A 57365-nucleotide genomic window follows, 5' to 3' on the forward strand; every position below is an offset into this window, starting at 1 on the left:
CTTTGAAAATCACTTCAAAAACCCCTCCATCTCACAAACTTCACATTGTTTCATATTAGCAGTAGAGATAGGAAGTTCGCAAGTCATCTTTTTTAGCTCGACTGCTTTATCATACCATAACGATGCCATTTCTGTTACCTTTAGAAAGTGAGAACGAAATCAAGAAAGAAGGTAATCGTATGGCTTTTGACGGATTGATGACGACACGCGTCGTCAAAGAACTCCAACCGCTCGTCGGAGGACGGATCAATAAGGTATACCAACCATATACATTGGATTTAGTATTCCAGGTCCGGGCCGAGCGAAAAAACGTATTGTTGCTCGCCTCTGCGAATGCCATGTATGCACGGATGCACATTACGTCGGAAGCGGTCAGCAACCCGAGTGAACCCCCACTCTTCTGTATGATGCTTCGCAAGCATGTCGAAGGCGGATTCATCGAATCGATCGAACAACTCGAACGCGACCGGATCATTGTCTTACGTGTCCGTTCCCGCAACGAACTTGGCGATGAGGAAGCGAAAAAAATCTATGTCGAGTTGATGGGACGACACTCGAACATCATTTTGACCGATGGACAAGATAAGATCCTCGATGCGATCAAACACTTACCACTCAGTCAAAATACATTCCGGACGATCATGCCAGGGATGACCTATCAACTTCCACCAGCACAGGATAAAGTGGATCCACTCACAGGAGATATCGAAAAGGCACTCCACCGAATCGACTGGAACGCTGGGAAACTGGATCGCCAGTTACTTGGTCTCTTCAGTGGTCTGTCTCCACAAATTGCTAAGGAAGTCGTCACGCGGGCAGGTCTTGCGAACCGGACGAATCTTGCTACCGCTTTCCAGGACGTCTTAAAAGAACTAAACGGTCCTTATGTATTGCAACGGATGGAAGGCGGCAAGGAACGCTTTGCACCGGTCCGCTTAACGGAAGGTTCAATCATTGACGAAAAGACGTTCGCGACGAGTGGTCAAGTCCTCGACGCATTCTTCCATCAAAAAGCAAACCGCGATCGTGTCAAACAACAAGCGGCCGATCTCGAACGGTTCATCAAGAGTGAGTACGATAAGAATATCTTAAAGCGCTCAAAACTCGAAAAAGATTTAGAAGCGACGTTACGAATGGATGAATGGAAGCATAAAGGAGAACTGCTGACGACTTATCTCTATCAGCTCGAACGCGGGATGAAGGAAGCAACCGTCGTCGATTACTATGATCCAGACGGTGCTGAAATCACGATCTCGCTTGATCCCCGCTTCTCGCCAAACGAGAACGCACAGCGTTATTACAAACGGTATAACAAATTAAAAACCGCCAAAGTCGAAGTCGCGCGCCAGCTTGAGAAGAACCAAGCCGAGATTGCGTACTTCGAAGGTTTGCTTGCCCAACTCGATGTCGCATCCCCGGAAGATATCCGGGAAATGCGCGAGGAACTCGTCGAAGAAGGTTATCTGCGCGAACGACAAAAGAAGAAAAAGAAACCACAACTCCCACAACTCGAAGAATATCGTTCTTCGACCGGCCTTCCATTCTTCGTCGGAAAGAACAATAAACAAAATGATTACGCGACGTTCAAGTTTGGACGTCGGTCCGATACGTGGTTACACACGAAGGATATCCCAGGATCGCACGTCATCATTCAAAGTGATGCACCGGATGAGACAACGTTAAAAGAAGCAGCGATTGTTGCCGCCTACTACTCGAAAGCACGTGAATCGAGCCAAGTCCCAGTCGATTTTACGGAGTTACGATATGTCAAAAAACCGAGTGGTGCAAAACCCGGCTTCGTCATCTATACGGATCAAACGACACTTTACGTCACACCTGATCCAGATGTCGTCCAATCCTTACGTCAATGACGCTACACAAAAAAGCGCTGTTTTTCCTAAATATCACTTAGGAGAGACAGCGCTTTTTCATCTTCACTTCATTTTTTCTAACTGTTCCCGGTAATCGAGCAAATGCCCATGGATGATATCCTTCGCCTCGCTTAATTCTTGATCGAATGAGAACATCGCTTGTTTTCGTTCGTGGGAGAAGATGACATCGTAATGATGGCTGAGTAAGAAATCAATTTCCTGGCCGAGCGTCTTTTCCTGTTCTTCTGTCATCGGGATATCCCGATGACTGGCAATGCTTTCAAGCAAGACGAGCAACTTGTCTTCAAGATCGACAAGCTCCTTCAGTCGGATGAACGCTTCACTTTGACCGCTTGCCATCAATGGATATTTTTGATCTTCTTGAAGCATCAACATCATTTCTTCATGTTTGAGAATTTGTTTCCGAACGGCAAGCAGCCTCGTATCATCTTGCACGAGACTCCGCCAATCTTCCATCAACTGTTGCGTCGTTTTTTTGACAAGCAAGAGTAAACGATCCTCATAATGTGGCGGGAAGACGATGTAATTGATGAGGACAGCAGATAACACACCGACGACAGTCAACAACGAACGTGATAATGCATAGTGGACGTAGTCGGCGGTCGGACTCTCGAACATCAACACGATGGCAAAGGCCGCGAACGTCGACATATCCGTTCTTCCAATCATCGAATTAAGGACGAGCGAGACAATTACGGCGAGTCCAATCGTCAGCGGATTCGCCCCAAGTGTCGCAACAATCGCAAGACCACACATTAATCCAAGTACTGTTCCGAAAATCCGGTTGAAGACGATTTTAAACGACCGATGAATCGTCGGTTGCATGGCAACAATTGCTGCGACAGCCCCCATTCCCGAATAAATATCGAACACATACCAGGAGATACTAAGCGCAAGAGCTACCGCGATACCGGTCTTGACCGTTCGTAGTCCAATCCGAAACTTTAATTTCACTCGAGCGTCACCTGCCCGACTTCACTATTGACTGTCACTTCCGGTTTTTCTTGTTTCGACAGTTCATAAATTGTCTCATCCTTATTCTTTTGTTTCGTATATCGGTCAGAGGCTTTAATATCGCCTCCTGTGTCAATCGTAATCGTACCGGCTGATTTATTTGGTTTTAGCTTCGTCGCGCCGTCAATCGTTGTGACGTCGAGACTCAACTTCGCCACATATTCCGCAAGAGAAACACTTTCACCTGTCACTTGCGCATGGACGGCATCCATCTCTTTGATGGAAATCGCACGTGTTGCATTCAGTGTAATCTCATCACCTTTTACTTTATCGAGACTCATCGCTTCTCCGTCCATCTCGATCGTTTTTGCGTAGATGCCCATTCCTTTAAGTGTTCCAGCATCGACATCGACACGGTTCATATAACTCGGTAGTCCCACTTGAATCGTATAGTCTGCTGTTTTTTCGCTCGGACGATTGCCGAGTCGAGACAGCCAACCATCTCGTCCTGTCACCGTTACCGTATTCGTCGATGTACTGATTTTCAGTCGTTTTCCACTCGATGCACTATCGACGAGTTTGATTTGGACGTTTCCGTCTGTGCTTCGAACGAATTGTACCGTTGCGTGCGGTGCCTCGATAGCGAGAGACTTATAGCGATTCGTCGTCTTGAATGTTTCGCCGCGCGATAACAATTCCGTTGAGACGAGCAATGTAATCGAATAGATGACGACAAGTCCGAGAACGACACCACCGTATAAATAAAGCGGTCGCTTCACTGGTCCTTTTTCTCCAATGCGGTTCAACCGTGCATCCATCTTTTGTTTTTGTTTATTTTTTAAGCGTGTGAACGACGATTGTTTTCGTTTCCGCACACTCCTACTGTTATGCTCTTCCATGTCAGTCCCTCCATCTCATGTCTACCATTATTCCGAATATCTGAATCGGCTGTCAACAGCCCCTTCTTATCATAGAAGAAGTTCACCGTTTCGCCATCGGGCGGAAGAAGGAAGCATAATCGGATGAACTACAGATATTCCAGAAGAATAATCGACAAAAAGGAGAGGAACCTTGACGTTTCCTCTCCTTTGCTTAAGAACGGATTATAATTCGAGTGACTCGCCGATCGCGAGTAAATGACCAGTTTGACCTTGCGCTTCAATTTGTTCACAGAATGCGTTCGCATCTTGTTTGATTAAATCAAATGTATCGTAGTGGATCGGTACGACTGCTTTCGCTTGCAACATATCTGCAGCGATCAACGCATCATCCGGACCCATCGTGAAGTTATCACCGATCGGTAAGAAGGCTAAATCGATTTCGTGATGGGCGCCATAAAGGGCTAAATCCCCGAACAGTGCCGTATCGCCTGCGTGATAGATTTCTTTGCCTTCGATTGTCAGCAAGAATCCAGCCGGCATCCCCATATACGTAATGGTTTGTTTCTCTTCATCGATGATGCTTGATGAATGGAATGCCTGTGTCATCTTTACTTTACCAAACGAGAATTCAAACTGTCCGCCAAGGTTCATCGGGTGGACATTCAATCCTTTGAAGCTTAAATACGTTGCCAACTCATGCGTAGCGATGATCGTCGCCCCCGTTGCTTTCGCGATTCGCTCTGCATCAAGCATATGATCGGCATGCGCATGCGTCAAAAGAATGAAGTCCGCCTTGACGTCATCGGGATTCGTCGTCGCTTTATCGTTACCACTAAAGAAGGGATCGATGACGAGATGGTGACCATTCGTTTCAATCGTTACTGTTGACTGTCCATGATAAGTTAGCTTCATCTAGTTCACTGCCTCTCGATTAGGATTCGGATAATTGATTCCCTTCCCCCCATGCACATAAACCTTTCATGACCGGTTGTAGTGTAAATGACGCCTCTGTCAATTTGTATTCGACGTGCAGAACGGCTTCATCATACTCAATCTGCTCAATTATTTTGAGTCGTTCAAGTTCCTACAACTGATCAGTCGAGACTTTCCGAGAAATCCCGGGAATGGCACGTTGTAACTTAAAAATATTTCGTATCTTTCTCTAACGTGCAATATAATTGTGAACGCCATTTTCCGCCGATGATGGCGAGCTCCCGATTGACCGGAAATTGTTCAGTCGACATGTTGTTCTCTCCCCCAAAGTCGTTACTTCAAAGTGCGTACTATGAAATGGAGTGTATCGCAGGTTAAAGTATGCTTAAATCATTTTGCAAAAAGAGTGTTAGACATGACGTATCCATATAATTTTTCGCACATCGGTCTTTCCGTGCCGAATCTCGACGAAGCTGTTCGTTTTTATCAAGAGATGAAGGACTGGTATATTATCATGGAACCATTTGATGTCCTCGAAGATGATTCTACCATCGGTGTCATGTACACAGACGTCTTTGGTACATGATGGGACAAGTTCCGGATCGCCCACATGGCGTCAGATGATCGCATCGACATCGAGTTGTTTGAATTCCCGAACAATGAACAATCCGAGAGTAATTGCGAATTCCTGAAACAGGTATCTTGCATTATAAGGTTCAAGGCCCAGATGTCGAAGGGTTCGTCGAAAAAATCGTCCTCACGGCGGTAAACAACGGATGTCGATCTGCGAATACTATCCAGGAGACAAACCTTACCGGATAGTCTACTGTGAGGATCCATTTGGTAATCTCGTCGAAATTTACTCTCACTCATATTAACTCACGTATTCGAAAGGAGCTTATTAAACATGAAAGCATGGTTAAACCACTCAGGTACAGCCATTGATCAATGGACATTCGAAGAGGTCAAGACACCGACGCCAGGAGAAGGACAAGCCTTGATTCGCGTCAAGACGGTCGCACTGAATCCCGTCGACTATAAGGCAACCAAAAATCCAGCTTGGACGTTCCCGCATATTCCGGGCGTTGACCTAGCGGGTGTCGTCGAACAAATCGGACCCGGCGCAGAAGTGAAAATCGGCGATCGTGTAGCGATTCATACGAACCTGCAACGCGATGGTGCTTTTGCTGAATACGTACTTGTTGATACACGTGCTCTTGCCCCGATTCCAGAAGACGTCTCATTCGCTGAAGCCGCTGCGATTCTTTGCGCAGGCATGACAGCTTATGAAGCGATCGTCCAAAAGATGAATACGACAGGTAAAGAGACGATTCTCATCCATGCTGGTGCAGGTGGTGTGGGTGGCATCGGCATTCAACTCGCAAAACGCCTGGGTCTTAAGGTCGCGACGACTGCTTCGACGGAAAACCATGAGTGGGTCAAGCGACTCGGTGCCGATCTTGCCATCGACTACAAAAAAGAAAATGTAACCGAGGTCATTCGCGATTGGACGAATGATCGCGGCGCTGACTTGATTTTCAATACGGTCGGTCGAAATGAAGCAACAGCAGATCTCGGACGTCTTGCCTTCTCGGGTCAACTCGCCTTCATCGCCGGCGGTCCTGATCAATCGGTCGTCAAGCCGTTCACGCTCTCCCCTTCGATCCATGAAGTAGCACTTGCGGCTGCTTATGCAAGCGAAGATGACCGCGCGATCCGAAACCTTGGTCATATGGCAAGTGAATTATTACAACTGGTCGCAACGAAAGAACTCGATCCACTCGTCACAGAGGAGATTCCAGCAGCGGACATCGTCAAAGGATTACAACGTCTATCTGAACGTCACGTCCGTGGTAAAATCATCGCTAAATTTAACTAATACTTGCCGCGGCACAAAACAGCCGACTGTCCTTAGATAATAGGACGGTCGGCTGCTGTCGTACTCTATTTTTTAATTCCTGAACGTTGACTGAAAAAGCATCAGCCATGTTCACCGGTAGCGTTCTTGTTTTTTGATATGTAAGGATCGTCCGACTAACTCGAAACCGACATGCTGATAGATTTTATTCGCTGTCTGGTTCGACCAATCGGTATAGAGCGTCACGACCAGATAAGACTGTAGGAGGTGTTCAGATAGTTTTGCGACAAGATAAGAAGCATATCCATTCCCACGTAGTTTTTTCGGCGTATAGACGTAAGAAATCGTAATCCCAGTTTGCGTGGGACGTGTCGCTGCCGCCATCGCGACGAGCGTATTTCCGCTAAACAATCCGAACAAGCTTCCTTGCTGAATGTGTCGCGTCATTGACTGATGGAGTTGCGTAAGCTGTCGATCAGATGGACGCGTTTCGACCTCATATAAAAATCCGGACGCAAATTCTAAGGCTTGTTGTCCTTCATCGTTCGAAACCGGTCGGAAGACGACGTTCTCCGGAACATGTGGCATCTCGACCTTCGTCAATGCATACATCCCTTGTTCCATATGTACCTCATACATGGAATGTGGGAGTAAAAGCGGCGCTAAGATGGCCTGTTCTCCGACGAATCCTGGACTATCCAGAATTCGCGCAAGCTTTCGAATCCCTTCTTGCGAGAACATATCCCCTGCGACGATGACTTGCTCCGGTATCGTTTGCAATATGACGAGACGATGATCGCCTTCTTGTGCCGTTGCCATCAAGAGCGGTTCATCCCCACGTTCTAATATACCTAGAATCAACTGATGCGTATCTGGACGTTCAAGCAGAAACGGGAGGACGACCATTTTGAATTGTTCATAATCACGATAATGCGTCACCATAGTCGACGACCTCCTTTATTTCTATAGTGTACCAAATCATGCACTAGAAATCGTAGGTCGTCCGACGGAATCTATCTGTTTTTACACGTTTGCGGTAAAACGTTCGCTCCAAGCAACTGGGTCCTTCGACCAATCTGCCAATTGTTCCTGTTCTTCTACCGTGATATCCCCTTGTTGTTGTGCCGTTTCGAGTAACGCTTCGAACGTCAGTAATGCATCCGCGTCAATCTTCGCGTCTCGGAGATTGTTCTTCAAGCGTTCCATCCCGTAAGAGAAAATCGCTTGAATCCGAATGACGTTCGCTCCCTTTGCTTGGAGTGCTTCCGCTGCCTCGATCGCAGACATCCCCGTTGATAATAAGTCTTCGATGACGACGACGCGTTGGCCTGGTTGAATAACACCTTCGATTTGATTACCTTTCCCATGTTTCTTGCTGCCACTACGCACGTAGACCATCGGTAACCCTAATCGTTCCGCGACGAATGCCGCGTGAGGAATACCTGCTGTCGCTGTCCCGGCAACGACTTCGATTCCTAAATCCTTCACTTTCTCAGCGAGGGCATCGGCAATCAAAGAGCGGACTTTTGGGTACGAAAGTGTCAACCGATTATCGCAATAGATCGGAGAACGGAGCCCACTTGCCCACGTATACGGATCGTTTGGAGATAACGTGACGGCTTTGATACGGAGTAATGCATTTGCAATTGGATTTACCATGATAATTGCCCCTTCCATTCTTCGAGTAACGCCTGATAGACCTGTTCTGGTTGTTTGGCACGTGTAATCGGGCGACCAATTACTAAATCCGTCGCTCCATTTCGACGCGCATCAAGAACGGTCGCGACTCGCTTTTGATCATCTGCTTCATTACTAGAAGGACGAATACCTGGTGTGACAAAACGGAAGCCCGTTCGGCAAACTTCGATTAGTTCAGGAAGATCGAGCGCCGAACAGACGATACCATCTAGTCCGGCTGCTTCTGCCAGTTGCGCATACTCACGAACGACTGCTGGCATCGCTCCTTCAACCTTTAAGTCGCGTAACATCGCTTCATCCGTCGATGTCAACTGCGTCACGCCGATTAGTTGTGTCTTAGCATTCGTTTCACGAAGTCCTTCTCGCGCCGCGATCATCATCTCTTTCCCACCGGCAACATGGACGTTCGTCAATTCAACACCTAATTGCCCGATGATGCGCATCGTCCGGCGCGCCGTCTCTGGAATGTCATGGACTTTGACATCGAGGAATACAGCGTGCCCACGCTCGACGAGTTTTTGGACGAACGATCCCCCTGCAGCATAAAATAATTCCATCCCAACTTTTACGGCTGGTCGTGTCTCTTCGAACTGTTCGAGGAACGAAAACGCTTCTGCTTCGGTCGGAAAATCAAGCGCGATGTAAAGTTGATTCATATGCTTTCCCCCTGATGTCTAAAATATGGTCGATGCTGAGTTCATCCATGCGATCCGGTAACTGCTGGATTAATTCTTGACAGATGTATGGATTGACGAAGTTTGCGGTACCGACGGCAACAGCGGAAGCCCCAGCGTATATCATTTCTAAGACGTCATCGACTTCCATCACGCCACCCATCCCGATAATAGGAATCGAGACAGCTTGTGCGACATCATGAATCATCCGAATCGCGACTGGCTTGATGGATGGACCGGATAATCCACCAATCCGGTTGGCAAGGATTGGCTGTCCCGTTCGGACATCGATTCGCATCCCAACGAGTGTGTTGATCATCGTCAGCCCGTCTGCACCTGCTGCTTCGACGGCACGTGCCATCTCGACGATTGAAGTGACATTCGGTGAAAGCTTAACGTAAACCGGTTTGGTCGAGACCTGTTTGACTCGACGCGTTAATTCAGCGGCAAGCAACGGATCCGTTCCGAACTGGATTCCACCTGATTTGACGTTCGGACAGGAGATATTTAATTCCAATGCATGAATTCCAGGGTGACGGCTCATTTTTTCTGCGACAAGCTCATACTCTTCTGGTGTCGATCCGGCGACATTCGCAATGATTGCTGTATCAAACGTCTCAAGGAACGGTAGTTTTTTCGTTAAGATACCATCGACACCCGGATTTTGGAGACCGATTGCATTCAACATCCCCATTCCACTCTCCGCGACACGCGGCGTCGGATTTCCGTAACGTTCTTCGCCCGTCGCTGCTTTGATCATGATTGCCCCAAGCTCTGATAGATCATATAACTTCGCGTATTCCTCACCGAATCCAAAACATCCAGATGCCGGCATGATCGGGTTTTTCAAGGAAAGTCCTGGCAACTCGACACGTAATCGTTCCATCATAATACGACCTCCTCTGCCCGAAAGACTGGACCATCGGAACAAGTCTTGACGTACCCGCCTGTTGGTGTTTTACAGACACAGGCAAAACAAGCACCGATGCCGCACCCCATTCGATTTTCGATGGAGAGATACTTATGCTCAATCGGTTGTTGCTGGAGTGACCGCAACATCGGCTCTGGTCCGCAAGCGAGTAACACATCATAGCTTTCCGGATGTAAGGCAACCGTAACGAACCCTTTCATTCCATGCGTTCCATCAACCGTCGAGACCGTCGTCTTACCAAGTGCTTGGAATTCCGCTTCGTAAAAGACACTCGTTGCCGTATCAAATCCTAGAATCGCTTCACACGTCACACCACGCGCGACAAGTTGGCGCATCGTCTCATACAGCGGCGGTACCCCAATCCCTCCACCAACGAGAACGACCCGTTGATCTCGGTTGATGGCGTCGATCGGAAAACCGTTTCCGAGTGGTCCGAGGGCATCGATTTTGTCGTCGGGACGCAAGGAAGCTAGTTCTGCTGTCCCTTGTCCGATTTCTTTAAAGAGAAACGTAATCAGATCACGATCGACCCGAGCAATCGAGATCGGTCGGCGTAAGAGTGGACCGACGCGTAGATGCATGAATCGCCCCGGCGCAATGTCCTGCGGTTGCTCGAGGCGACAGACGAGTTCTGTCGCGCCTTGAGCTACCGTTCGTCGAGAGACGACCGTCAAGAGTTGCTTCATTGGATCACCACTTTCTTTTCGTGTGTGAAGGCTTGAATCGCACTCGCTTCGAACGAGCGACTCTCGATGACGCGTAGAATCGCTTCCGCCGTATCGAGTGATGTTAGACAAACGACTTGATTCTCCGCTGCTGCCCGGCGAATGATGAAGCCGTCTTTCGTGACTTGTGAGTCGCGACTCATCGTATTGATGACATACTCGATCTCCCCTTTTTCAATCACGTCGAGCATCGATTCGGAAGACGAGTCGATTTTACCGACCGTCTGAACCGGTAACCCTTGCTCCGTCAAGTACGCTGCCGTTCCTTCCGTCGCAAGCAACGTGAATCCAAGTGAGGCAAAGCGTCGTGCGAGATCCGTCATTTCTGCTTTGTCCGGGTCTGCGACCGTCAAGAGAACACGACCGTGTTCTGGAATCGCCATCCCTGAAGCAAGCAATCCTTTGTAGAGTGCTTTTTCAAGTGTTCGGTCTGTTCCGATGACTTCTCCGGTCGATTTCATTTCCGGTCCGAGCGTCGGGTCGACTTCTTTAAGCTTCGCAAACGAGAAGACCGGTACTTTGACCGAGACGAGCGATTCTTCCGGTAGGACACCACTTGTTAACCCGTAAGAAGCGAGCGTTTCACCGAGAATGATGTCCGTCGCGAGCCGCGCGACCGGAAGTCCCGTCACTTTCGAGATGAATGGCACCGTCCGGCTGGCACGCGGATTGACTTCAAGAACATAGAGTGCGCCGTCCGCATAGACGAACTGGATGTTGAGCAATCCTTTGATGCCGAATGCTTTGGCGATTCGTGTCGTGTAGTCGACGATCCGGTCCTTGATGTCTTGGGAGACACGTTGTGGCGGATAGACTCCAATCGAGTCACCCGAGTGAACACCGGCACGTTCGATATGCTCCATGATGCCTGGAATGACGACATCTGTTCCATCACAGATCGCGTCGACTTCAAGTTCGATTCCTGTCAGGTAACGGTCGACGAGGACCGGTCGTTCCGGTGAGGCGATGACCGCGTGTTTCATGTAATGTTCCAGTTCTTCTTGTGCATAGACGATTTCCATTGCCCGACCGCCGAGGACATACGATGGACGAACGAGGACCGGGTAACCGAGTGACGCTGCTGCCGTGACCGCTTCTTCGACCGTGACGGCCGTTTTACCTGGTGGCTGTGGAATGTCGAGCGCCGTCAACGCTGCTTCGAACTGTTTTCGGTCCTCTGCCCGGTCTAAATCCTCAAGCGATGTCCCGAGGATTTTTACACCTTCTGCTGCTAATGACTCAGCTAAGTTGATTGCTGTCTGTCCACCGAACTGGACGATGACACCGAGCGGACGTTCATTTCGGATGACTTCGAGGACATCCTCCGTCGTTAATGGTTCAAAGTAGAGTCGATCGGAAATCGAGAAGTCGGTCGACACGGTTTCCGGATTGTTGTTGACGATAATTGCTTCATAGCCAGCTTGACGAATCGCTTGAATCGAATGGACTGTCGCATAGTCGAACTCGACTCCTTGACCAATCCGGATCGGACCCGATCCTAAGACGAGGATCGAAGAACGATTCGTCGCGATTGCCTCATTTTCGCGTTCGTATGTTCCATAGTAGTACGGTGTATCAGAAGCGAACTCTGCCGCACACGTATCGACCATTTTATACACTGGATGAATCGCTTGCGCTTCACGCATCCGGCGAATCTCTGTTTCCGTTTGTCCTGTGATCCGGGCGAGCATTGGGTCACTGAATCCATACCGCTTCACATGAAGTAGCAGTTCAGGTGTCAAACCGGTAGCGACCGATTGCTCAAGTTGCCAAATGTGCTGTAGCTTTTCGAGGAATAAGCGATCAATTGCCGTCCAAGCATGAATCTGTTCGACGCTATAGCCGCGGACAAAACCAGCGTATAAGGCGAAAAGTCGATCATCTGTCGCCTGGCGAATCGCTTGTTGCAAAGCATCATCTGCCATTTCGATGAAGCGTGGCATGTACAAATCCGCTGTACCGATTTCAAGCGAACGAACGGCTTTCAGTAATGCCTCTTCCATCGTCCGCCCCATTGCCATAACCTCACCGGTCGCCTTCATCTGTGTCCCGAGCGTCCGATCTGCCGTTTCGAATTTATCGAACGGCCAGCGCGGAATTTTGGCGACAACATAATCGAGTGCCGGTTCGAACGAAGCAAAGCTCGTCTCGGTGATCGGGTTCTTTAATTCAGATAAGGCATACCCGACGGCAATCTTTGCAGCAAGTTTTGCGATCGGATAACCGGTCGCTTTTGAAGCAAGTGCGGACGAGCGGGAAACACGTGGATTGACTTCGATGACATAGTAGTCAAAGCTCGTCGGATCCAGCGCGAACTGGATGTTACATCCACCTTCGATACCGAGTGCGCGAATGATATCGAGCGAGACGTTACGTAGCAGTTGATAATCGCGATCCGATAACGTTTGCGTCGGAGCAAAGACGATCGAGTCTCCGGTATGAACACCGACCGGATCGAAGTTTTCCATCGCACAGACGATGATGGCTTGGTTCGTTGCATCACGCATGACTTCAAATTCGACCTCTTTCATCCCAGCAATTGATTTTTCAAGGAGTACTTGTGTTGCCGGACTTGCCTTGAGTCCCCCTTCGACGATTCGCGTGAACTCTTCCGGTGTATGGGCGATTCCACCACCCGTTCCTCCGAGTGTATATGCTGGACGGATGATGATTGGTAGACCAATCTGTTGTCGGAATTGTTGTGCTTCTTCGAGCGAATGCACGATTTCACTATCCGGTACGCCATGTCCGCGTCTAAACATCAGTTGACGGAACAAATCACGATCTTCTGCCTCTTCGATTGCTGATAATTTCGTTCCGAGCAACTCGACATTGTATTCAGCTAGGACACCAAGACGATCTAGTTCAACAGCCAAGTTCAGACCCGTCTGACCGCCAAGTGTCGCAAGTAAGGCGTCTGGTCGTTCCTTCCGGATGATCCGCGAAACGAACTCTGCTTGAAGAGGCTCGATGTAGACACGATCAGCAACTGTTGGATCTGTCATGATTGTCGCTGGATTCGAGTTGACGAGGATGACTTCATATCCTTCTTCCTTTAAGGCTTGACACGCTTGTGTTCCTGCGTAGTCGAATTCAGCGGCTTGTCCGATTACGATTGGACCGGACCCGATAACGAGAATCTTCTGGATATCTTGACGTTTAGGCATGAGAGACCTCCTGTTGTTTCGTGATTTCTTCTAAAAACTGTTGGAATAGACCGTTCGCATCCATTGGACCGGGTGATGCTTCCGGATGATACTGGACGGAGAAGACAGATGCTGACGTATGACGGATGCCTTCGACCGTTCCATCGTTGATTGCGAGATGCGTTACTTCAAGCACTGTATGTTGCAATGATTGTTCATCGACGGCATATCCATGGTTTTGCGACGTGATGTCGACGCGACCTGTCCGGATATCTTGGACGGGATGATTCGCACCCCGGTGACCGAATGGCAGTTTGAACGTATCCGCGCCATGTGCTAGTGCAATCAACTGGTGCCCAAGACAAATTCCGAAGATGACGACTTTCCCTGTCAATTCTTGAATCAGCGGAATTGCTGTCGGGACATCCTTTGGGTTCCCTGGTCCGTTCGACAGCATCACACCGTCTGGACGATAGCGTAAGACTTCCGTTGCGCTCACGTCGTATGGTACGACGACAACTTCACAGCCGCGTTTGACAAGTTCGCGGACGATTCCGAGCTTCGCTCCGAAGTCGACGAGAACGATTCGTGGTCCAGCTCCTGGGATGATATACGCCCGTTCCGTTGAAGCACGTTTGACTTGATCCGTCTCGATTGGTGCATCTTGCAGGTGGCTTAATTCCTCTTCTAGGTCGAACTCTCCATCAACGAGTCGGCCGCGCATGACGCCTTTCGAGCGGATATGTCGTGTTAACTGTCGCGTATCGATTCCACTTAATCCTGGAATATCAAGATCTCGAAGAGCTGCATCGAGCGACATCTCACTGCGGAAGTTCGACGGTGTTTGGCAATGTTCGCGGACAATCAATGCTTTAGCGAGTGGACGCGTCGTTTCATAGTCTTCTCGATTGACTCCGTAATTGCCGATCAACGGATTCGTCAGCACGATCATCTGATCACAGTAAGATGGATCCGATAGCATCTCTTGATAACCAGTCATTCCGGTTTGGAAGACGACCTCTCCTGTTGTTGTCGTGTCCGATCCAAACGCCGTTCCTTCAAACGTCATACCATCCTCTAACACCAGTGTCCGTTTACGCATGTGCTATGTCCTCCTTGAATACGATTTCTCCCTTGACGAGCGTCATGACCGGGAATCCTTTTAACCGTTCTCCTGCGAACGGTGTGTTCTTACCTTTTGAACGGAACCGTTCCGGTGAAACCGTCCGCTCCGTCTCTAGATCAAGCAGGACTAAGTCTGCTTCCGCCCCCACTTCGAGTTTGCCGTAAGGTAGTTCAAAAATCGCTGCTGCCTTGTCCGTCAAATTCCGAATCAGTGTCTCAAGTGTCATCTTGCCTTCAGCGACAAGCTTCGTATAGAGGAGCGGGAATGCTGTCTCGAATCCTGTGATGCCAAACGGGGCGCGTTCGATACCGAGTGCCTTCTCTTCTGCTGCATGAGGAGCGTGATCCGTTGCGATGCAATCAATCGTTCCGTCTGCTAATCCTTCGAGCAATGCTTGGCGATCTGCCTCACTCCGCAGTGGTGGATTCATTTTAAAGTTCGGATCCTGATTCGATATGTCTTCATCGATCAATACAAGATGGTGCGGTGTGACTTCTGCTGTCACTCGGATCCCTGCTCGTTTGGCGTCACGAATGACGCGAACGGATTCTTTCGTCGAGACATGACAGACGTGATAATGACAGCCGGTTTCTTCTGCAATCAGGACATCACGTGCGATGTGGATACTCTCAGCAAGCGATGGAATACCTTGCAACCCTTCCCGTCGACTGTAGTTTCCTTCGTGCACACATCCTGCTTTTAACGAATCATCTTCGCAGTGGGCAACAATCGTCTTCCCGAGCCGTGCTGCTTGTTGCATTGCCGTTCGCATGACGGCTGCCGTCTGGACCCCGACACCATCATCCGTGAATGCCACGGCATCCGTTAATTGATCGAACGCGACGAGTTCTTGTCCGAGTTGATTTTTTGAAATCGCCGCGTAAGGCAAAACCCGGACAGATGCCGTCTCTTCAATCTTTTGGAACAATGCATCAAGTGTTTGACGATCGTCCGGTACGGGACGCGTATTCGGCATCGGACAAATCGTCGTAAATCCACCAGCTGCCGCAGCTGCCGTACCTGTCGCAATTGTCTCCTTATGTTCGCCGCCCGGTTCCCGCAGGTGGACATGGATGTCGACGAATCCTGGTGCAACGAATAATCCGGAAGCATCAATGACCGTTTCCCCAACTTGCGGTATTGCTGCTAAGTCCGTGATTTTTCCAGCTTCGATTCGAATATCCCCTGTTCGAACTTGTCCAGCCTCGTACCATCTCGCATTTTCAATTCGTGTTGTCATTTGCATCGTCTCCTTTGATTGTTTTCATCGAAAAGCACCATTCCAGAATCGCCATTCGCGCAAAGACACCATTTTTCATCTGTTCAAAAATCCGCGATTGCGGGTGTTCGACGAGTTCGTCGGCAATCTCGACTCCGCGATTGACCGGTGCCGGATGTAGGACGATCGCTGAAGGTTTCAGTCGATTCATCCGCTCATGCGTCAATCCATGTGTGACGTGATAGACATCTGGATCAAACCGTGTCGTTCCGTCATGCCGTTCGTGCTGGACTCGAAGCAACATCAAGATGTCACACTGTTCAACTGCTTCGTCCATTGAAAGATACGGTATTCCCATCGCTTCGTCATACCATTCGCGTGGTCCTGATCCATAGACGATGGCGCCAAGTCGTTTTAAGATATCGGCATTCGATCGAGCGACACGACTATGTTGTAAATCCCCACAGATGACGACTACTTTTCCTACAATCGTTCCAAACGTCTCGACCATCGTCATCAAATCAAGCAAGGACTGCGATGGATGCTGTCCGCTCCCGTCTCCTGCATTGATGATCGGAATATCGAGTGTCTGCATCAATTCTTCATAATAACCGGTGTCACCGTGACGAATGACCAATCCATCGGCGCCAATCGCTTCGAGTGTTTTGCACGTATCGTGTAACGTCTCCCCTTTTTGCACGGATGACGTCGCTGTTTCAAACGGCAGTAGATGCATGTTCAAGCGATGCTCTGCCATTTCAAAGGAAGAGCGTGTCCGCGTCGAGTTTTCAAAAAACAGATTGACGAGTGTCTTGTCGGAAAAGTCTGGTGCCGGTTCGCCTTGTTTAAAAGCGAGACTACGTTCAATCAACGAATTGATCTCCGTTATGGATAAGCTTTCTAAATTGACGAAATGTCGGGTTTGCAAGATCGTTTTCATGTATTTCACTCCTTCAGGTCATGAAAAAGGCGCACCTTCTAAGTGAAGGTGCGCCGAAAGAAGACAGAGGAGTCCCTGCATCTTTTCATGGCCTTCACTTTATCGTTCTCTCGGAACGTCTTAAAAGTTGTTCGCTACAGATTGAGTTGTAGAGTTTTCCGTTGTTTCAGCTGTTTCTTCGACCTGTTCCGTCGTTTTCGGAAGGATCAGATTCAGGATGATCCCAAGAATCGTCGCCAGTGCCATACCTTCGAGGGAGAAGTTCCCGATTTTCAAGGCGGCCCCTCCGATTCCCGTGACAAGAATGACAGCTGTGATCGTCAAGTTCCGTTTATCAGCAAGGTCGATCTTACTTTCCGTCAGTGTCCGGAGACCGTTTGACGCGATGACTCCGAATAAGAGAATACTGATGCCACCCATGACTGGTGTAGGAATCGTCTTGATGAATCCTTCGACATATCCGAGGAATCCGAAGCTGATAGCAAGAACCGCTGCCCCACCTAGAACGAAGACACTGTAGACCCGTGTGATCGACATGACGCCGTTGTTCTCACCGTACGTCGTAACCGGTGGTCCACCAAGCATCGAAGCGACTGTCTTCGCGATTCCGTCGCCAAGTACTGTCCGGTGCATCCCTGGATCAAGGAGCGTCTCGCGCCCGATGATCCGTGATGTCACTTTTTGTTCGCCGATGTGCTCCGTCAGTGTGACGAGCGTCACGGGAACGATCAGAAGCAAGGCAGCTGTATTCCATGATGGTGTGTAATTCAAGAACGGAATCGTGAAGTCCGGCACGTGGAAGAACGTTGCTTGTTGAAGTGGTTTGAAGTCAATGATTCCGACCGATGCCGCAACGAGATAACCGACCGTGATTCCGAACAGGATCGGAATCGTGCTCCACATTCCTTTTAAATACGTCATTGCGAGAAGTGTGACCCCGAGCGTGACCATCGCGACGAGGAAGTAAAGTCCGTTGTACTTACCGTCCGCTCCGTTCATCGCCATGTTGACAGCGGTCGGGGCAAGCGATAACCCGATAACCATGATGACCGGACCGATGACAACAGGCGGGAGTAAGCGAAGCAACCAAGCAGCCCCCGTGTAACGGATGAGAAGTGAGACAAGTCCGTAGACGAGTCCAGCGACCATTCCGCCGATTAAGGCGTCCTCGACACCCCACCGTTCACTGACGGCGATGATCGGGGCGATGTAGGCAAAACTAGAACCAAGATATGTGGGTACTTTGAAGCGAGTGACGGCGAGGAAAATCAGTGTGCCGACTCCGCTTGCGACGAGTGCAACCGATGTGTTGAGTCCCGTTAAGAGTGGGACGAGCACGGTCGCACCAAACATCGCGAAGACGTGTTGTAGGCTGAGCATCAGCCAATTTAGAGGGTGAGTAGGTACTTCTTGTACATCAAGTACTGCGGCATGTTTTGCCATATGGATGACTCCCTTTCTGGTCTCTCTGGACCACCTTAAAGGTTTTGATTTTTAGCGTTTAATGAATACTTGATCGGCTTCGTCGACTTCAGCGAGCGCGACGACGACTTGCTCGTCACGTGACGTCGGAACGTTCTTGCCGATGAAATCTGGACGGATCGGTAACTCTCGATGCCCACGATCGACGAGGACAGCGAGTTGAATCATACTCGGTCTTCCGTGGTCGACGAGTGCGTCCATCGCGGCACGGACGGTGCGTCCTGTGTAGAGGACATCGTCAACGAGGACGACGATTTTTCCGGTAATGTCTTCCGGTAGATCAGATCCTTTTATTTCTGGTTCTAAACTTCGCTTTGACAAGTCATCTCGGTACATTGAGATGTCGACGACACCGAGTAAGACCGGCTTTCCTTCGATCTGTTCGATCCGCTTCGCAAGGCGGCGCGCGAGTGTCTCACCACGCGTCTTGATTCCGACGATCATTAAATCAGCAATACCTTTGTTACGTTCGATGATTTCATGGGCGATCCGTGTCAGTGCGCGTCCAATCGCGGCTTCATCTAAGATGACGGCTGGTTTCATAGTTTCTCCTTTCATACAAAAGACCTTCTGCGGAAATCCGCAGAAGGTCATCGAAGACAGAATCATGGCATACATCTTGTATGCATGCCTACGCACGTTTGTGGTAGGTTCTCCCTTTCGCAGCCTCTCCGGACTCGATTAAAGGTGATACTAGTTTGGTAGGATCGTCGCTCGGACGACCGAAGTGTCAGTAGAGGATGTCTCGCATCGCTCTCTAGGTGATACTCTACCGTTTTATTAGAAAAACGTCAAGACTCTAATTCAAGTTTTTTCAGTTGACCAATCTCGAATGTCATCTCTTCTGGGAGTGGTGCTTCAAAACGCATCCATTCGCCTGTCCGTGGATGTTCGAAGCCGAGAACCGCAGCATGCAAGGCTTGACCATTCATTTTCATCGTCTTACGTGGACCATATTTCGGGTCACCGGCAAGCGGGAAACCGATATAACGCATGTGGACACGGATTTGGTGTGTCCGCCCTGTTTCGAGTTTACATTCCACGACTGTAAACCCTTCGTACCGATCGAGAACACGGAAATGGGTTACGGCAGTTTTTGAATTCTTATCCGTTACCGTCATCCGTTGACGATCGTTCTTATCGCGTCCGATCGGTGCTTCAATCGTTCCGAGCTCGTGCGGAATCTCACCGTGTACGAGCGCAATGTAGAGACGTTCCGTCGTTTTCTCTTTCAACTGATGCGCGAGTGATTCATGCGCTAAGTCGTTCTTAGCAACCATCAACAGACCAGACGTGTCCTTATCGATTCGGTGAACGATTCCTGGACGTTTGACACCATTAATGCCCGAGAGATCTTGACAATGATGTAATAAGGCATTGACGAGGGTCCCTGAGACATGACCTGCCGCTGGGTGGACGACCATTCCTTTTGGTTTGTTGACGACAATGACATCTGAGTCCTCGTAGACGACCTCAAGCGGGATATCTTCTGGTAAAATCTCAAGTTCTACCGCTTCCGGGATATGAACGGCAATCGATTCTGTTCCCGATAATTTATAGTTTGGTTTAACGACACGACCATCGACTTCGACGCGTCCCGCTTTCAACCATTCCTGTACTTGCGAACGCGACCATTCATTTTGTTCTGCGAGCCACTTATCAATGCGCCCTGTCGCTCCATCCGCTTGTACGGACCATGTTTCTACTTCATTCATTTATCCATCGTTCCTTTCTTAGTCAACCGTTCTTCGAACATGACGCTAATCAGCATCGTGATGACACCAAACGTCAAACAGACGTCTGCGACATTAAAGATCGGGAAATTATAGCCGAACGGGAAGAAGTGGAAGAAATCAACGACTTCTCCTCGAACCATTCGATCAATGAAATTTCCGATCGCACCACTAAGTAGTAGCGAGATACTCCAAGCAAATACCTTATTTTTCGTGCCTTCCTTGTAGAGGAAGTAAATCAATCCAATGACGACGATAATCGTGACGAAGAAGAAGAAACCGAATTTACCTTCGAGCATTCCCCATGCGGCGCCACGGTTCCGATACGAGTTGAGATAAAAGAAATCCGGAATGACTGTGATCGCTTGACCGATCGTCATATTTTGAACGACGATCCATTTCGTCAACTGGTCGATTCCAACGAGTAAAGCAGCAATCCCTAAGTAAAGCCACATCCTATTGTCCTCCGCATCCAAAAATAATGAGGGACGTCCTGCGAAGTCGCAGTCGCCCCTCCCTTTGTATCATTATAAAGAATTGACGACTTCAGTACAACGTGGGCAAAGCGTCGGATGAGCCGGATCTTGTCCGAGTTCTGTCGAATATGTCCAACAACGTTCACATTTTTCACCGTCAGCTTTTTGAACTGTAATACCAGTCGTCTCATACATCTTATTCGTTGTATCCACGAATTCGAGTTGTGAGACTTGGAGCAACTGCTCAAGATGATCAATCGTTTTAAGCAATGCTTTTGTTTCTTCCTTCGGTGCAAGCAAGAGTTTTGCTTCGAGTGTCTTACCGACGAGTTTCTCGACGCGTGCTTCCTCGAGTGCTTTTAAGACATCATCACGGAATGTCAGGAACGCGTTCCATTTCTCGATGAGAGCAAGTCCTTCTTCTGAGACTTCGACCGTTTCTGGAAGGTCCGTCAAGAAGATGCTCTTCGTCTCAACAGCTGGTACGAATTCCCATGCTTCGTCTGCCGTGTGTGGCAAGACAGGTGCCATCAATTGCAACAAGGCGACGACTGTATCATACATGACCGTCTGAACCGCACGACGCGATGTCGCGTCTGCTTTTTCGATATACAGGATATCTTTCGTGTAATCGAGGTAGAACGACGACAAATCAAGGACACAGAAGTTGTGGAGCAATTGATAGACCGACATGAAGTCGTACGCATCATAAGCCGCTTTTACTTTTCCAACAAGTTGGTCCAGTTTCGTACGCATGAAACGGTCTGACTCTGGTAAGTCTTCAAATGCGACTCGGTGCGTCGCAGGATCGAATTGATCCAAGTTTCCGAGAAGGAAACGAACCGTGTTCCGGATTTTACGATATGATTCTGAGACTTGTTTGAAGTTATCCATCGATGCCCGAACATCAGCTTGATAATCGACAGATGCCACCCACAAACGAAGGATCTCTGCTCCGAATTGTTGCATGACTTGGATTGGTGCAATCGTGTTACCAATCGATTTCGACATCTTGCGACCTTGACCATCCAGAACGAATCCGTGACTGACGACCGCTTTGTATGGTGCTTTCCCAGTCGTTGCGACGGCTGTCGATAGCGACGAGTTAAACCAACCACGGTATTGGTCAGAACCTTCAAGATAGAGATCCGCTGGACGTGTCAATTCAGGACGTGTCGCAAGGACACCGGCATGTGATGAACCAGAATCGAACCAGACATCCATGATGTCCGTTTCTTTTTTGAAGATACCGTTCGGACTTGCTGGATGTGTGAATCCTTCAGGAAGCAAGTCGACTGCTTCGCGCTCATACCAGACATTTGATCCGTGAGTTGCAAATAGATTCGCGATATGATCAATCGTTTCTGGTGTGACGATTTCCGTTCCATCTTCAGCGTAGAAGATTGGAAGTGGAACGCCCCAAGCACGTTGACGGGAGATGACCCAGTCGCCGCGGTCTTTGAACATGTTGTGGAGACGTGTTTCACCCCACTCTGGTACCCACTGGACGCCTTTGATCTCATCAAGGATTTCCGCACGGAAGTCTTTGATTGAAGCGAACCACTGTGGCGTTGCCCGGAAGATGACCGGTTTTTTCGTCCGCCAGTCGTGTGGATACGAGTGTTTGATGAATGACAGTTTTAAGAGAGCGCCTGCTTCTTCGAGTGCGAGACCGATTTCTTTGTTCGCATCTTCATAGAACATGCCTTCGAATCCAGGAGCTTCTGCCGTCATGACACCTTTATCGTCAACTGGGCAGAGAACGTCAAGCCCGTATGCTTGACCAATACGGAAGTCATCTTCCCCGTGTCCTGGAGCTGTATGAACGACACCCGTCGCTTCAGCTGTAACGTGGTCGCCAAGCATGACGAGTGATTCACGGTCATAAAGCGGATGTTTCGCTTTCACGTACTCGAAGTCCGCACCGTTGAAGACACGTCCAATTGTCGCGTCTTCCCATCCGAGCGCTTCGATGACTTCTGGAACAAGTGTTTCCGCTACGATATATCCTTTTCCTTGATACTCGATCCGCGCATACGTCAATTCCGCACTGACAGAGATTCCAAGGTTCGCTGGGATCGTCCATGGAGTGGTCGTCCAGATGACGAAATGATCCGTCGGCTCAAGGATGTTTTTTCCATCCATGACTTGGAATGCGACATAGATCGCAGCTGACCGTTTGTCTTGATATTCGATTTCTGCTTCAGCTAGTGCTGATTCAGAAGACGGTGACCAATAGACCGGCTTTTTCCCTTTATAGATATAGCCTTTGTTCGCCATATCCCCGAACAAACGAATTTGAGCTGCTTCAAATTCTGGTTGAAGCGTGATATATGGATTGTCATAGTCACCGAGAACACCGAGACGTTTGAATTGATCACGTTGGTGATCGACTTGTTCGAGCGCATATTTCGCACATAACTCACGGAATTCCGCGACCGTCATCGATTTGCGGTCAACACCTGCTTTTTGAAGTGCTGTCTCGATAGGCAAGCCATGTGTGTCCCAACCTGGTACGTAAGGGGACTGGAAGCCATTCATCGATTTGTAACGGACGATGATGTCTTTTAAGACTTTGTTTAATCCGTGACCCATGTGGATGTCACCGTTCGCATAAGGAGGACCATCGTGAAGAATGAACGTCGGTTTTCCAGCATTCTTTCCTTGGACCGCAGCATAGAGATTCATCTCTTCCCATCGTGCTTGCATATCCGGCTCACGTTTTGGCAAGTTGCCTCGCATTAAAAACTCCGTTTTCATCATCAATAAGGTTTCTTTGTAATCCATCTGACCATCTCTCACCTTTCGCTTTAAAAGTACAAAAAAAGCCAAGCTCATCCCTGAGATAGGGACGAGCTTGGCTGAACTCGCGGTACCACCCTACTAATCCTGCTCGTCTGTTCGACGACGCAGGACCGCTTAAGAACTCGCTAACGGGAGTGAACCGGCATGACTTACTGTTCGGAGAACGTTCAGTCATACACTCTAAGGGGATATCCCATCTCTTTCGTTGCTCGGGCTTCCACCATTTCCCGATTCGCTGTCAACTGTCCAAGATGCGACGTGTCCTTATCATTGATTTTATTTATACGACATCGTCGTCATTATACGCAACTGCTGGAACATCGTCAAGCGCTCCACGAGAAGAGAAATCAAATGCATCCCAGTCGTGGCTCGTCAATAATTCCATTTGAGCATCGATCAACACTTTGAAGCGATTGCGATAGAGCTCGATTTTCTTACGCATCTGTTCCACTTCGAAGTCCGTCCGTTGTGCCCGGCGTTGTGCCGCATCTTGCAATTGCTCTGCTTCGCGTTCTGCCTGTTTCAAGATCAAGCTTGCTTCTTTTGAAGCATTCGCTTTCACTTCTTCTGCCGCTTCCTGTGCGACAATAATCGATTTATTTAATGTTTCTTCCATCGAACTAAAGTAATCGACACGCGCTTGCATGTTTTGGATGACTTCCTGTTGTTGACGGTTCTCACGTAACAACAACTCAAAATCCTTGATGACCTGATCTAGGAATTCGTTCACTTCATCCTCGTCATAGCCGCGAAACTTTCGTGTGAACTCCTTATTATGAATATCGAGTGGCGTTAATGGCATGATGAATTCCTCCTCCGCATTTTTTTATCCTTTTAAAATACCGTATTGTAGTTTGATTCGATCCCGTTTCGTTGATCCGAGAATCGCAATCAGTTTAACGCGTCCCGTTCCACGTAAGGAAAGCAGATCCCCTTCTTCAAGCATGAAACTCACGTCATCGACTACCTTATAATTCACTTTACTTTCACCCTGTTTAATGAGCGTCTGTGCCTTTTGACGGGAGAAGCCGAGAATTTCACTGACGACCGTATCGAACCGAAGTGAGCTGACGAACCCGAGCGTCTCTTCCCACTCTTGTTCCTTCACTTTCAAGCGATCTTCTGCGTCTACGCGCGAAAGACGAATCTTCGTCTTACCTGCGCGTTCGACGTTTGCTTCGATATATGTCGCAACTTCGTCCGCGACAGCAAATTGCACTTGATCCTGGATGATGACGTCGCCGAACTTGGCACGTTTCAATCCGACGTTCAATAATGTACCGGTGACTTGACGATGAGATAGTTCAACGAATTTAGTAGGATAATGAATGCGATAAATGGAAATGTCAAAGTCATCCGCGTTGTATTCATAATAGTCTGGTGCGAGGATTGCTCGTTTACGTTCGGCGCCTTCGAAACCGCCCTCAAAAAAGAGGACGCATTTCGAACCGACGAGTTCTTGTGTGATTTGCTGTTCACGAGGGTCTAGAAAATCCGTTAATTTAAACGTATACGTCGCTTCCACGTGATCAATCCAGTTCAAGACCGAATCGACGAATTCCCGCTCGCTTCCACGATAATGATCATATACACTCATACGAAGAAGATAGCTCGGATACCGGATTGTGCCAAGTTCAAGACGAGAAAGGCAACAATCGGCGAGATATCTAGCATGCCTCCGATAGGCGGGATAATACGACGGAAGGGTGCTAGGAATGGCTCGACCAACATCGCGAGCACTTGTCCGAATTTCGAATCACGGGCATTCGGGAACCAAGATAGCAGAATGTACACAATCATGACATAACTATAATATTGTAATAACGTACTTAATGTACGACCAATCGCGTACATCACTTGTGAATCCATACTTACCACCCCTTATGATTAATATCATCTTCTCCTAGAAGATTCGAGATGCTACCAGCCAACTCGACATTGTTTGGAACACAGAGGAGGGTATTCTGACTGATCGTCGTGATCGTTCCATCGAGAGCGAAAACGACACCAGATAAGAAGTTGATCATCTGTCGTGATTGATCTTTTGACATACGTTGCATATTGACGATGACAGCACGGTTCTGACGAAGATGTTCACCAATCTCTTGGGCTTCGTTAAAGACACGTGGTTCACTCAAGATGACCTGCGATTTCGTTTTTTTCGTCGCATGTAGCGGCACGATATTCGATTGTCTCACGCTGTCCTCCTTTTGAGTAACACTTGGGGTAGATTCCTCGTAATACTCTTCGTACTCTTGTTGTGAAGCACCTCTACCTTTATTTATTGTAGCATCATTTTCATATTCGAGTTCATCTAAATCATCGCTGTTGCCGAGAAATAGATTTTGCATTTTTGATTTGAAACCCATATCCATTCTCCCTTCTTCTCGTTTAGGTGTGAACGAGCGTCGTCCCGACTCGGACGAACGTCGCCCCTTCTTCGATGGCAATCTCAAAATCCGATGACATCCCCATGGATAACTCTGTACATGGAGCATACGACAATTTTTTTGCCTTGACCTCTTCTTGCAATGTTTTTAATGACCGGAATACCTCACGTATACGCGTCGTGTCTTCCGTCAACGGTGCCATCGTCATCAGTCCGATGACACGAATCGCGGGATACTGACCGATTTCGTGTAAGAACGACGGTACATCCTCCGGTGCAATACCTTGCTTCGATTCTTCTCCCGAGATATTGACTTGAATGAAACAATCAATGATTCGGTTCGTTCGTTTATTGATCTCTTCTGCCAAATGAAGACGATCGAGCGAATGCAGCACATCAATGGCATCGATGATCTGACGAACTTTACGCGTCTGTAACGTGCCGATGAAGTGCCATGTACAGGCTGTACGTCCAAGTTCTGCTTGTTTTTCGAGCAGTCCATCCGGACGATTTTCTCCAAGATGCGTTACACCGGCCTCTAATAATTCAGAAGCAACTTGACTTGAGACTGATTTCGTCACGCCAATCAACTGTACCTGCTTTTTGGATGAACTCTTTTCACTCGCTTGTTTTATCCGTCGTGTAACCTCTTGTACATTTTCAAGAATTGACATCCAATGACTCCTTTACGATCAAACTCGCGAACCGACCGCCGTGGTCGCCGTGGCGATAAGAGAAGTAATCTTCCGCCTGACAATGTGTACATAGACCTGAGTCAAGGACATCACCCACTCCACAACGCTCAGCAAGCGCAGCATTTGTTTTTTGTAGCGATAACATCGCTTTTCCATCTTCCTTGCGTATGTAAGGAGACTCATCGAGTTCAAGTGCGTCGATCGCATCGATGACGGGTTGATCGACTTCGTAACAACAATCACGAATCGATGGACCAATGACCATCTGAATCGATGAGCGACTCGCACCTGCACGCTCCATTTGTTTGACTGTCTCTTCAACGATATTGCCAACAGTCCCCCGCCATCCAGCGTGCGTATTCGCGATGATTCCTGTCGTCGGATCACAGAAGACAAGCGGAACACAATCAGCGAAGAGCATCATCAGTAAGACATTCGAATCGGTCGTCACCAATCCATCTGTACCCGGAATCGCTGTTTCGTAATCCAGAGCGCCGCGTCCGGAGTCAAGTGTCGTCACCTGTTCAACGTGATTCCCATGGATTTGCTGCGCCCAAATTGAGTTCTCAAGAGATAGATCAAGCTGTCGAGCAATGACTTGTCGGTTCTGGATGACGCCGTCACGATCATCGTTGACATGTAATCCTAAGTTACCGTTTCCATGTGGTGCTGCAAACTTCGTCGTAAAGGCGGCACGTACGGTACCTGTTGGTGTATCCCATTTGATCCATTGTCCAAACATGTTGATGCCTCCTTCGATTTTAAAAAAAGAGGCGCCGCTTTCGCGACACCTCTTGGTTTAGCAGTCGTGTCACTGGAACATCGATCAACGATTATTCCGGCGAAGGAAAGATGGGATGTCCATCGTTTCTTCGACATCTGGCGCTTTAGCTGGTTCAGGATTTGAGCTGACAGGCGTCTCTTCGACTTGTGGTTTAGACTCCTCTGTTGGTGGTGGAGTCGCTTGTTTTTTCTTCAATAGGTTTTTCATCATCTCTTGTGCGGATGGAATTTCGAAGTCGAGTGGTTCGTTTTCGAATTCTGTCGCGATGACTGTGACGATGATTTCATCTTCTAGGTTATCATTGATGACCGAACCGAAGATCAAGTTAACTTCCTCATCTGCTGCACTTTGAACGATCTGTGCGGCTTCCGTTACTTCATACAAGCTGAGGTTCGCACTACCCGTGATGTTCATTAGAACACCTTTCGCGCCTTCGATTGATGTTTCAAGCAATGGACTTGAAATCGCTTTTTTAGCGGCTTCCGTCGCGCGATGTTCACCTGTTGCGACACCAACACCCATCAAAGCAGAACCTTTTTCAGTCATGATCGTCTTCACATCGGCGAAGTCGAGGTTGATTAGACCAGGAACGGCAATCAAGTCCGTGATACCCTGTACACCTTGACGTAAGACGTTATCCGCTTCTTTGAACGCTTCAAGCATCGGTGTGTTCCGATCGACGATTTCAAGCAACTTATCATTCGGGATGACGATCAACGTATCGACTTTTTCTTTGAAGTTCTGGACACCAGAAACAGCATGTTGCATCCGTTTACGTCCTTCGAACATGAATGGCTTTGTCACGACACCGACTGTCAATGCGCCGATTTCTTTTGAAATCTCAGCGATGACTGGAGCAGCTCCTGTTCCAGTTCCGCCACCCATACCGGCTGTGACGAAGACCATGTCAGCTCCTGAAAGGATTTCTGTTAATTGTTCACGGCTCTCTTCAGCCGCTTTTTTACCGATTTCCGGATTTGCACCCGCACCGAGACCACGTGTCAATTTTGCGCCGAGTTGTAATTTCACGTCAGCTTGTGACATGTTCAATGCCTGAGCGTCTGTGTTTACAGCGATGAACTCTACGCCTTGGACACCGTGTTCAATCATTCGGTTGACGGCGTTCGAACCGCCACCGCCTACACCGATGACCTTGATTTTTGCTACTTGGTCCATCATTTCATCAAAATGCAACATAAAAAGGGCCCCCTAATATTTTTTACTCATTGGATTTTTTTGTAGGCATTAACCAAAGAATTTCTCAAAGAAACTACTGAATGACTTTTTCTCTTTTGGAGGCTGTTCACGCGTTGGTCGTTCTTCACGAGCAGGTGATGCCTGTTCGTTCATGAGCAGTGCATCCTGCTCACGTCCGGATGCTACGACTTCTTTCTCTTCTGCCCGGTCGAAACCTGATTTCGATACGGCGCTTCTTGAGAGTACATAACGTAACATACCAGCTGCAACGGCATACTTCGGATGACGAATACCAAGACTAGCAGGCTGATAAACATTGACGCTCTGCTTGAAAATCCGTTTTCCGAGCTGATCGATGCCAGGTAGTGAAGAACTTCCACCACATAAGATCAAGCCGCTATTCATGTGAGCGTATCCCGCTTGCGTCATTCGTTTTTGAATCATCTCGAAGATTTCCTCAAGTCGCGCTTCTAAAACGAATCCGATCTCTGATTGTGGTTCGAAACGATGTTCCCCGTTGATCGTGACGTATGAGACTTTCTCCTCCGGATCACCGAGTGCTTCGAGTGCAACGCCGTATTCTTCTTTAGCGAGTTTCGCATCTTGGTATTTGCAGTTCATCTTGTACGTCAAATCACGTGTCAGATGATCTCCACCGTAAGGCAACGTCGTCGAGTAGACGAGATCGTTCTTTTCATAGATGGAAAGCGTCGTCGTCTCATGTCCGATATCGATGATCCCAACACCGAGTTCTAGTTCATCAATCGATGCTGCGATTCTAGATACCGCTAAACTCTCCAGCACATATCCAGCAAGCTCTAAACCAGCCCGTTCAATGGAACGTTTAATGCTATGTAGGATCGTCTTCGCTCCGATGATGAGCTTCCCTGTTACTTCGAGACGATAACCAATCATTCCTCTTGGATCAGTGATTTCTGTTTGCTGATCAACCGTAAACGTCTTCGGCAAGACATCAACTACACTGAGTTCATTTGGAATTCGCATGACCATCGCAGAATGCAAGACATCTTTCACATCATCATCCGTGATTTCATTGTCCTCACCTTTGATTGACGTCATCCCCTGGCAATCCTTGACTTGAATGTGCTCGCCCGAAATAGCGACATATACTTCACCAATTGGTTCACCAAGTGTACGTTCCACTTCTGTGACCGCTTGTTTAATGGCATGTACCGTTTGATCGATGTCAACGATGACACCTCGTTTAACACCCGCGGATGGTGCAGAACCTTCAGCAAGAACGTTCAGCGTTCCACCAAGTAGTTCACCGACGATGAGCTTCACCTCCGATGTCCCAATGTCGAGTGCGGCAATCGTACCTTTCGTTTCCATGGGAGTGACACCTCCACTTTCATAATACTAATCCTTTTTATTCCTAATTATATTCTAGGAATAGATCAGGCTTCTTCTCGTTTAAGTCTACACTATATAAATACTTACGAAAAGAAGTTATTGCCCGTCTTAGCGTCCTAATAGATTACGATTTGATGACGATTCAAATAAAGGTCGACGAATGAAAACACATGTTTGTTTTTTTGTTCGTCAGCCCTTTACGAATCTTCTATTTTTTCCCTTTATATGGTTTGAAATAGATACCACCATCAATTGTAATTGTTCCTGTCTTTCCTTTTGGTAAGGCAGAAATGACCTTTACATATTCATTCAATGAATTAGAAAAGGCAGAAGTACTGAGCAAAACCGTATTCCCATCCGTCATGAATAACTTCAGGCCACCTTTGTCAGTCTTATCATTAGCGACGATCTCGGATATCCGGCTCCGTACTTTCGGCTCGATTTTAACAAGCTCCTTCGTCAATCGATTTAGAGATTGATCGGTGAAGCCAGTCAGGATCGGAGCGTCAAACAATTCTTCCTTCGACTTACCGGGAATGATCGTTCCATCCGCAAGGACGATCCGGTCTCCCGGTTTATCTTTCGCATAGGCAATCTCTTTCTCTTCCGTCACCGTCACGCGATATTGGTGCAAAAATTGCTTTTGCATCGTTGCTTCTTGAATACCTGGGACCTTCTCAATCCGTTCAAGAACGTCTTCCTCTGACACATTAAAGGCATGTGTCTCTTTCACCTTGATCCCGGATGCTTGCAAAATATCCTCTGATTTCACATTGACGTTACCATCAACATCAAATCGAGCGACCCGGGAATAGCTTGACTGCAGATAAAAGACGACACCGACCAATAGACCAATCAAAATCAGGACATAAATGAGTCTTCGGTTAGCTTTTTTGCGACGTTGTTCACGGATATAAGGTATCTTATCCTCGAGACTGCGGACGTTCTTGTCCTCTTGCGGTCGTCCGACCGCTCTCCGTTCCCTCACGTCTCATTCCTCCTCTATACGTAACAGTTCATTTCCCTATCGGTCTTTTCCTGCAATAGTTTAGTTTTTTTGTCCTGTTAGTCGTAACAATTCATCAACTAAGTCTCGTGATGCATTCGGCATACCAAGCGCAAGTGCTGCTTCAGACATCTTTTGTTGTTGCGCCAATGCTTTTTCACATGCATCAAATAACCGTTCACCTGTCAGTTCTTGTTCACGAATCAATAGACTCGCACCTGTCTCGACGAGCGATGAGGCATTGACTTCTTGATGGTTTTCCGTCACGTAAGGACTTGGAATGAGGACACTCGGTAACCCAAGCGTCGTCAGTTCTGCTAATGTACTTGCTCCCGAACGCGAAATGACAAGTTGACTTGCTTTTAGGATGTTCGGTAAATCATATACAAATGGACGCAGTTGAATGCGTTCAGGTACTGAGCCAACGCGTGAAACAATCGTATCGTAATGAATCTGACCCGTAACGAAGAGGAGCGACCATCCGGCTTGTTCAACTTTCGGCATCATGTCGACGACTGCTTCATTGATGGCAGGCGCACCACGACTACCACCATAGATGACGACGAGTGGACGCCCTTCCTCGAAACCGAAACGTTGACGCTCTTCCGTTGGGTTGATTTGTAACTCCGCTACTTCAGAAGCGCGTGGGTTTCCGATCAGAACCGTCTTTGTTTCGTTTTTACCGAAGTGATGACCGGATCCTTTGAAGGATAATGCGACACGGTCCACATAACGCGCTAAAAATTTATTGGTGATACCGGGAAGACTGTTTTGTTCATGAACGAGTGTCTTAAAACCCATTTTTGCTGCCGTGTACAGAACAGGTCCACAGACGAACCCACCTGTACCGACGACAATATCCGGTTGGAACTGGCGCAGTAGTCGGCGAACCCGTCGGACACTCTTGACGAACCGGATACCCGTCTTGACGTTCTCGAACGACAACGAACGACGGATGCCAGAGATCTCAATCGATTCAAATGGAATTCCTGCCCGACGGACGATATCCGCTTCGAGACCGTTTTCTGTTCCGATATAGAGGACCTCACACGGCATGCGTTCTTCGAGCTCTCGGATCATGGCAAGTGCCGGATAGATGTGACCACCTGTACCGCCACCAGAGACGACGATTTTCATACTGTTGTTCCCCCTACTTCATGTACGGCACGAACGAAATGATCGCCGCGCTCTTCATATGTCTTATACTGATCCCAACTTGCGGATGCTGGTGATAAAAGAATGATGTCTCCAGGTTGTGATACTTCAAACGCTACTTTCACGGCTTCATCCATCGTCTTGACGACCGTTGATGAATAGCCGTTTTCAGATGCAAGCGTTCCGAAGCGATGTCCGGTTTCTCCCAGTCCGATGACATGTTTGACGTGCTTCATCGCATCGAGTAGCGGTGTCAAATCCGCTCCACGCTCGAGCCCACCACATAACCAGATGATGTTTGTCGTGAATCCAGATAGGGCTGCTTCTGTCGCGACGTTATTCGTCGCTTTCGAATCGTTATAAACTTTTCGACCAGCAATTTCACCGACGAACTGTGTCCGGTGCTCTACTCCTCCGAATGTCCGTAGCACATGCTGGACATTCGCTAATGGTAAGTCGAATGGTTCGACGAGCGCTAAGGCCGCGAGGACGTTCTCAACATTGTGACCACCACCGAGAGCAAGTTCTTTGACGGGTAGAATACTCGATCCATTGATCGTCAACACATCATTCACTATTTCTGCATAAGCAGATTGACGACGTGAGAATAGGAGCGGCGTCACATTTGCTGTCTTACCGAGCTCGTTGACCGATGCATCATCAGCGTTCAAGATAAGCCGATCCGAAGATGTCATGTTTTTGAAAATCCGAGCTTTTGCTTCTCCGTATGATTCAAAATCACCATGATAATCGAGATGTGCCGGTGATAGATTTAAAAAGGCTGCTGTGTATGGTCGGAACTGATCGATCCCCATCAATTGAAAACTCGATAATTCAATGACGATGATGTCATCTCGTTTCGCCTGACGTGCGATTTCAATTGCCGGGAATCCAATGTTTCCTGCCAAATGCACACGTCGAGACCCTGTTTTCAACAATTCATGAACGAGTGTCGTCGTCGTCGTTTTCCCGTTTGATCCTGTGATAGCAATCCACGTCGCATCTGTTGCGTGATACGCCAGTTCCACCTCTGTCCAAACGGGAATGTTGCGTCGTAATGCTTCTTGTAACAATTCGATCTGATACGGAATCCCTGGATTCTTGACGATCAAATCGATGTCATCGAGTAGTGTAAGCGGATGCCCACCATAAACCGTTTGGACATCGAGTGATGCAAGCACTGCTTGATCACTCTCGGACGGTGTTTTCCCGTCATTCACTGTCACTTCTGCACCTACGCTCGCTAAATAACGAGCGGCTGCGATTCCACTTTTCGCCGTTCCGAGAACGAGCACCTTTTGATCATTCCATTGTCGTTGTTCCATTGTTGAATCGCTCACTTTCTCTCTTCGTTTTTATCACATAAATACGTAGGCGATGAATGCCATCAAACAGCTGATTCCTGCGAATGTACCGACAATCCGCCATTCGCTCCAACCAACCATTTCAAAATGGTGATGAATCGGACTCATTTTAAAGATACGTTTCCCTGTCGTCTTAAATGAGATGACTTGTAGAATGACAGATAGTGTCTCTACAACGAAGACAATGCCGATCAAGACAAGGAGAAGTTCTAGTTTTAGGACAATCGATAGACCTGCTAGTGCGGCACCGAGTGCAAGGGACCCTGTATCGCCCATGAAGATTTTTGCTGGATGAGCATTGAATAAAAGGAATCCAATTAGGGCACCAACTGCTGAGAAGGCAAAACAAGCAGCACCCACTTCATCCGCGATGAACCAACTGTACAAACCGAAGAAGAGGAATGTCGGAATCGCCGTAAATGATACGAGACCGTCTAACCCGTCTGTCAAGTTGACAGCATTCGAGAATCCGACTAACCAGAACAAGGCAACGAACGGATAGATGATACCAAAATCAAGTTTGAAGTCTGTGAATGGAATCGACAGATACGTCGCGTCACTCGTAAATCCACCACTCAACCAAACGAATAACAATCCGACGACGATTTGCCCAATCAGTTTTTGCTTCGAATTCAAGCCGAGATTACGCTTCTTGACGACTTTGATGTAGTCATCGATGAAACCAATCGCACCATATGCAAGTGTTAAAAAGAGTAACGATAACTGTGTCGTTGATAAATCACCCATGACGATTGCTCCAAGAACACTGACGATCATCGCGACGAGAATGACGATCCCGCCCATCGTTGGCGTTCCCGATTTGACCTGATGCCATTGAGGTCCTTCTTCCCGAATTTCCTGACCGAACTTCAATCGGTGTAGAAACGGAATTGCCTTTGGCATAACAAGTAGTACAACAAGAAATGCAAGAATAAGACTGATGAATAATGTGATCATAGCAGACACCCTTTTTCAAAAATTAGTTTTCGTTCAGATAGGTCAATATCCGTTCGAGCGCCATCCCACGTGACGCTTTCAATAAAACGATTGTTCGTTCTCCAAGCAGCGAACGCAATTGTTCAGCAGCATCCTCAACAGTTGCCGCAAATTGGATTTGGACGGATGGGTCGCTGATTCCTTCAGCAATCCACGCGCCTTTCTCCCCTACTAGAATAGCATGCGAGACCGGTAACGTAATCCGCTTTCCGACCGAGGCATGTAACAAGCGTTCCTGGTCTCCTAGTTCATACATATCGCCGAGCACGAGAACGCGCGTCGTATACCCTTCTAATGCAGTGATTGTCTCAATCGCTGCATTCATCGATGTCGGACTTGCGTTATACGCATCGTTGATGACCGCTGTCTCCTCAAAGAGCAGTCGTTCCATCCGCATTGGTGTCAGTTCAACCGCGTCGAATCCTTCTTGGATCCGGGCATCCGTTACGCCAAGCGCGCGCGCTGTCGCAATCGCGTACGCTGCATTTCGGACTTGGTGTTTTCCTAACACAGGCAGATGAAAGGCAGTACCATCGTAAGCAAAGGCTGTTCCGGAAAATGTTGCTTCTGTCGTCTCGATCCGGTACGTATTCCCAATCTGATAACCGATTTTCTCCGCTTCGACTTCTGCTAGAAGTGGTTCATCCCCATCAACGAACAGATGACCTCCTGGTTTAAGACCAGACCGAATCTCAAGCTTTGCTTTGGCGATTCCACTACGTCCACCGACTTGCTCCGCATGGGATTCACCGATGTTCGTGACGAGCGCAATATCTGGTTCAGCAAGATTCGATAAGAATTCGATATCGCCAAAACCGTTCATCCCCATTTCCAGTACGGCGACTTCCGTGTCAGCCGGCATCATGAGAATCGTTAACGGCATCCCGATATCCGAATTGAAGTTCCCTTGTGTCTTATGTGTCTTGAACGTTGTCTTGAGTACACTTTCGACCATGTCTTTCGTCGATGTCTTGCCATTCGATCCAGTGATGGCAACGATTTTTGGCGCAATCCGCATTAAGTATTGTTTAGCGATCTCTTGCAAGGCAACCAGTGGTTCATCGACTTCTAAGAAAACGACATCGATGTCCGGTCGATCAATCCCTCTCTTCCATAAGGTGACGATCGCTCCTTGATTTTTTGCGCCTTCCAGGAAGCGATGACCATCGACGCGTGCTCCTTGAATCGGAACATAGAGACCATCTTCAAGATGTGCGCGTGAATCCGTTGCGAAGTGGCGGACGACCCGGTCGTCTCTGACATCAAGATGCAGCCACTCAGCAATTTGCGTAATTGTTAACATGATATATACCTCCATTCGATGACAGCAAAAGAGGACGAATGCAAAAGTCAACGAATGACTCCTGTTCGTCCTCGTCTTCCTGTAGAAATCAGGAAACTTGCCCCACCGTTATTCTTTAGGTTCAGCTAGTTCGACCGTCAACTTTCCATTTTCCTTCACTAGTGTACCAGTTCGAGCTGATTGTTTGGTTACAAAACCTTTACCGATGACATCGAGCTTCAAGTCATATAAGCTGACGAGCTTTTTGACGTCTCGCTGCGACCACCCCGTCAGATTCGGCATCTTAAATGTGTTCGCCGTCTTCAGCAAGACACGTTCTCCACTGACGAATTCTTGACCACGAGACGGAATCTGCGAAACGACCTCCGCTCCATCCCCAAGGATGATTGGAACAGCTTCTTGTTCTTTCGCCAAATCCGTTGCTTGTCGAGCGCTCTTCTTGATATAGCTCGGCGTAATCTTCGCTTTGACATCCACCGAATCTTTTTGCGTTTCCGGTTGAATGCTCCGGTACTGTAATGCTGTATTCATGACACTTTTGAACACCGGACTCATGATGAGTGGTCCTGAAACCGATGATTCATTTTTTGACGGACGATCGACCGCGATGTACATGATCAATTCCGGATCATCTTTTGGTGCCATGCCGATGAACGAGTGAATGAATTTTCCTTGAATGTACTTTCCATTCTCAGAAATTTGAGCTGTACCGGTCTTACCGATGACACGGTAGTCTTTCAACTTGTACATTTGACCCGTTCCGATTTTACTGTTGACGACACCGTCCAGTGCATCCCGCGTCGCTTTGGCCGCCTCTGCCGAAATTGGCTTACCGACGACTTCTGTTTTCGCTCGGTAAGGTGCTTTATCCGTATGATCAGCTTTTTGGATGATATGCGGTTTGACCATTTCACCGTCACCAGCAATTGCTGTTGCCCCTTGGAGTAATTGCATTGGTGTGACTGCAGTCGATTGTCCCCATGAAGTGATGAGCGCATTCAGCGGTTTTGACAAATCAGACTGACTGTTTACTTCTCCCGAGATGTCTATACCCGTTCGTTGGTCAAAATGAAACTTCTTAAAGTATTCTTTATACCGTTCGATCCCAAGTTTTTCTGCTGTCAACTTCGAGAACATGACGTTCGAGGAGTGATAGACGCCCTCGATCATCGGAATTGTGCCCCAACCAACATCATTGTAATCCTTGATGACCGTTCCTTTGTAATTATAGCTACCCGATTTATACTTCTCGTTCGGACGGAAGACTCCCGCATCAATCGCTGCTGCGAGCGTAAAAATCTTCATCGTTGAACCCGGTTCGAATCGTGAGGATACGGCGAAGTTCGTAAAATCTTTCATGTCACGTAAATTCGGGTTGAACGATGGCCGATCCGCCATGGCAAGGATTTCACCAGTCTTCGCATCCATGACGATACCCGTTGCGTTTTTCGGCTTATACGTGTTGTACATTTTTTGCATCTGTTTCTCAAGCGACTGTTGAATGCGATGATCGATTGTCAAGTACAGATTCGATCCGTCCTTTGGTTCATTCGAGACACGTGAAGAACCTTGGATCAACGGATTACCACTCCGGTCTTTCTCGAAGACGCGTGCACCGTAAGACTCACTCAAAGCATTATCATACTGTTTTTCGATCCCCATTTGTCCCTGTAACGCGACACGACCATTTTCCTCGGTGATCTTTTGGACGAATCCGAGTGTATCGGACAAGAAGATACCGTTCGGATAGTATCGTTTTGGCTCTTCGATCATCCGGATTCCAGGGAGTTTTAACTTGTCGATCTTCTCTTTTTGATCGAGTGTTAAGTCATTTCCCTTTTTTCCGAATTCGATTTGCGAACGTTCTTTGTTCTCAATCAAATAGGTTTCCAGTTCTTTCGTCGTCATTCCAAGTATCGGTGCAAGACCTTCAGCCGTCTTTTTGAAGTCGACGATCGTCTCATCCGGATCTTTGACGCCACCTAGTCGGTAAATACCAATCAGGTGATACGACGGAACATTAATGGCGATTGGAGAACCGAGACGGTCAAAAATTTCACCACGTTCTGCCCCAAGCGTCTCCTGGGACTCCCATCGCTTTTTCTCAGCATAGGCAATCATATCTTCCCCATGGAATTGTTTAGTTGTCGCTAAGTATAAAAATCTGCCAATAAACACAAAAAAGAGAGTAGCAAATATCACCATGATAAAGGCTACTCTCCAACGGGATTTTTTCAGTGGATTCATTTAGGAATCACCTTGATGTTCCCTTTACGCATATCAAGACCCTGTTCTTTTGCAATCTTATAAATCCGTTCCGGAGAGCTTAAGTTCGTGACCTCTAGTTGTAAACGTTCATTTTCTTTTTTGAGTGACTGTGTGACTTGGTTTTCTTTCGCTAAGTCACGACTGACATTGTACGCCTCGTTGTGCGTACTGATCGTCAAACTCCCAAATAACACAAGACCACCAATCATCGCACTGTATAAGAATTTTTCAAAGGGATACAAGCGATACTTCGGACGGACGGCGACGCGACGTGCGATATCTTCCGTCTTCCGTGGTTCCTGAACAGGTTGTTGACGAACGGGTTGAACCGTTTGGACCGATTTACGAAGTGGTTCTGCCATTGGAATGCTCCTCTCAAGATTCTTTCATTTTTTCAGCGATTCGTAATTTTGCCGATCGAGCGCGACGATTATCATCCAGCTCTTCGACACCAGCTGTAATCGGCTTGCGTGTGACGAGTCGGAGTTCGGGCTCCATCTCGACCGGTATCATCGGCAATCCCGGTGGAAGCTCGGGTAGTGATGATTTTTCTTTGATCGCCTGTTTACACATGCGATCTTCAAGTGAATGGAACGTAATGACACATAAACGTCCACCAACCCGTAATACATCAATTGCTTGGTGTACCGCACGGTCAAAGACGTTCAATTCGTCATTGACGGCAATTCGGATCGCTTGGAACGTCCGTTTCGCAGGGTGACCACCTTTACGTCGTGCTGGTGCTGGAATCGCATCCTTGATCAATTCGACGAGTTCGAACGTCGTCTCAATCGGTTGCTCTTCCCGCGCTTTTTCGATTTTGCGTGCAATTTGTTTTGAGAACTTCTCTTCCCCGTATGTAAAGAAGATACGTACGAGATCATTGTAAGACCATTCATTGACGACTTCGTAGGCAGAAAGTGGAGAAGATTGATCCATGCGCATGTCGAGACGTGCATCGTGATTGTAACTAAATCCCCGTTCCCCTTCGTCTAATTGTGGTGAAGAGACACCAAGATCGAATAAGATACCGTCTACTTTCTCGACGCCATGTGCTGCTAATTGCTCTTTTAGATAAGCAAAATTACTCTTTATTAAAGTAAAGCGACCTTCATACGCCGCGAGACGTTCTGCTGCATGAGCAAGGGCGACATCATCTTGATCAAATGCGTATAGATGACCTGTCGTCAGTTGTTTGACGATCTCTTCGCTATGTCCTGCTCCACCTAATGTACAATCGACGTAAATACCGTCGGGTTTAATCGCGAGTCCTTCGATTGACTCCCATTTCAATACCGTTTCATGCTCAAACATGTCCTGCCTCACCTTTCACTGTCCTTGAAGGACGTTACTCTTTTTCAATGTATCACATTCTCTCATGAAAACGTTACGAAAATGAGACAGTTTCCTTGATTTATTTAACTTTTGTGTAATTTTCGCTAAAAAATCAAAAAAACCTGCTTGTTTCAGCAGGTTTAAAGGAAAATTTTCAGTTGTTCAGCCGCATTTGCCTCATAAGCGTTCCTTAAGTCCCGAACAAAATCAGGACCATGATGATTCAACCACGGTAAGATGGAGTGAATCCTTTCTTGTGGCGCTCCATCCGGTAGCAAATGATAGGCCGTTTCTTTATACTGTCGCGTCTGTCGATCAAATTGACGTCGATCTTCTGCTAACAAACTAGCAATCGATTGTTCGAGTTGTTTCTTGATTTTCTCACTCTTACTCGAAGTTCGCAGTAGCTGATGTTCGAGCGAAAGAAACTCGGAGACGAAGCTATCTTTCAGCATCGCTGCCGTCTGCAGGCGCCCTGTCATCTGCTCTTCCGAATAGACGGGAATCGGAACGCCTGACCGGACGATCTCTTCGAGTGATACGTCGAGTTTCATAAGCCGTTTTTCATCGCTATGACGCACGAGTAATCCGCCCATACGAGGGATCAATAACGGCATCGTCCACTTCAGATGGTGAAACAGTGGGCGTAAGCGCGTCCAGTAAGCTAATTCTCCCGGTCCACCAATGTAGGCAAGCGTCGGGAACAGATAATCCTGCATCAATGGTCGGGTCACGACACTGTTTGAGAATCGTTCCGGACTGGCGTACAGTAACGCGATTAATTCAAGTTCTGTATACTGCTTCCCTTGTTTCGTCTCAAATCCGCTTGCTGTCGGATAAAGCAACTGACGACCGTGATCATCGATGAAAAGATGCGCGGCCTCCTCGTTCAAGAATGTGTCGGGTAATTCTTTCGTCTGTGTTATTCCGTCCGTCAATGCCTGTCTGAATTCCGCATTGTCTTGAATCAACCGTTCAAAAAACGGAATCTCGAGTTCACGGACAGGATGTGTATCAGCATCAAAGAAGACGATATCGAAATCGATCAATTCGCCGATTAATTGTGAGAAAAACATGCCATACGATGTACATTCTTCAACGAGTTGTTTCAGCCGCGCAACTAATCGTTTCGTGTGGATCGTCTCCGGCATTGCCCGGAACGTTTCTTCAATGATTTCTAGAAGTGCCGGCTGATCAAAAGACAAGCGACTGACCGAGCGGGCAATCGTTTCCGCAGGGGCGACTGCGATTTTTCGCGTTTGAAAATCTGCTGTCGGAACATAAACATGATTGATCTCATCAAAATCGTGATCTTCGGTCGCGAGCCAAAAAATTGGAACGACAGGGCGATCAAGTGTCGCTTCCGCCTGCTGCGCGACCTTAAGACAGGTCAACAGTTTATAGATGGCATATAATGGTCCGCCAAAGATGCCGGTTTGTTGCCCTGTGACCACAGCTTGTGCCTCACCTGTACGAAGTTTCGCGACACGCTCCCGCAATCGCTCCGTCATATTTGGATTTTGGCGTTCGAGTTCGTCCGTTAGCGCCGCAAGATGCGGATAGTGACGCTCTTCAAGTAAGCGGCTTCTCGACGCTAAACCACTCGTTCCGAGGTGATCGACATATGTTAAGAATTCTTCTCGTGAAGCACGATGCATCAGCGAGTTGTCATCATATAAGGCTTCAAATGGTTGTACCTTCAAACAAAATCCCTTCTTTCTTACCTAACTCGTCAGCTGATGAACAGTTGACGTATACCGAGCACGAACAACACGAAATGAACGGGTAACGCTAGCAAGATGATGATCCGCCAACTGTGCCGAATCATTTGTCTTAAATCGACATCAAGTTGCCGAATCCGTTGCCAGAGCGCGTTCAACGCAAACACTACCAACACGACGATGACGATCCATCCTAAGTAATTTGTTCCGGTCAAGGCAATCAATGCGACATGAATGGCATATAGAACAATGAATGTCCCAACGTCGAGTGCGAATCGGACTGCCTTCCCGTGTTTTCGAAACAGAAGTAAAAAGATGAGATACAACGCAAGTAGGCTGAATAAAGGAAAAATGATGAAGACCGTCACTGCGGACCCTCCCTCTGTTTGATCTGTTCATAATAAAAAGATAAACGTGGCGTCGCAGTCGTCGCCTGACGTAACGCGTATCCAAGTATCGGTTCCACTTCTGTTTGGCGTCCTTGCTCAAGATCTCGTAACATCGAAGAACGATTTTTACTCGTGTTCTCCATGATTCGCTCGATTTCGGAATAAGTAATGCTATGATTCGGAAAAATCGTCTGCATTTCGTCAAATAATTGACGTGCTTCTTGTCGATAAGGCATTTCTAACAAGGATCCATTCTCAACACCGTAATATGCCGTCACTGGATTGATGACGACGTTGATGAACAGTTTCGTCAATAAGACCGCTTCCATATCCGACTCGAATTCAAAACGGAGCTGTATTGACGACAAGTTCGAAATTTCTTGATTTCCATATCGAATACGTCCTTGTCCAGTATGCCTGACTTCAAACGGCGCAGTGCGCATGGCTCCATGTTCGACGACACCGAATAAGACTTGCGGCAATTGCTCTTTCCATTTCAAATGATCCATTCCATTTTGCAGGAACATGACGGGACACGTCAGCCGTTTGAGGAATGGAATCACACTTTTTATATCATACGACTTTGTCGCTACAAACACCAAGTCTTCTGACTCGAGTCGATCAATCTTCCGGATTCGTACAAGTCGACTTGCCTGTCCATCGCGAATGATCGAACGTTCCTCTTCTTGTTCTTGTCGAGTATAGAGCGTGACTGCATGCTCTTCCGATAAATAAGAGGCAAGCAATAAACCGATGGCTCCCGCGCCAATGATTCCAACGTTCATCTTCATCATTTCCCCTTTCATGAAAAAAGCGACCCCAAAACCGATTTCTCGATTCGAAGGTCGCTTTTATACCGATCAATCAGCTTACTTGCTGACGATTTCTTTACCTTTGTACGAGCCACATGCTTTACAAACACGGTGTGAAAGTTTCATTTCACCACAGTTTGGGCACTCGACCATACCTGGTACACGGAGTTTGAAATGAGTACGGCGAAGACGTTTGCGTGTTTTCGACGTTCTGCGGAATGGTACTGCCATCGTTGTCCACCTCCTTGAAAAAATACACTCGCCTTTACTTCAGAAATCAGGAATCCTGATCTTTTTTAAAGAACTGAGCGAGACCCGCGAGTCGCGGATCGATTTTTGGTTCGGTTTCCTCTGGATCCTCTTCAGAAAGAATCGTCCAGCCTTCCCCCTCAACCAACTGATTCTCTTCATCATCCCCATGCACTTGCACTGGCACATGAAGTAAAATCAATTCTTGCACGAGCGGTCGAAGATCGACCGTATTCCCGATCGGCACGTTGATGTCATCTGCTTCGTTCGAAACAGCATCAACCTCGAGCAGGAATGGCTCGATGGATTCAATCTCGAATGGATAAGCGACGTCATTTAGCGTCCGGGCATCCGGAAGCGTCATTTCGCCGGTAATCCGGAGATTGAATATTAATTGATTCGATGTAAACGATGCATTTGCACGAACGTGCACAGGTTGCACCGCCCGGATATCCGGATGGAGGGCGACTAGCTCATTGAGCTCGATCGTCTCGTTAACCTGAAGTTGACCCAGATTGCGCAATTTATTCAATTGCATCAGGGACCATTTCATCCGAATCACCTCAATTGCAACAATATGAATTATAGAGAGGACATCTTGTTTTGTCAATGTTTTTTCTTTACACTGAAATCGCTAGAGAACGAACACTTTGGACGTCTTTATCCATATTACCGCACTTAATTCGGTTTGCAAAGGAGAAAGTTTTCATGAGGATGACAGCTATCATTTCAGAGTACAATCCGTTTCATAATGGACACTATTATCAAGCGACGACAGCACGACGGGAAACGGATGCCGACGTCATCGTCGCCATCATGAGCGGGACGTTCATGCAACGTGGTGAGCCCGCTTTTACAGACAAATGGACACGTGCTCAAGCAGCAGTCGCAAGTGGTGCCGTTGATCTCGTTCTTGAACTCCCCTTTTATTTTGCCGTCCAACGCGCAGATCGGTTTGCGCTCGGTGGGGTGACGATCGCTGAGACGATTGGTTGTGAGTCACTTTCGTTCGGAAGCGAATGTGGAGACATCCATCCCTTTTTGCATGCGGCATCGGAACAAATTGAAGAGACTCTTGCATATAAGCAAGCGTTACGTGACGGATTAACAGCTGGTCTTTCTTCTGCTCGCGCTGCTAGTCAAGCGTTCAAGAGTGTCTCACAGACGCTTGATTTGACACAACCGAACAATACACTTGGTTATTATTATGCTCGCGCCGCGAAGACCGTTTCGCTTCATACGACAAAACGAATTGGAAGTGGCTATCATGACCTATCAACCGGAGCTATCATGAGCGCCACTGCGATACGCGCCCATTACCAGACGCACGGTCAGCTGCTCGCACTTCCCGAACAGACGGAGGACGTCCTGACAAACGCTTCTTTCGCTCATTTTTCGCACTATTATCCATGGATTCGACAACGCCTATTGACGACTCCCGTATCTGAATTGATACGAATCGCCGGAATTGATGCTTCACTAGCTCCTCGTCTCATCGAAGGTGCCAAACAAGCAGAGACGTTCGATTTCTTTTTAAATCACGTCAAAACACGTCGTTATACGCGTACAAGCCTGCAGCGTGCCATTGTCTATCTGTTGACTTCAACGACAACGGAAGAGGTCGCACGGATTGATTATGATCATGTTGATTTCGTTCGCCCCCTCGCTTTTTCAGAACAAGGACGACTGGCACTTAAGAGTATCAAAACGCGTGTCCCTGTTTTAAGTACGTTCACGAGCCATCCTTGGCTAACAAAAGAAAGCCAAGTGACAGCTGCATACGCACTGCCCTTGGCTCGCTACGACGCGTTGCTCGAACACCGTCGTTTTCCTTATTTCGCTGGAAGTTCTTCCAAATAATCAATCGCATCTTCAACTGTCTTGATCGGAACGAGCTTCATGTTCGTTCCGAGTTTTTTAATGGATGGTTTTGCTTCTTTGTAGTTCTCTCCTGCTGGTACGAACATGATTTCTGCTTCTGCCTCGTCAGCAGCGACTACCTTTTGCCACGCACCACCGATCGGTCCAACTTTACCGCCTTCTTCAATCGTTCCTGTACCGGCAATCTTATGTCCTTTCGCCAAATCACCCGGCGTCAATTGATCATAGATTTCAAGCGTGAACATCATTCCTGCAGAAGGACCACCGACATCCTCGATCTGAAACTTAATAGCGGGGTCTGTCGTTACGTTTGAGATCGGTAATGGTTCATAAATACCAAGTCCGACACGTTTGACTTCTTTCGACAACTGATCCACTCGAATCGTCGTCTTCTTGACTTCCGATTTACGCGTGAACTGAATTGGAACGGCTGTTTTTGCTTTTTTCGATTGAATCGTCTTCATGAAGCCATCAAATGACGTAATCGATTTCCCATCGACGCCCGTGATCCGGTCTCCAGCTTTCAGTTTCCCTTCGGCTGGACCACCTGGAATGACACCGGACACATAGACCCCTTTAAAGTCGATATCGACCTTTTTATCAGCTAGTTCATAGGCCTCGATCGTCGCATTATGTTGTGCTTCTTCCATGTATAGTTTCTGACGTGTTTCATACTGTGCATCTGACTCTCCGTCGTACAAATAATCACTTACGCTCGACGTTTCGGAAAACGGTAGGAAGAGGCTTTCTACGAGGAAGTAAGGGGTTGCTCGACGTTGGGCGATCGTCAGCATCATCAAATCGCCTGGCTCCTTGTCACCCCCAGACACATCAATCAAATCTTCAGTCGATGTCGCATCACCTGGATAGGAGATAAAATACGGAAGTGGCACGAAAAACACGAGCAAGGCAGCAATGACCGCTGCTAAGGCGGGTTTCCAAGCTTTCATCGCAGTTCTCCTCTCGTATATCTCTGACGTAGCGCCTCTTCGACGGAAGATGGCACGAGATCAACGACGGAAGCACCGTATTTGGCCGCTTCCTTGACGATCGAAGAACTTAAGAAGGAATACTGGTTATTCGTCATCATGAACAGTGTCTCGATTTGATCGTTCATCTTTTTGTTGATGGATGCGACCTGCATTTCATACTCAAAGTCCGAGACCGCCCGTAGACCACGGACGATCGCGGTTGCGCCGACTTCCGCTGCGTAATCGACGAGCAAACCATTGAAGGAATCGACCTTGATATGTGGTAGATGCGACGTCACATCTGCAATCAACTCCATCCGTTCCTCAACAGAAAAGAGCGGTTGCTTCGAAGAATTGTTCAATACGGCAACGATGATCTCATCAAAAATCGGAACAGCCCGTTCAATGATGTCTAAATGTCCGTTCGTGATTGGATCAAAGCTCCCTGGGCAAATGGCGATTCGTTTCATACGTGGTCTTCCTCCGCTTCCATAAATTCATATAACGTGATTGAGATGACAGCGGAATAACGAAGTCGACGAACGACCTCTAGCCGTCCGATCCGGTCCGGTAATACAACAGCAGAGTCATGTTCACACACGATGACACCATTGTCTGTCAGCATGTCGTGTTGCTCTATGTACGTGACGTGTTCCGTCAGTCGTTCTTTTGCATAGGGAGGGTCTAAATAAATTAATTTAAATGGCTTTTCGGAGGCTAGTTCCGTCAAGGCGATCGTAACGTCTTTTTTCAACACACGTGCTTGATCCGTATAGTGCGTCGTCTGCAAGTTATCTTGAATGGTCTGAATGGCTTTATGGTGTTGGTCGACGAATACCGCCTCATCGCATCCTCTCGAAAGAGACTCGATGCCAAGACCACCACTACCCGCAAACAGATCAAGCGCTCGTCCTCCATTGAAATAGGGACCGATGACGTTGAACAACGATTCTTTTACTTTATCCGTCGTCGGTCGTGTCTGATCCCCTGGTACTGCTTTTAGCCGCGTTCCTTTCCGTTCCCCTGAAATGACTCGCATTTCCTTCATTCCTTTCAACAAAGAAGCGACGAGGATGTCCTCATCGCTCCTTGGATTATGCTTCTTCTTGCATTTTACCTTTTTTATTCGCGAACGTCTCCGTGATGAACGGTCGTTCTGAACGTTTGATCGATTCGACGAACGGAAGAGTCGAAATGACTTCCATCACCTGTTCATGCTGATCTAAATCGACATACAGATGCACGTATCGTTCACGTTTAGACGTAAAGTAGACGTTCCCGTAACGGCGTAATTGACGGGATGCTTTCATCGCATTGACATAGACGATGAGTCCCACTCGTTCCTTGATCACGCCAGCCTACCCCCTTCATCTTCATTATCCGCTACAACTGCAACTTCCACCGGTCGAACAGCCTCCGGCACATCCTTGGTCAAAGAATGGATTCCCCGTTGGTACTTTGATTTGCGGTGATACTTCACCAGCGAGTTTCAGACTAATTTGTCCAAGTAGCGTCTCGAGTTGTTTTTCTGCTTTTTTAAACTGCGCGACTTCCTCTTGTAGATCAAGTCGACGTTTGACTTCATGGACCTTTTTTGTGATCGTCTGATAGTCCGGATGGTACCGTCCAAATCGTTGCACGAGCTCGTAATCTTCTTTGACTTGATGAAAGTCTCGAATGACGGACTGTGCCTCCACTGACTCTTGCTGTGCTTGTTTCGCACATCTATATGCTTGCCCCGTTTCACTTTGAGCGAGAGATCGAATGAGGTCTTCCGCTGCGTTGATGAGGTCAATCGTCTTATCGGTATATATCACAACGAATCTCCTCCTTAACTTTACCATCTTATCATAACATTTCTCTCCCTCCTAGCCCGTTGAATTGTGTATAATTTGTTCAGAAGGAAGGAATGAACTTTATGCAACTGCTCTCTTTTAATATGTTCCGGACGATTGGAATCAAGACGGAACATGCCAAATCAGATTATCACTTTGATTCCTTGAAAAAGATTGAACAGGCGGATGTCGTCTTGTTCCCGGAATACTGGCAAATCCACTCGATCATCTATGGAATGAAGAAGCCGATTTTTCCATCTGCCGCTACGTTCCACCTAGGTCATGACAAAATCGAGATGACTCGGATTTTTCAGACCGTCATTCCGGACAATATCCCTCGGACAGGCATCTACGGGAAAAATGAGTTCACGGTCGATCGAGTCTTACGTGAATTTTCGTTTCCGTTCGTCGCTAAGACAGTCCGTAGCTCGATGGGGCAAGGTGTTCATCTCATCAAAAATGAAGCGGACTGGAAGAAATACACGGATACACACGAGACGTTCTACATCCAAGAGTACATTCCGAACGAAAAGGATTTACGTGTCGTCGTTGTCGGTGATCAAGTCCTCGCGGCATATTGGCGCGTCGGTGGTGCACAGTTCTTAAATAACGTCGCTCAAGGTGGCGTCCTTGATTTCGATGATGTGCCTCAAGGTGCAATTGATTTCGTGCTCGCGCTTGCGAAACAGCTTGATATCGATCACGCTGGTTTTGATCTTATCATCCGCGACGGACAATGGTACGTTCTCGAGTTCAACGTCTTCTTTGGTGGTGAAGGACTCAATCATCTCGGTATTCATGCACCAGATACGATCCTTGAGTACGTTGAACGAAAATACGGAAGTTCATGAATTCTTCAAAATGACTTCACAACTTTTACGTCATCGTTTCATTCATTATGGTATGATAGTTTGGAAAGACTAGTATCTACTAGCAAACTGGGGTATAGGGGGATTCAAACATGAAGTTTGAACAATATGGCATCGAAGGCAAGGAACTGAAGTTCGGTCTTCTTGAAACAATTATGGATCATCACCGTTTCGTTCGCGAAGGACAATGGGATTACGAACGTGCGATGTACGACATGAAATACGAAAAACAATCAACAGGCGAAGTATTCTATCTCCGTGTTCCAGTCTATGCGATCCAAGGTGAGATCGAAGACCGTCACGCTGTCGTCCGTATGATGACACCACTTTTAGGGAAACATTACTATCCACACGGCGTCGAGTATGATGAGACGTTCCCACCGGAAATCGTCAAGGACTGCGAACGTCGTTTAGCAGCACTGCTTGAAACACTTGAAAAATAAGCTACACGTAGAGGTTCCAATCGGGACCTCTATTTTTTTCGGTCTTTTTTCCAATAAAAAAGCCGATGACTTCGTACTACTTATGAAGTCATCGGCTCATTACCTATCTGTATAGTGATTGCGCAGCGTTCGTGTGTTTTATCTTAGCGCGTGACGAATTGTACGTAAGATACGACGTCATCGCCGAGTTGAATCTTAAGTTGTTGACGTACATGTTGATAGAGCGCATGCAGTGACGTCGCTGAGACATCCACTTTTACACTAAAAGCAATCTCTTCCCAGTCCATCCGTTTAATCCGATAGTGTCGAACCCCGTAATCTTCGATCGTACAAGCGAGTAACTCCTCGATTGCTTGAACAGAGACGATCACATCTCCTTGCATGTAATCTTCATAAGTCATCTTCCTTCACTCCTTTGCTAGTTGTGTGACTGAAGACATGACTTCTTCCAAGTCGACTGGTTCGTCCGGTGTCTTTGCCATCGAAGAGATTGCCCGAACTTTGTTCTCACGGTCTAAAATAAACATTTGCGTCCCGTGTGTCACTAAGCCGCTTTCTGCTTTTGAATAATAGAAGTTCAACTGACGTGTCAGACGATCGATGACGACTGGGTCTCCTGTCAGTACTCTCCATCCTTCAGCATCTGCTTCGAAGTTGGAAGCATACGTTTTTAAGACTTTCGGTGTATCGACTTTCGGATCGACTGTCACTGCAACGAGCTCGACGTCACTTCCATATAGCTCTTCGCTACGAAGCTTTTTCTCTAGTTTCCGATAATCATTTAGCGTCAACGGACAAATATCAGGACAGTTCGAATAGAAGAATGTCAATACCTTGATCTTTCCATCTTCCGAGTTAAACGACTTACCGTTCACGGCGTTCGTTAATTCAAATGGTGTCGGCTCAGCGATAACAGGCAATTTTTCTTTCATGAAGAAATAATAATATCCCCCGGCTGCCGCAACTAAGATGAGGACAACGGCAGCAACCGTCAAGTAACTATTTTTTTTCAAGTTGGCTCCCCCTTAATGACTCCAGATCGCCCGGAATACGTTCGTCGTCTCACCAGGATCGTAGACGACATATAATAGACAATAGACAATGACGCCGGTGATTGCCGTCAAAAACCAAATGATCGAAGCAACTGGTCCGATTTTACGATGACGCGCAAAGTTCTTCTTATAGGCATGATAGAGCGCCATCAATCCAAGCACCCCACCGGATGTCGCAAGTAGGATGTGGAAAATCAAGAATCCTGTGTAATATGGCTTGACGGATGCAGGACCACCAAAAGCGGTATTGCCAAGTAGAATCGTCCGTAAGGCGTACATAATGAAAAACAGTAAAGCGAGTGCAGCAGCGATTGTCATCACGGTTTGGTGAGCTTTCATGTTGCGACGTGTCTGAGCAATCAAGAACCAGCCAATCGCTACGAAAATCGCACTGATGACAATCAGCGATACACAAATCAACGGCAAATAACTCATGTTCCAACTTCCTCCAATTTAATCCGCTTTTGGTGTGAAGGACATGCCTTCATCCACGGCAGTACTTTTCGAACGGCGTACCCATGTAAAGAAGGTCAATCCGAAGAATAGACCGTATACGAGTTCTTGACCGAGCTTCATCAGGACACCACCGAAGCGTTGATCCTCTAGTAAGTCATCAGTCGTTCCAAGCAATCGTTCCAGATTCAACCCGCTCAAATCATTGTTCGGCATACAGTAAGCGAGTACTTTCGCGAACGTCGCTGGATCCTGATACGCTTGATACTGGAAACTTTGACTAAAGATCATGAACGCACAAGCAGGTGTCAATAAGACACCGTTCGCGACGATATAGACCATCTTCTTCAGGTCAGACAAACTATCGTTTTCGTTGACGGGTGCAATGATCGGATACCACATCGTCATGCTCAAGAAAATAAGTGTTCCATGGAACAGACGGTGAATGGTATAGTTCGTCAGGACATAATCAAAAATAAATGGCATATGATAAAACGTAAACAAGGCATTAAAGACGACGAGTGCAATCAACGGCTTGACGAAGAAACGAAGAATCTTCCCAAGATACGGTATATTGAACAAGCGCTTATAAAGCCACTCTGGTAGTGCAATCAACAAGAGCGGCGGTGCGACCATATAGACGAATACCATCTGCAACATATGTGCAGAGAAGGTGATATGCGCTAGCAGGTCTAACGGACTTCCAAAACCGATGTAAAAAACGACCAATGCCGCGAGCATCGAAAATTTTTGTCCGAGCGTTGTTTCCGGCTCGTCCGGACGACGCAGCTTTTCTGTCACGACAGCATATAGGATATACAATCCAACGAGTATCAACGCATAATACGGACTCCATAAGACAGTCCATTCGAATTGCGAAAGTGCTCCCCTTAAATTGCCTAACATATTTCTTCACCCCGTTCCTTTCTCTTACAAACTAAGATTACCGTTCCCCTATTTCATTGTAAAGGTTTCTCATAAAACGATTCCAAAATAAAAGACCATCCTGCTAAACGTTAGCAGAATGGTCACATTTCTTACCAGATTAACAGACGGAGCGTTGCGACGATCGTCAAGGCGACGAATATACCAAGACCCATCATAACTTTGATCCATGTGTTGCCTTTATTGTTCATGTGCATGAACATATAAAGCTGGAGATAAACTTGAACGATTGCCATGATGATCAAGAATCCACCAGCTGCCCAGTGAGGCATGAGATCTGCCATGACTGCACCGAAAGCGATGAGCGTCAAGAAAATCATGAGTGCGAAACTGATGAGTTGCAGTTGAGTCTCACGACCACGTTCTGCTTTCATTTCGAGTTCGACTTGATTGCGTGTTAATTGCGGTTCGTGTTTTTCCATCTTATTTCACCATCCCCATGAGGTAGACGACTGAGAAGATAAAGACCCAGACGACGTCAATGAAGTGCCAGTAAAGACTTGAAACATAATACTTCGGCGCGTTCACGACTGTAATGCCACGATTCCAGTTCCGGATCAACAATGTCGAGATCCAAAGAAGACCAAATAAGACGTGTCCACCGTGGAACCCAACGAGTGTATAGAAGGCAGAACCAAATGCACTCGACGTAAACGTATGACCGATGTGGTAGTAGTGATTGAACTCATAGATCTCACCACTTAAGAATCCAAGACCGAGAAGTAATGTGATGATGAGCCAAAGCTTCATCTTTTTCACATCGTTACGTTTCATTGCCATCATTGCAAGAACGCTTGTCAACGAACTTGTCAAGAGGAGCATCGTCATGATGAAGACGAGACCCATTTCGAAGATGTCATAACTGCGTAGACCTTCTTTAGCACCGGAGTTATGAAGTCCGATGTATGTTCCGAAGAGAGAGGCGAACAAAGTCGTCTCTCCTCCAAGGAAGAACCAGAAGGCTACATATTTATTCTTACCCTCAAGTGTTGCTTTTTCAACATGATCCGGAATACCCGTGATCGGGTTGTTTGGTACTGAATGATGACCCATCTTACTTCGCCTCCTTTTCTGCTTCAAGGCGTAGATCTTCTTCGACGACTGATTTCGGGATGTAGTATCCTTCATCGTCGATCCAAGAACGGAAGAACATCGCGATGAATGTCATCGCAAGACCGATCAAGGCAATGACCAGACCGACAGTACCGTAATCTAGGCGAAGAATGAATCCAAGACCTGCAAGGAACAGACCGACTGACATAACGAACGGCAAGATCGAGTTGTTCGGCATGTGGATATCACCGACTTCTTCCGAAACAGAGACTGTTTTGTTACCTGCCATTTTTTCGAGCCAGTACGTATCTAAACCTTTGACGAGTGGAATTTGTGCGAAGTTGTATTCTGGAGTTGGAACAGGAAGTGTCCACTCAAGCGTACGTCCATCGCCCCATACGTCGCGTTTTACATATTCTTTTGACATCAATGCGGCAACGATCGAGATGACGAGAATGATCGTCGACACACCCATGAAAGCTGCACCGATTGAAGAAAGTAAGTTCATTGTTTCCCAGCCTTGGTTTGGCAAGTACGTGAAGACACGACGTGGCATACCTGTAAGACCAAGAATATGTTGTGGGAAGAATGTCAAATGGAAGCCGATGAAGAACAACCAGAATTGAATTTTACCCCAGAACTCGTTGAGTTGTTTCCCGAACATGAGTGGGAACCAGTAGTAAAGACCTGCGAAGAGACCAAAGACGACCCCACCAACGATAACGTAGTGGAAGTGGGCAACGACGAAATAACTGTCGTGGTACTGATAATCGGCAGGTGCTACTGAAAGCATGACCCCTGTCATACCACCAACAAGGAATGATGGAATGAAGGCGACCGAATAAAGCATCGCGACTGGGAACGTCAACTTCCCGCCCCATAGCGTAAAGAGCCAGTTGAAGATCTTGACCCCTGTCGGTACAGCGATCGCCATCGTCGCTACTGCGAAGATCGCGTTCGCAACCGGACCGAGACCGACTGTGAACATGTGGTGAACCCATACCATGAATCCGAGGAAACCGATCAACATCGTCGCAAAGACCATCGTCGTGTATCCGAAGAGACGTTTACGAGCAAACGTAGGGATGATTTCAGAGAAGATACCGAATGCCGGTAAAATCAAGATGTAAACTTCCGGGTGACCGAAGATCCAGAAGAGGTGTTCCCAGATGACGATGTTCCCGCCCGCTGCCGGGTCAAAGAAATGCGCTCCGAAGAGTCGCTCGAACGTCAAGAGGAACAATCCAACCGTAAGTGGTGGGAATGCGAAAACGATCAAGGCAGAAGCAACGAATGCTGTCCATGTGAAGAGCGGCATCCGCATCAGTTTCATACCTGGTGCACGCATGTTCAAAATCGTAACGAGGAAGTTGATCCCCCCCATAAGTGTACCGAAACCAGAAATCTGTAACCCGAGTGAGTAGAAGTCAACACCAAGCGACTCTGGTACTGTCGAGAGTGGTGCGTAAGCTGTCCAACCTGCGTTTGGCGCAGCGCCGAAGAACCATGAAAGGTTCAGTAAGACTCCACCAAAGAAGAACAACCAAAAACCAAGTGCATTTAAGAATGGGAACGCAACATCGCGTGCTCCGATTTGAAGCGGTACTGCTGCGTTCATGTAACCGATCAACATCGGCATCGCTGCCAAGAAGATCATCGTCGTACCGTGCATCGTGATCAATTGGTTAAAAAGTTCACCGCTGACGAAATCGTTCATCGGTTTAATCAATTGAAAACGAATCATTAGGGCTTCTACGCCACCAACTAGAAGGAAGAACAATCCAGAGATGATGTAGAGAATCCCGATTTTCTTATGGTCGACTGTCGTTAGCCAGTCCATGATGCCGCTTTTTTTCTGCGGCATACCCATAGTATGTGTCCCCACTATGATTCCCCCTTAAAAAATTATTGGAGCTTTTTGTCCAATAGATAATCTGCCAATTCGCTCAATTCTTCATCGCTGATCTTATCTTCAGAGAATCCAGGCATTTTTGTACCTTGTTTCTCTTTTTGTGGATCGCGAATCCATTTTTCGAGGTTTTCTTTATCATGCTTGAGGTAACCCGCGATACGCTGACGATCACCGAAGTTCGTCAAGCTAGGTGCGACTTTCCCGCCGCCATGACAGCTGAGACAGTTCTGGGCGTAGACTTGCTCACCAGTCGTCCAGTTCTTTTCATTCTTTTTATCAAGCTGTTTTGTTTCTGCTTCTTTTGCAGATTTCATGTCTTTCAACCATTTGTCGTAGTCATCCTGCTCCATCGCAACGACTTTAAAGTCCATCAATGCGTGAGAAGGACCACACAACTCGGCACATTTACCGTAGTACGTGCCTGCTTCTTTTGCTTGTAACCACATTTCGTTATCAAGACCTGGGTTTGTATCTGTCTTACCAGAAAGAGCCGGTACCCAGAATGAGTGAATGACGTCTTTAGACGTCAAGTTAACCGCAACACGTTTACCGACTGGGATGACAAGTTCTTGTCCTGTCGAAACACCTTTGTCTGGATATTCGAATTCCCACCAGTAAAGGTTCGCTGTAACGTTGATTTGTTCGTTTTTCTTCGCTTCTTTTGCATCCGCAAGTTCAACCGTTGTTTTGATCGTCGGAATTGCAAGAACGATCAAGAGAAGGATCGGAATAACTGTCCAGATGATTTCAAGCGTGTGGTTCCCTTCGACTTGCTTCGGAACCGTGTTATCACCTGATTTACGACGGAATTTCATAAGTACGTAAATATAAATGACGGCTACGATCGCAAGGACGAACAACATGACCCACAAGCTAAGCTTGATGATCTCAAGTTGCATTTCAGCGCCTTCTCCGCGAGGCTGTAGCGCAGACAATTCCGGAATTCCACAACCTGATAACATGAGTGCCATCAAGCCGATTGGAAGAAGCCGGAAGAGCATTTTTACTGATTTTTTCACAACCATCCCCACTTTCTTTGTCCCCAATTTTGTCTTTCGTAATGGTGTACGTGAATTATGTCAAATCGTTTTAGAAAGAAACGAGTACGACCGTCACGATCCAAGCCGTGAAATAAAACAGTGAGAAGAAGAACATCTTCGACGCCCATTTGATTTCGGCTTGTTCATCTTGGATCTTCAGACCTTTCAGTCCCATATAGAGCCAATATCCACCGAGCAATGCCATGACGATCATGTAGATGATGCCATAGTGTGCTAAGAGGAGTGATGATGGAATAAGTACTGCAATCCACCATACAATTTGTCGTTTCGTGATCGCGAATCCGTTTACGACAGGTAACATCGGGATACCTGCTGCCCGATACTCCTCTGTCCGTCGCATTGCGAGTGCGAGGAAATGTGGTGGTTGCCACACGAACATGATGAGGAATAAAATCCACGCATCAATGTGAAGCGTCGGAGTGACTGCCGCAAATCCAATGATTGGTGGCACAGCTCCTGATATACCACCTACGACTGTATTGATCGTGTGTGTTCGCTTTAACCACATCGTATAAATCACGACGTAAACGAATGATCCGATCAATCCGAACACTGCCGCCACATGGTTGACGATCAACAACAATACCGTACCGGTCGCAAGAATCCCGAGTCCTAGCGCGAGTATTCGCTGTCCATCCATCTTCCCAGTAACGCTTGGTCTTCCCATCGTCCGTTCCATCTTATAATCGATGTCCCGGTCAATGTAGTTATTGAGGTAGCAACTTCCGGCAATGACTAATCCACTCCCGAGAAGCGTCCACAGTAACATCCACTTGGTTTGCCATAGATACAATAGGACATCATCCGTTATGTACGATGCCGCTACGACATACCCTGCGAAGACCGTAATCAGATTGGCACGGACGATCCCCATTTTTGCTAGGGTGATATAGTCCTTGAATGTGGGCTGATCCGCCTGCTCGATTGCCATATCCAGTGCCTCTCCAGTAACTTTCGCCATGCTGTTCCCTCCTTTTCACCATCTGCTTCCGTGTAGCACCTAGGCTTCACGTAATTTCTTCACAGAAATAACACAGACATGCCACGAAACGTCCTTTTCTCTATAAAAGATACCACATATTTAGGACCGTGACGTATGAAAATACTTTCGACATAATGAACAAAATGTGAAATCTATGTGATTTTCATCACAGTTCACCATATTTACCTAATACTAGAATAGCGTTGTTCTAAAAGATTGCAAGCGTTTCGAGACTTTTTATGCGATACTAGTCCTATGGAAATCCATGTATTTCGTATTTTTTAGAAAGGTGGTGTCCAAATCTTGAATCGAAAGCTTTCGATGTTTTCAGCCTTCGTCACGTTTACGATGATGATCGTCTTGCTGATGGGTGGGACAGTCACAAAAACGGACTCGGGAGATGGCTGCGGAACAGATTGGCCACTCTGTCATGGGGAACTCATCCCGACAAACCCAAGTGTTGAAACGATGATTGAATATAGTCACCGCGCTGTGACCGGAGTCGTTGGACTCCTAATCATCGCCTTATGTCTCTGGACGCTCGTTGCCTTTAAGGATCGATTAGATACGAAGATTTTTGCATTTCTTGCCTTCATCTTCATGTTGATTCAATCCATCGTCGGAGCAGGAGCTGTCGTTTGGCAACAATCAGATCTCGTCATGGCGTTACATTTTGGTATCTCCTTGATTTCCTTTGCTGCCTTATTGATTTTAACGATATTGATCATGGAGCGTCCTGGTCAGGAATTCAGGGAATCTGTCCCAGCATTCTTGCGGAAGCTCTTGTACGGTCTGCTCGTCTACACGCTGATCGTCGTCTATACTGGTGCTTACGTTCGCCATGTTGGCGCTACATATGCGTGTGTGGGTTGGCCCGTTTGTTCCCAACCGTCGATGACGTTCGAAGCCTGGGTCCAAATGATTCACCGAATCATGGCTGGGCTATTATTCCTCTATACGTTGTTCGTTCATATTACAGCCATTCGCTTAAAACACCGGACGACGACAATCGGCATGGCATTCGCGACGTTCTTCATCTCGTGTCAAGTTGCTACAGGTGCTTGGATCGTTCTCGGTGGACATGCAACATATGTACCGTTACTGCACGCCTTCTTGATTACGTGTTATTTCGGTGTCTTATCTTACTTGACGTATCATGCATTCCGAACACGTAAAGCAAATAGCCGTCTTCAATAAGGTCGTAAAAAAAAAGGATGTTCCTCCGCTGAGGAATATCCTTTTTTCATTATTTGAATCGAGCGATTGCACGCTTTCGCGCTTCATCATGTGCAACGATTGGTTCTGGGTATCCAGAGTCTTCTCGTTGTTGCTGCGTCGGTTCATGAATATATTGCTTCGACAGATCTTTGATTTCCGTGACATACTGCCGAATGAACT

61 protein-coding genes, 1 pseudogene and 1 other annotated feature (2 of these 63 running past the window's edge) are annotated in these 57365 nt (G+C 47.4%); of the genes and pseudogenes, 7 read left to right on the forward strand and 55 right to left on the reverse strand.

The window, feature by feature from the left end; genetic code table 11:
• Positions 1-10, reverse strand: the 5' end (the start) of a protein-coding gene (gene gmk / locus ACY2IG_RS11225) for a guanylate kinase (RefSeq protein ID WP_174316772.1). It extends 608 nt beyond the left edge of the window; 10 of the gene's 618 nt are visible here — the first part of the coding sequence; its start codon is at positions 8-10; its stop codon lies off the left edge, out of view.
• A gap of 169 nt (positions 11-179) precedes the next feature.
• Here gmk and ACY2IG_RS11230 point away from each other — a divergent pair, with 169 nt between their 5' ends.
• Positions 180-1871: an Rqc2 family fibronectin-binding protein gene (locus tag ACY2IG_RS11230; RefSeq protein ID WP_035406875.1), complete on the forward strand. Its 1692-nt coding sequence runs from the start codon at positions 180-182 to the stop codon at positions 1869-1871.
• 63 nt (positions 1872-1934) lie between these two features.
• Here ACY2IG_RS11230 and ACY2IG_RS11235 read toward each other — a convergent pair whose 3' ends face one another.
• The 4 genes from ACY2IG_RS11235 to ACY2IG_RS11250 form a co-directional block, all read right to left on the reverse strand.
• Positions 1935-2846 carry an FUSC family protein gene (locus ACY2IG_RS11235; RefSeq protein WP_035406871.1) on the reverse strand — a complete coding sequence of 304 codons (912 nt, stop codon included), beginning with the start codon at positions 2844-2846 and terminating at the stop codon, positions 1935-1937.
• Positions 2843-3745, reverse strand: a complete 903-nt coding sequence (locus tag ACY2IG_RS11240; protein WP_035406868.1) for a DUF4097 family beta strand repeat-containing protein — start codon at positions 3743-3745, stop codon at positions 2843-2845. Before ACY2IG_RS11240 ends, ACY2IG_RS11235 begins: the two co-directional genes overlap by 4 nt.
• A gap of 204 nt (positions 3746-3949) precedes the next feature.
• Positions 3950-4639 carry a metal-dependent hydrolase gene (locus ACY2IG_RS11245; protein WP_035406865.1) on the reverse strand — a complete coding sequence of 230 codons (690 nt, stop codon included), beginning with the start codon at positions 4637-4639 and terminating at the stop codon, positions 3950-3952.
• A 19-nt stretch (positions 4640-4658) separates the two neighbouring features.
• A complete protein-coding gene (locus ACY2IG_RS11250) occupies positions 4659-4793 on the reverse strand; it encodes a winged helix-turn-helix transcriptional regulator (protein ID WP_349677888.1) in 135 nt (44 codons plus the stop codon).
• A 282-nt stretch (positions 4794-5075) separates the two neighbouring features.
• On the opposite strand from ACY2IG_RS11250, the pseudogene ACY2IG_RS11255 reads away from it, so the two are divergent.
• A pseudogene (locus tag ACY2IG_RS11255) lies at positions 5076-5538 on the forward strand (VOC family protein).
• Positions 5539-5567: 29 nt separating this feature from the next.
• Positions 5568-6539, forward strand: a complete 972-nt coding sequence (locus tag ACY2IG_RS11260; protein WP_035406862.1) for a zinc-binding dehydrogenase — start codon at positions 5568-5570, stop codon at positions 6537-6539.
• A 111-nt stretch (positions 6540-6650) separates the two neighbouring features.
• Here the strand turns inward: ACY2IG_RS11260 and ACY2IG_RS11265 are convergent, their stop codons facing one another.
• The 35 genes from ACY2IG_RS11265 to ACY2IG_RS11435 all read right to left on the reverse strand — a co-directional run bounded on the left by ACY2IG_RS11265 (position 6651) and on the right by ACY2IG_RS11435 (position 43048).
• The gene (locus ACY2IG_RS11265; RefSeq protein ID WP_462617936.1) at positions 6651-7460 is read right to left on the reverse strand and encodes a GNAT family N-acetyltransferase; all 810 of its coding nucleotides are present in this window, start codon (positions 7458-7460) and stop codon (positions 6651-6653) included.
• 81 nt (positions 7461-7541) lie between these two features.
• Positions 7542-8183, reverse strand: a complete 642-nt coding sequence (pyrE, locus tag ACY2IG_RS11270) for an orotate phosphoribosyltransferase (RefSeq protein ID WP_369792029.1) — start codon at positions 8181-8183, stop codon at positions 7542-7544.
• Entirely contained in the window at positions 8171-8872 is a 702-nt protein-coding gene (gene pyrF / locus ACY2IG_RS11275; protein ID WP_375091903.1) for an orotidine-5'-phosphate decarboxylase, read from the reverse strand. Before pyrF ends, pyrE begins: the two co-directional genes overlap by 13 nt.
• Complete coding sequence (locus tag ACY2IG_RS11280) at positions 8847-9776, reverse strand: dihydroorotate dehydrogenase (protein ID WP_462618722.1); 930 nt, start codon at positions 9774-9776, stop codon at positions 8847-8849. The genes pyrF and ACY2IG_RS11280 overlap by 26 nt, the downstream gene beginning before the upstream one ends.
• On the reverse strand, positions 9776-10507 hold the full coding sequence (locus tag ACY2IG_RS11285; protein ID WP_308101770.1) for an iron-sulfur cluster-binding protein: 732 nt from the start codon (positions 10505-10507) through the stop codon (positions 9776-9778). Before ACY2IG_RS11285 ends, ACY2IG_RS11280 begins: the two co-directional genes overlap by 1 nt.
• The gene (gene carB, locus ACY2IG_RS11290) at positions 10504-13713 is read right to left on the reverse strand and encodes a carbamoyl-phosphate synthase large subunit (protein WP_035406847.1); all 3210 of its coding nucleotides are present in this window, start codon (positions 13711-13713) and stop codon (positions 10504-10506) included. The genes ACY2IG_RS11285 and carB overlap by 4 nt, the downstream gene beginning before the upstream one ends.
• Positions 13706-14794: a carbamoyl phosphate synthase small subunit gene (locus tag ACY2IG_RS11295; protein WP_056062324.1), complete on the reverse strand. Its 1089-nt coding sequence runs from the start codon at positions 14792-14794 to the stop codon at positions 13706-13708. The genes carB and ACY2IG_RS11295 overlap by 8 nt, the downstream gene beginning before the upstream one ends.
• On the reverse strand, positions 14787-16058 hold the full coding sequence (locus ACY2IG_RS11300) for a dihydroorotase (protein WP_056062328.1): 1272 nt from the start codon (positions 16056-16058) through the stop codon (positions 14787-14789). The genes ACY2IG_RS11295 and ACY2IG_RS11300 overlap by 8 nt, the downstream gene beginning before the upstream one ends.
• Entirely contained in the window at positions 16042-16977 is a 936-nt protein-coding gene (locus ACY2IG_RS11305) for an aspartate carbamoyltransferase catalytic subunit (protein WP_462617937.1), read from the reverse strand. The genes ACY2IG_RS11300 and ACY2IG_RS11305 overlap by 17 nt, the downstream gene beginning before the upstream one ends.
• Positions 16978-17097: 120 nt before the next feature.
• Positions 17098-18420: a uracil-xanthine permease family protein gene (locus tag ACY2IG_RS11310; protein ID WP_056062331.1), complete on the reverse strand. Its 1323-nt coding sequence runs from the start codon at positions 18418-18420 to the stop codon at positions 17098-17100.
• 51 nt (positions 18421-18471) lie between these two features.
• Entirely contained in the window at positions 18472-19002 is a 531-nt protein-coding gene (pyrR, locus tag ACY2IG_RS11315) for a bifunctional pyr operon transcriptional regulator/uracil phosphoribosyltransferase PyrR (RefSeq protein ID WP_035409506.1), read from the reverse strand.
• A gap of 248 nt (positions 19003-19250) precedes the next feature.
• Positions 19251-20174, reverse strand: coding sequence for an RluA family pseudouridine synthase (locus tag ACY2IG_RS11320; RefSeq protein WP_035406831.1), 924 nt, complete (start codon positions 20172-20174; stop codon positions 19251-19253).
• Positions 20171-20647: a signal peptidase II gene (gene lspA / locus ACY2IG_RS11325; RefSeq protein WP_056062334.1), complete on the reverse strand. Its 477-nt coding sequence runs from the start codon at positions 20645-20647 to the stop codon at positions 20171-20173. The genes ACY2IG_RS11320 and lspA overlap by 4 nt, the downstream gene beginning before the upstream one ends.
• A 72-nt stretch (positions 20648-20719) precedes the next feature.
• A complete protein-coding gene (gene ileS, locus ACY2IG_RS11330; RefSeq protein ID WP_462617938.1) occupies positions 20720-23455 on the reverse strand; it encodes an isoleucine--tRNA ligase in 2736 nt (911 codons plus the stop codon).
• A gap of 57 nt (positions 23456-23512) precedes the next feature.
• Positions 23513-23753 (reverse strand) — a binding site (T-box leader).
• Positions 23754-24275 (reverse strand): DivIVA domain-containing protein, encoded by a 522-nt coding sequence (locus ACY2IG_RS11335; protein ID WP_023468794.1) that lies wholly within the window; start codon positions 24273-24275, stop codon positions 23754-23756.
• Between the two features lie 24 nt (positions 24276-24299).
• On the reverse strand, positions 24300-25070 hold the full coding sequence (locus ACY2IG_RS11340) for a YlmH family RNA-binding protein (RefSeq protein ID WP_462617939.1): 771 nt from the start codon (positions 25068-25070) through the stop codon (positions 24300-24302).
• Positions 25067-25342 (reverse strand): YggT family protein, encoded by a 276-nt coding sequence (locus tag ACY2IG_RS11345; RefSeq protein WP_035406819.1) that lies wholly within the window; start codon positions 25340-25342, stop codon positions 25067-25069. Before ACY2IG_RS11345 ends, ACY2IG_RS11340 begins: the two co-directional genes overlap by 4 nt.
• A 2-nt stretch (positions 25343-25344) precedes the next feature.
• Positions 25345-25824: a cell division protein SepF gene (locus tag ACY2IG_RS11350; RefSeq protein ID WP_230088523.1), complete on the reverse strand. Its 480-nt coding sequence runs from the start codon at positions 25822-25824 to the stop codon at positions 25345-25347.
• A gap of 40 nt (positions 25825-25864) precedes the next feature.
• Positions 25865-26536, reverse strand: coding sequence for a YggS family pyridoxal phosphate-dependent enzyme (locus ACY2IG_RS11355; protein ID WP_035406814.1), 672 nt, complete (start codon positions 26534-26536; stop codon positions 25865-25867).
• Positions 26523-27299, reverse strand: a complete 777-nt coding sequence (pgeF, locus tag ACY2IG_RS11360) for a peptidoglycan editing factor PgeF (protein ID WP_056062337.1) — start codon at positions 27297-27299, stop codon at positions 26523-26525. Before pgeF ends, ACY2IG_RS11355 begins: the two co-directional genes overlap by 14 nt.
• A gap of 84 nt (positions 27300-27383) precedes the next feature.
• A complete protein-coding gene (ftsZ, locus tag ACY2IG_RS11365) occupies positions 27384-28538 on the reverse strand; it encodes a cell division protein FtsZ (RefSeq protein ID WP_029342137.1) in 1155 nt (384 codons plus the stop codon).
• A gap of 48 nt (positions 28539-28586) precedes the next feature.
• Positions 28587-29891, reverse strand: coding sequence for a cell division protein FtsA (ftsA, locus tag ACY2IG_RS11370; RefSeq protein ID WP_035406809.1), 1305 nt, complete (start codon positions 29889-29891; stop codon positions 28587-28589).
• A gap of 229 nt (positions 29892-30120) precedes the next feature.
• On the reverse strand, positions 30121-30900 hold the full coding sequence (locus ACY2IG_RS11375) for a cell division protein FtsQ/DivIB (protein WP_290751541.1): 780 nt from the start codon (positions 30898-30900) through the stop codon (positions 30121-30123).
• Positions 30901-30960: 60 nt separating this feature from the next.
• Positions 30961-32055 carry an undecaprenyldiphospho-muramoylpentapeptide beta-N-acetylglucosaminyltransferase gene (gene murG, locus ACY2IG_RS11380; RefSeq protein WP_035406803.1) on the reverse strand — a complete coding sequence of 365 codons (1095 nt, stop codon included), beginning with the start codon at positions 32053-32055 and terminating at the stop codon, positions 30961-30963.
• Positions 32052-33398, reverse strand: coding sequence for a UDP-N-acetylmuramoyl-L-alanine--D-glutamate ligase (gene murD, locus ACY2IG_RS11385; protein ID WP_290751545.1), 1347 nt, complete (start codon positions 33396-33398; stop codon positions 32052-32054). Before murD ends, murG begins: the two co-directional genes overlap by 4 nt.
• A 33-nt stretch (positions 33399-33431) precedes the next feature.
• A complete protein-coding gene (gene mraY, locus ACY2IG_RS11390; protein WP_035406797.1) occupies positions 33432-34394 on the reverse strand; it encodes a phospho-N-acetylmuramoyl-pentapeptide-transferase in 963 nt (320 codons plus the stop codon).
• Positions 34395-34416: 22 nt separating this feature from the next.
• Positions 34417-35736, reverse strand: a complete 1320-nt coding sequence (locus ACY2IG_RS11395; RefSeq protein ID WP_462617940.1) for a UDP-N-acetylmuramoyl-tripeptide--D-alanyl-D-alanine ligase — start codon at positions 35734-35736, stop codon at positions 34417-34419.
• A gap of 108 nt (positions 35737-35844) precedes the next feature.
• The gene (locus ACY2IG_RS11400) at positions 35845-37857 is read right to left on the reverse strand and encodes a penicillin-binding protein (protein ID WP_231496838.1); all 2013 of its coding nucleotides are present in this window, start codon (positions 37855-37857) and stop codon (positions 35845-35847) included.
• Positions 37858-37979: 122 nt separating this feature from the next.
• On the reverse strand, positions 37980-38366 hold the full coding sequence (gene ftsL, locus ACY2IG_RS11405; protein WP_023468808.1) for a cell division protein FtsL: 387 nt from the start codon (positions 38364-38366) through the stop codon (positions 37980-37982).
• 13 nt (positions 38367-38379) lie between these two features.
• Positions 38380-39318, reverse strand: a complete 939-nt coding sequence (rsmH, locus tag ACY2IG_RS11410) for a 16S rRNA (cytosine(1402)-N(4))-methyltransferase RsmH (protein ID WP_056062348.1) — start codon at positions 39316-39318, stop codon at positions 38380-38382.
• A 161-nt stretch (positions 39319-39479) separates the two neighbouring features.
• Positions 39480-41042 carry a bacillithiol biosynthesis cysteine-adding enzyme BshC gene (gene bshC, locus ACY2IG_RS11415; protein ID WP_290751560.1) on the reverse strand — a complete coding sequence of 521 codons (1563 nt, stop codon included), beginning with the start codon at positions 41040-41042 and terminating at the stop codon, positions 39480-39482.
• A 29-nt stretch (positions 41043-41071) separates the two neighbouring features.
• Positions 41072-41428 (reverse strand): DUF3397 family protein, encoded by a 357-nt coding sequence (locus ACY2IG_RS11420; RefSeq protein ID WP_035406782.1) that lies wholly within the window; start codon positions 41426-41428, stop codon positions 41072-41074.
• Positions 41425-42234, reverse strand: a complete 810-nt coding sequence (locus tag ACY2IG_RS11425; protein ID WP_035409503.1) for a ketopantoate reductase family protein — start codon at positions 42232-42234, stop codon at positions 41425-41427. Before ACY2IG_RS11425 ends, ACY2IG_RS11420 begins: the two co-directional genes overlap by 4 nt.
• Before the next feature lie 84 nt (positions 42235-42318).
• Entirely contained in the window at positions 42319-42492 is a 174-nt protein-coding gene (gene rpmF, locus ACY2IG_RS11430; RefSeq protein ID WP_012370841.1) for a 50S ribosomal protein L32, read from the reverse strand.
• A 46-nt stretch (positions 42493-42538) separates the two neighbouring features.
• Complete coding sequence (locus tag ACY2IG_RS11435) at positions 42539-43048, reverse strand: YceD family protein (RefSeq protein ID WP_230088521.1); 510 nt, start codon at positions 43046-43048, stop codon at positions 42539-42541.
• 170 nt (positions 43049-43218) lie between these two features.
• On the opposite strand from ACY2IG_RS11435, the gene ACY2IG_RS11440 reads away from it, so the two are divergent.
• Positions 43219-44370: a tRNA(Met) cytidine acetate ligase gene (locus tag ACY2IG_RS11440; protein WP_462617941.1), complete on the forward strand. Its 1152-nt coding sequence runs from the start codon at positions 43219-43221 to the stop codon at positions 44368-44370.
• On the opposite strand, the gene ACY2IG_RS11445 is transcribed toward ACY2IG_RS11440, so the two are convergent.
• From ACY2IG_RS11445 to ACY2IG_RS11465, 5 genes are read right to left on the reverse strand one after another with little or no spacing between them, the layout of a single operon-like run.
• Complete coding sequence (locus tag ACY2IG_RS11445) at positions 44343-45341, reverse strand: SepM family pheromone-processing serine protease (protein WP_290751570.1); 999 nt, start codon at positions 45339-45341, stop codon at positions 44343-44345. The two genes, ACY2IG_RS11440 and ACY2IG_RS11445, sit on opposite strands and share 28 nt — an antisense overlap.
• Positions 45338-45832 (reverse strand): pantetheine-phosphate adenylyltransferase, encoded by a 495-nt coding sequence (coaD, locus tag ACY2IG_RS11450; protein ID WP_056062364.1) that lies wholly within the window; start codon positions 45830-45832, stop codon positions 45338-45340. Before coaD ends, ACY2IG_RS11445 begins: the two co-directional genes overlap by 4 nt.
• Positions 45829-46401 (reverse strand): 16S rRNA (guanine(966)-N(2))-methyltransferase RsmD, encoded by a 573-nt coding sequence (gene rsmD, locus ACY2IG_RS11455; RefSeq protein WP_035406771.1) that lies wholly within the window; start codon positions 46399-46401, stop codon positions 45829-45831. The genes coaD and rsmD overlap by 4 nt, the downstream gene beginning before the upstream one ends.
• A gap of 55 nt (positions 46402-46456) precedes the next feature.
• Positions 46457-46714: a YlbG family protein gene (locus tag ACY2IG_RS11460; protein WP_035406768.1), complete on the reverse strand. Its 258-nt coding sequence runs from the start codon at positions 46712-46714 to the stop codon at positions 46457-46459.
• A gap of 24 nt (positions 46715-46738) precedes the next feature.
• Positions 46739-47179, reverse strand: coding sequence for a YlbF/YmcA family competence regulator (locus tag ACY2IG_RS11465; RefSeq protein ID WP_035406766.1), 441 nt, complete (start codon positions 47177-47179; stop codon positions 46739-46741).
• A 122-nt stretch (positions 47180-47301) separates the two neighbouring features.
• On the opposite strand from ACY2IG_RS11465, the gene ACY2IG_RS11470 reads away from it, so the two are divergent.
• Together ACY2IG_RS11470 and ACY2IG_RS11475 are read left to right on the forward strand one after the other, a co-directional pair.
• Positions 47302-48048: an ATP-grasp domain-containing protein gene (locus tag ACY2IG_RS11470; RefSeq protein WP_290782775.1), complete on the forward strand. Its 747-nt coding sequence runs from the start codon at positions 47302-47304 to the stop codon at positions 48046-48048.
• A 110-nt stretch (positions 48049-48158) separates the two neighbouring features.
• The gene (locus ACY2IG_RS11475) at positions 48159-48509 is read left to right on the forward strand and encodes a YugN family protein (RefSeq protein WP_035406760.1); all 351 of its coding nucleotides are present in this window, start codon (positions 48159-48161) and stop codon (positions 48507-48509) included.
• A 143-nt stretch (positions 48510-48652) separates the two neighbouring features.
• On the opposite strand, the gene ACY2IG_RS11480 is transcribed toward ACY2IG_RS11475, so the two are convergent.
• The 9 genes from ACY2IG_RS11480 to cyoE all read right to left on the reverse strand — a co-directional run bounded on the left by ACY2IG_RS11480 (position 48653) and on the right by cyoE (position 55946).
• A complete protein-coding gene (locus ACY2IG_RS11480; RefSeq protein ID WP_035406757.1) occupies positions 48653-48910 on the reverse strand; it encodes a hypothetical protein in 258 nt (85 codons plus the stop codon).
• A gap of 6 nt (positions 48911-48916) precedes the next feature.
• Complete coding sequence (locus ACY2IG_RS11485; RefSeq protein WP_462617942.1) at positions 48917-49522, reverse strand: SCO family protein; 606 nt, start codon at positions 49520-49522, stop codon at positions 48917-48919.
• A 12-nt stretch (positions 49523-49534) separates the two neighbouring features.
• Entirely contained in the window at positions 49535-49996 is a 462-nt protein-coding gene (locus ACY2IG_RS11490) for a DUF420 domain-containing protein (protein ID WP_290751586.1), read from the reverse strand.
• An 18-nt stretch (positions 49997-50014) separates the two neighbouring features.
• A complete protein-coding gene (gene ctaG / locus ACY2IG_RS11495) occupies positions 50015-50920 on the reverse strand; it encodes a cytochrome c oxidase assembly factor CtaG (RefSeq protein ID WP_462617943.1) in 906 nt (301 codons plus the stop codon).
• A 131-nt stretch (positions 50921-51051) separates the two neighbouring features.
• On the reverse strand, positions 51052-51381 hold the full coding sequence (locus tag ACY2IG_RS11500; protein WP_035406746.1) for a cytochrome C oxidase subunit IV family protein: 330 nt from the start codon (positions 51379-51381) through the stop codon (positions 51052-51054).
• A gap of 1 nt (position 51382) precedes the next feature.
• Positions 51383-52012, reverse strand: a complete 630-nt coding sequence (locus tag ACY2IG_RS11505; protein ID WP_035406743.1) for a cytochrome c oxidase subunit 3 — start codon at positions 52010-52012, stop codon at positions 51383-51385.
• A gap of 1 nt (position 52013) precedes the next feature.
• The gene (gene ctaD, locus ACY2IG_RS11510) at positions 52014-53882 is read right to left on the reverse strand and encodes a cytochrome c oxidase subunit I (RefSeq protein ID WP_052018991.1); all 1869 of its coding nucleotides are present in this window, start codon (positions 53880-53882) and stop codon (positions 52014-52016) included.
• 35 nt (positions 53883-53917) lie between these two features.
• Complete coding sequence (coxB, locus tag ACY2IG_RS11515) at positions 53918-54949, reverse strand: cytochrome c oxidase subunit II (RefSeq protein ID WP_081780348.1); 1032 nt, start codon at positions 54947-54949, stop codon at positions 53918-53920.
• A 64-nt stretch (positions 54950-55013) separates the two neighbouring features.
• Positions 55014-55946 carry a heme o synthase gene (cyoE, locus tag ACY2IG_RS11520; protein WP_035406737.1) on the reverse strand — a complete coding sequence of 311 codons (933 nt, stop codon included), beginning with the start codon at positions 55944-55946 and terminating at the stop codon, positions 55014-55016.
• A gap of 342 nt (positions 55947-56288) precedes the next feature.
• Here cyoE and ACY2IG_RS11525 point away from each other — a divergent pair, with 342 nt between their 5' ends.
• On the forward strand, positions 56289-57164 hold the full coding sequence (locus ACY2IG_RS11525) for a COX15/CtaA family protein (RefSeq protein WP_035409499.1): 876 nt from the start codon (positions 56289-56291) through the stop codon (positions 57162-57164).
• A gap of 49 nt (positions 57165-57213) precedes the next feature.
• On the opposite strand, the gene ACY2IG_RS11530 is transcribed toward ACY2IG_RS11525, so the two are convergent.
• Positions 57214-57365 carry the end of a cryptochrome/photolyase family protein gene (locus tag ACY2IG_RS11530; protein ID WP_462617944.1) on the reverse strand. 1204 nt of this gene lie beyond the right edge of the window, so only the last 152 of its 1356 coding nucleotides appear in the window; its start codon lies off the right edge, out of view — the gene reads right to left on this strand; it ends in the stop codon at positions 57214-57216.

It is taken from the genome of Exiguobacterium sp. EF_C8, assembly GCF_054956715.1.

What these genes read in the sequence shown, in the direction of transcription:
- rsmD (WP_035406771.1), bottom strand. Translation starts at nt 46,401, where the DNA reads ATGCGAGTCATTTCAGGGGAACGGAAAGGAACGCGGCTAAAAGCAGTA.
- murG (WP_035406803.1), bottom strand. Translation starts at nt 32,055, where the DNA reads ATGAAAATCGTCGTCTCTGGTGGCGGTACAGGTGGTCACATCTATCCG.
- cyoE (WP_035406737.1), bottom strand. Translation starts at nt 55,946, where the DNA reads ATGGCGAAAGTTACTGGAGAGGCACTGGATATGGCAATCGAGCAGGCG.
- ACY2IG_RS11470 (WP_290782775.1), top strand. Translation starts at nt 47,302, where the DNA reads ATGTTCCGGACGATTGGAATCAAGACGGAACATGCCAAATCAGATTAT.
- ACY2IG_RS11260 (WP_035406862.1), top strand. Translation starts at nt 5,568, where the DNA reads ATGAAAGCATGGTTAAACCACTCAGGTACAGCCATTGATCAATGGACA.
- ctaG (WP_462617943.1), bottom strand. Translation starts at nt 50,920, where the DNA reads ATGTTAGGCAATTTAAGGGGAGCACTTTCGCAATTCGAATGGACTGTC.
- ACY2IG_RS11285 (WP_308101770.1), bottom strand. Translation starts at nt 10,507, where the DNA reads ATGAAGCAACTCTTGACGGTCGTCTCTCGACGAACGGTAGCTCAAGGC.
- lspA (WP_056062334.1), bottom strand. Translation starts at nt 20,647, where the DNA reads ATGTGGCTTTACTTAGGGATTGCTGCTTTACTCGTTGGAATCGACCAG.
- ACY2IG_RS11440 (WP_462617941.1), top strand. Translation starts at nt 43,219, where the DNA reads ATGAGGATGACAGCTATCATTTCAGAGTACAATCCGTTTCATAATGGA.
- ACY2IG_RS11400 (WP_231496838.1), bottom strand. Translation starts at nt 37,857, where the DNA reads ATGATTGCCTATGCTGAGAAAAAGCGATGGGAGTCCCAGGAGACGCTT.
- coxB (WP_081780348.1), bottom strand. Translation starts at nt 54,949, where the DNA reads ATGGTTGTGAAAAAATCAGTAAAAATGCTCTTCCGGCTTCTTCCAATC.
- carB (WP_035406847.1), bottom strand. Translation starts at nt 13,713, where the DNA reads ATGCCTAAACGTCAAGATATCCAGAAGATTCTCGTTATCGGGTCCGGT.
- ACY2IG_RS11475 (WP_035406760.1), top strand. Translation starts at nt 48,159, where the DNA reads ATGAAGTTTGAACAATATGGCATCGAAGGCAAGGAACTGAAGTTCGGT.
- murD (WP_290751545.1), bottom strand. Translation starts at nt 33,398, where the DNA reads ATGGAACAACGACAATGGAATGATCAAAAGGTGCTCGTTCTCGGAACG.
- ACY2IG_RS11335 (WP_023468794.1), bottom strand. Translation starts at nt 24,275, where the DNA reads ATGCCATTAACGCCACTCGATATTCATAATAAGGAGTTCACACGAAAG.
- ACY2IG_RS11245 (WP_035406865.1), bottom strand. Translation starts at nt 4,639, where the DNA reads ATGAAGCTAACTTATCATGGACAGTCAACAGTAACGATTGAAACGAAT.
- pyrR (WP_035409506.1), bottom strand. Translation starts at nt 19,002, where the DNA reads ATGAAACCAGCCGTCATCTTAGATGAAGCCGCGATTGGACGCGCACTG.
- ACY2IG_RS11355 (WP_035406814.1), bottom strand. Translation starts at nt 26,536, where the DNA reads ATGTCAATTCTTGAAAATGTACAAGAGGTTACACGACGGATAAAACAA.
- ctaD (WP_052018991.1), bottom strand. Translation starts at nt 53,882, where the DNA reads ATGGGTATGCCGCAGAAAAAAAGCGGCATCATGGACTGGCTAACGACA.
- ACY2IG_RS11265 (WP_462617936.1), bottom strand. Translation starts at nt 7,460, where the DNA reads ATGGTGACGCATTATCGTGATTATGAACAATTCAAAATGGTCGTCCTC.
- coaD (WP_056062364.1), bottom strand. Translation starts at nt 45,832, where the DNA reads ATGAAACGAATCGCCATTTGCCCAGGGAGCTTTGATCCAATCACGAAC.
- pgeF (WP_056062337.1), bottom strand. Translation starts at nt 27,299, where the DNA reads ATGTTTGGACAATGGATCAAATGGGATACACCAACAGGTACCGTACGT.
- ileS (WP_462617938.1), bottom strand. Translation starts at nt 23,455, where the DNA reads ATGGATTACAAAGAAACCTTATTGATGATGAAAACGGAGTTTTTAATG.
- ACY2IG_RS11295 (WP_056062324.1), bottom strand. Translation starts at nt 14,794, where the DNA reads ATGCGTAAACGGACACTGGTGTTAGAGGATGGTATGACGTTTGAAGGA.
- ACY2IG_RS11340 (WP_462617939.1), bottom strand. Translation starts at nt 25,070, where the DNA reads ATGAGTGTATATGATCATTATCGTGGAAGCGAGCGGGAATTCGTCGAT.
- ACY2IG_RS11310 (WP_056062331.1), bottom strand. Translation starts at nt 18,420, where the DNA reads ATGGCAAAACATGCCGCAGTACTTGATGTACAAGAAGTACCTACTCAC.
- ACY2IG_RS11300 (WP_056062328.1), bottom strand. Translation starts at nt 16,058, where the DNA reads ATGACAACACGAATTGAAAATGCGAGATGGTACGAGGCTGGACAAGTT.
- ACY2IG_RS11230 (WP_035406875.1), top strand. Translation starts at nt 180, where the DNA reads ATGGCTTTTGACGGATTGATGACGACACGCGTCGTCAAAGAACTCCAA.
- ACY2IG_RS11280 (WP_462618722.1), bottom strand. Translation starts at nt 9,776, where the DNA reads ATGGAACGATTACGTGTCGAGTTGCCAGGACTTTCCTTGAAAAACCCG.
- ACY2IG_RS11345 (WP_035406819.1), bottom strand. Translation starts at nt 25,342, where the DNA reads ATGGATTCACAAGTGATGTACGCGATTGGTCGTACATTAAGTACGTTA.
- ACY2IG_RS11525 (WP_035409499.1), top strand. Translation starts at nt 56,289, where the DNA reads ATGTTTTCAGCCTTCGTCACGTTTACGATGATGATCGTCTTGCTGATG.
- ACY2IG_RS11240 (WP_035406868.1), bottom strand. Translation starts at nt 3,745, where the DNA reads ATGGAAGAGCATAACAGTAGGAGTGTGCGGAAACGAAAACAATCGTCG.
- ACY2IG_RS11320 (WP_035406831.1), bottom strand. Translation starts at nt 20,174, where the DNA reads ATGAATGAAGTAGAAACATGGTCCGTACAAGCGGATGGAGCGACAGGG.
- ACY2IG_RS11425 (WP_035409503.1), bottom strand. Translation starts at nt 42,234, where the DNA reads ATGAACGTTGGAATCATTGGCGCGGGAGCCATCGGTTTATTGCTTGCC.
- ACY2IG_RS11305 (WP_462617937.1), bottom strand. Translation starts at nt 16,977, where the DNA reads ATGAAAACGATCTTGCAAACCCGACATTTCGTCAATTTAGAAAGCTTA.
- ACY2IG_RS11480 (WP_035406757.1), bottom strand. Translation starts at nt 48,910, where the DNA reads ATGACTTATGAAGATTACATGCAAGGAGATGTGATCGTCTCTGTTCAA.
- ACY2IG_RS11500 (WP_035406746.1), bottom strand. Translation starts at nt 51,381, where the DNA reads ATGGAAAAACACGAACCGCAATTAACACGCAATCAAGTCGAACTCGAA.
- ACY2IG_RS11445 (WP_290751570.1), bottom strand. Translation starts at nt 45,341, where the DNA reads ATGAAAGCTTGGAAACCCGCCTTAGCAGCGGTCATTGCTGCCTTGCTC.
- pyrF (WP_375091903.1), bottom strand. Translation starts at nt 8,872, where the DNA reads ATGAATCAACTTTACATCGCGCTTGATTTTCCGACCGAAGCAGAAGCG.
- ACY2IG_RS11505 (WP_035406743.1), bottom strand. Translation starts at nt 52,012, where the DNA reads ATGGGTCATCATTCAGTACCAAACAACCCGATCACGGGTATTCCGGAT.
- ACY2IG_RS11350 (WP_230088523.1), bottom strand. Translation starts at nt 25,824, where the DNA reads ATGCAAAATCTATTTCTCGGCAACAGCGATGATTTAGATGAACTCGAA.
- rsmH (WP_056062348.1), bottom strand. Translation starts at nt 39,318, where the DNA reads ATGTTTGAGCATGAAACGGTATTGAAATGGGAGTCAATCGAAGGACTC.
- ACY2IG_RS11395 (WP_462617940.1), bottom strand. Translation starts at nt 35,736, where the DNA reads ATGTTAACAATTACGCAAATTGCTGAGTGGCTGCATCTTGATGTCAGA.
- mraY (WP_035406797.1), bottom strand. Translation starts at nt 34,394, where the DNA reads ATGATCACATTATTCATCAGTCTTATTCTTGCATTTCTTGTTGTACTA.
- ftsZ (WP_029342137.1), bottom strand. Translation starts at nt 28,538, where the DNA reads ATGTTGCATTTTGATGAAATGATGGACCAAGTAGCAAAAATCAAGGTC.
- rpmF (WP_012370841.1), bottom strand. Translation starts at nt 42,492, where the DNA reads ATGGCAGTACCATTCCGCAGAACGTCGAAAACACGCAAACGTCTTCGC.
- ftsL (WP_023468808.1), bottom strand. Translation starts at nt 38,366, where the DNA reads ATGGCAGAACCACTTCGTAAATCGGTCCAAACGGTTCAACCCGTTCGT.
- ACY2IG_RS11490 (WP_290751586.1), bottom strand. Translation starts at nt 49,996, where the DNA reads ATGAGTTATTTGCCGTTGATTTGTGTATCGCTGATTGTCATCAGTGCG.
- ftsA (WP_035406809.1), bottom strand. Translation starts at nt 29,891, where the DNA reads ATGGAAACGAAAGGTACGATTGCCGCACTCGACATTGGGACATCGGAG.
- ACY2IG_RS11435 (WP_230088521.1), bottom strand. Translation starts at nt 43,048, where the DNA reads ATGCAATTGAATAAATTGCGCAATCTGGGTCAACTTCAGGTTAACGAG.